Origin of the sequence: Cypionkella psychrotolerans (assembly GCF_001294535.1) — a bacterium.
GTDB lineage: Bacteria > Pseudomonadota > Alphaproteobacteria > Rhodobacterales > Rhodobacteraceae > Cypionkella > Cypionkella psychrotolerans.
Genome location: NZ_LGIC01000066.1, coordinates 112,435 through 168,049 on the forward strand (window position 1 = coordinate 112,435; position 55,615 = coordinate 168,049).

The 55,615-nt window shown below is 62.0% G+C and carries 58 protein-coding genes (1 of these 58 cut by a window edge); 29 read left to right on the forward strand and 29 right to left on the reverse strand.

The window, feature by feature from the left end; translation table 11 throughout:
• Positions 1-728: the 5' portion of an endonuclease/exonuclease/phosphatase family protein gene (locus AKV04_RS15365; protein ID WP_054007300.1), read on the reverse strand. Its footprint begins 151 nt before the window's first position; only the first 728 of its 879 coding nucleotides appear in the window; its start codon is at positions 726-728; its stop codon lies off the left edge, out of view.
• A gap of 69 nt (positions 729-797) precedes the next feature.
• On the opposite strand from AKV04_RS15365, the gene AKV04_RS15370 reads away from it, so the two are divergent.
• Both AKV04_RS15370 and AKV04_RS15375 read left to right on the forward strand, forming a co-directional pair.
• Positions 798-1,235: a GNAT family N-acetyltransferase gene (locus tag AKV04_RS15370; protein ID WP_054007301.1), complete on the forward strand. Its 438-nt coding sequence runs from the start codon at positions 798-800 to the stop codon at positions 1,233-1,235.
• Positions 1,236-1,238: 3 nt separating this feature from the next.
• Entirely contained in the window at positions 1,239-1,754 is a 516-nt protein-coding gene (locus tag AKV04_RS15375) for a hypothetical protein (RefSeq protein ID WP_202905627.1), read from the forward strand.
• On the opposite strand, the gene AKV04_RS15380 is transcribed toward AKV04_RS15375, so the two are convergent.
• From AKV04_RS15380 to puuE, 3 genes are all read right to left on the reverse strand, one after another.
• Positions 1,743-2,231 (reverse strand): ureidoglycolate lyase, encoded by a 489-nt coding sequence (locus tag AKV04_RS15380; protein ID WP_054007302.1) that lies wholly within the window; start codon positions 2,229-2,231, stop codon positions 1,743-1,745. The two genes, AKV04_RS15375 and AKV04_RS15380, sit on opposite strands and share 12 nt — an antisense overlap.
• Before the next feature lie 106 nt (positions 2,232-2,337).
• Complete coding sequence (locus AKV04_RS15385) at positions 2,338-3,180, reverse strand: bifunctional allantoicase/(S)-ureidoglycine aminohydrolase (protein ID WP_054007303.1); 843 nt, start codon at positions 3,178-3,180, stop codon at positions 2,338-2,340.
• Positions 3,177-4,592, reverse strand: coding sequence for an allantoinase PuuE (gene puuE, locus AKV04_RS15390; RefSeq protein WP_054007304.1), 1,416 nt, complete (start codon positions 4,590-4,592; stop codon positions 3,177-3,179). The genes AKV04_RS15385 and puuE overlap by 4 nt, the downstream gene beginning before the upstream one ends.
• Before the next feature lie 136 nt (positions 4,593-4,728).
• On the opposite strand from puuE, the gene uraH reads away from it, so the two are divergent.
• From uraH to AKV04_RS15440, 10 genes are all read left to right on the forward strand, one after another.
• Positions 4,729-5,082: a hydroxyisourate hydrolase gene (gene uraH / locus AKV04_RS15395; protein WP_082351669.1), complete on the forward strand. Its 354-nt coding sequence runs from the start codon at positions 4,729-4,731 to the stop codon at positions 5,080-5,082.
• Between the two features lie 105 nt (positions 5,083-5,187).
• On the forward strand, positions 5,188-6,429 hold the full coding sequence (locus AKV04_RS15400; RefSeq protein WP_054007306.1) for an efflux RND transporter periplasmic adaptor subunit: 1,242 nt from the start codon (positions 5,188-5,190) through the stop codon (positions 6,427-6,429).
• Positions 6,429-7,136, forward strand: coding sequence for an ABC transporter ATP-binding protein (locus AKV04_RS15405; RefSeq protein WP_054007307.1), 708 nt, complete (start codon positions 6,429-6,431; stop codon positions 7,134-7,136). The genes AKV04_RS15400 and AKV04_RS15405 overlap by 1 nt, the downstream gene beginning before the upstream one ends.
• A gap of 1 nt (position 7,137) precedes the next feature.
• Positions 7,138-8,346: an ABC transporter permease gene (locus AKV04_RS15410; RefSeq protein ID WP_054007308.1), complete on the forward strand. Its 1,209-nt coding sequence runs from the start codon at positions 7,138-7,140 to the stop codon at positions 8,344-8,346.
• A 54-nt stretch (positions 8,347-8,400) separates the two neighbouring features.
• The gene (locus AKV04_RS15415) at positions 8,401-9,879 is read left to right on the forward strand and encodes a DUF2125 domain-containing protein (protein ID WP_054007309.1); all 1,479 of its coding nucleotides are present in this window, start codon (positions 8,401-8,403) and stop codon (positions 9,877-9,879) included.
• Between the two features lie 148 nt (positions 9,880-10,027).
• Entirely contained in the window at positions 10,028-10,624 is a 597-nt protein-coding gene (locus AKV04_RS15420) for a hypothetical protein (RefSeq protein WP_054007310.1), read from the forward strand.
• Complete coding sequence (locus AKV04_RS15425) at positions 10,617-10,988, forward strand: transcriptional regulator (protein WP_054007311.1); 372 nt, start codon at positions 10,617-10,619, stop codon at positions 10,986-10,988. Before AKV04_RS15420 ends, AKV04_RS15425 begins: the two co-directional genes overlap by 8 nt.
• Before the next feature lie 71 nt (positions 10,989-11,059).
• Positions 11,060-12,859, forward strand: coding sequence for a linalool dehydratase/isomerase domain-containing protein (locus AKV04_RS15430; RefSeq protein ID WP_156317576.1), 1,800 nt, complete (start codon positions 11,060-11,062; stop codon positions 12,857-12,859).
• Positions 12,856-13,356 (forward strand): diacylglycerol kinase family protein, encoded by a 501-nt coding sequence (locus tag AKV04_RS15435; protein ID WP_082351663.1) that lies wholly within the window; start codon positions 12,856-12,858, stop codon positions 13,354-13,356. Before AKV04_RS15430 ends, AKV04_RS15435 begins: the two co-directional genes overlap by 4 nt.
• Positions 13,357-13,469: 113 nt before the next feature.
• Positions 13,470-14,084 (forward strand): exonuclease domain-containing protein, encoded by a 615-nt coding sequence (locus AKV04_RS15440; RefSeq protein ID WP_054007313.1) that lies wholly within the window; start codon positions 13,470-13,472, stop codon positions 14,082-14,084.
• A gap of 75 nt (positions 14,085-14,159) precedes the next feature.
• On the opposite strand, the gene AKV04_RS15445 is transcribed toward AKV04_RS15440, so the two are convergent.
• The 9 genes from AKV04_RS15445 to AKV04_RS15485 all read right to left on the reverse strand — a co-directional run bounded on the left by AKV04_RS15445 (position 14,160) and on the right by AKV04_RS15485 (position 22,678).
• Positions 14,160-15,071, reverse strand: a complete 912-nt coding sequence (locus AKV04_RS15445) for an ABC transporter permease (RefSeq protein WP_054007314.1) — start codon at positions 15,069-15,071, stop codon at positions 14,160-14,162.
• Positions 15,068-16,144, reverse strand: a complete 1,077-nt coding sequence (locus tag AKV04_RS15450; RefSeq protein WP_054007315.1) for an ABC transporter permease — start codon at positions 16,142-16,144, stop codon at positions 15,068-15,070. The genes AKV04_RS15445 and AKV04_RS15450 overlap by 4 nt, the downstream gene beginning before the upstream one ends.
• Positions 16,141-17,631: an ABC transporter ATP-binding protein gene (locus AKV04_RS15455; RefSeq protein WP_054007316.1), complete on the reverse strand. Its 1,491-nt coding sequence runs from the start codon at positions 17,629-17,631 to the stop codon at positions 16,141-16,143. Before AKV04_RS15455 ends, AKV04_RS15450 begins: the two co-directional genes overlap by 4 nt.
• A gap of 4 nt (positions 17,632-17,635) precedes the next feature.
• Complete coding sequence (locus AKV04_RS15460; protein WP_054007317.1) at positions 17,636-18,727, reverse strand: BMP family ABC transporter substrate-binding protein; 1,092 nt, start codon at positions 18,725-18,727, stop codon at positions 17,636-17,638.
• A 16-nt stretch (positions 18,728-18,743) separates the two neighbouring features.
• On the reverse strand, positions 18,744-20,102 hold the full coding sequence (locus AKV04_RS15465; protein ID WP_054007318.1) for an amidohydrolase: 1,359 nt from the start codon (positions 20,100-20,102) through the stop codon (positions 18,744-18,746).
• A complete protein-coding gene (locus tag AKV04_RS15470) occupies positions 20,102-20,767 on the reverse strand; it encodes a glutathione S-transferase family protein (protein WP_054007319.1) in 666 nt (221 codons plus the stop codon). Before AKV04_RS15470 ends, AKV04_RS15465 begins: the two co-directional genes overlap by 1 nt.
• Positions 20,764-21,609 (reverse strand): aromatic ring-hydroxylating oxygenase subunit alpha, encoded by an 846-nt coding sequence (locus AKV04_RS15475; RefSeq protein ID WP_054007320.1) that lies wholly within the window; start codon positions 21,607-21,609, stop codon positions 20,764-20,766. The genes AKV04_RS15470 and AKV04_RS15475 overlap by 4 nt, the downstream gene beginning before the upstream one ends.
• Positions 21,606-22,217: a Rieske 2Fe-2S domain-containing protein gene (locus AKV04_RS15480; RefSeq protein WP_054007321.1), complete on the reverse strand. Its 612-nt coding sequence runs from the start codon at positions 22,215-22,217 to the stop codon at positions 21,606-21,608. The genes AKV04_RS15475 and AKV04_RS15480 overlap by 4 nt, the downstream gene beginning before the upstream one ends.
• 131 nt (positions 22,218-22,348) lie before the next feature.
• Positions 22,349-22,678 carry an acylphosphatase gene (locus AKV04_RS15485; protein ID WP_235815656.1) on the reverse strand — a complete coding sequence of 110 codons (330 nt, stop codon included), beginning with the start codon at positions 22,676-22,678 and terminating at the stop codon, positions 22,349-22,351.
• A 153-nt stretch (positions 22,679-22,831) separates the two neighbouring features.
• On the opposite strand from AKV04_RS15485, the gene AKV04_RS15490 reads away from it, so the two are divergent.
• Positions 22,832-23,899, forward strand: coding sequence for an AbrB family transcriptional regulator (locus AKV04_RS15490; protein WP_054007322.1), 1,068 nt, complete (start codon positions 22,832-22,834; stop codon positions 23,897-23,899).
• 8 nt (positions 23,900-23,907) lie between these two features.
• On the opposite strand, the gene AKV04_RS15495 is transcribed toward AKV04_RS15490, so the two are convergent.
• From AKV04_RS15495 to AKV04_RS15510, 4 genes are read right to left on the reverse strand one after another with little or no spacing between them, the layout of a single operon-like run.
• Positions 23,908-24,975 (reverse strand): ABC transporter ATP-binding protein, encoded by a 1,068-nt coding sequence (locus AKV04_RS15495; RefSeq protein WP_054007323.1) that lies wholly within the window; start codon positions 24,973-24,975, stop codon positions 23,908-23,910.
• A complete protein-coding gene (locus AKV04_RS15500) occupies positions 24,975-25,757 on the reverse strand; it encodes an ABC transporter permease (protein ID WP_054007324.1) in 783 nt (260 codons plus the stop codon). Before AKV04_RS15500 ends, AKV04_RS15495 begins: the two co-directional genes overlap by 1 nt.
• On the reverse strand, positions 25,754-26,620 hold the full coding sequence (locus AKV04_RS15505; RefSeq protein ID WP_054007325.1) for an ABC transporter permease: 867 nt from the start codon (positions 26,618-26,620) through the stop codon (positions 25,754-25,756). Before AKV04_RS15505 ends, AKV04_RS15500 begins: the two co-directional genes overlap by 4 nt.
• A gap of 59 nt (positions 26,621-26,679) precedes the next feature.
• On the reverse strand, positions 26,680-27,783 hold the full coding sequence (locus AKV04_RS15510) for an ABC transporter substrate-binding protein (protein WP_054007326.1): 1,104 nt from the start codon (positions 27,781-27,783) through the stop codon (positions 26,680-26,682).
• Between the two features lie 217 nt (positions 27,784-28,000).
• On the opposite strand from AKV04_RS15510, the gene phnC reads away from it, so the two are divergent.
• The 5 genes from phnC (at position 28,001) to AKV04_RS15535 (ending at position 32,936) form a co-directional block, all read left to right on the forward strand.
• A complete protein-coding gene (phnC, locus tag AKV04_RS15515) occupies positions 28,001-28,813 on the forward strand; it encodes a phosphonate ABC transporter ATP-binding protein (RefSeq protein WP_054007327.1) in 813 nt (270 codons plus the stop codon).
• A gap of 48 nt (positions 28,814-28,861) precedes the next feature.
• Complete coding sequence (phnD, locus tag AKV04_RS15520) at positions 28,862-29,752, forward strand: phosphonate ABC transporter substrate-binding protein (protein ID WP_054007328.1); 891 nt, start codon at positions 28,862-28,864, stop codon at positions 29,750-29,752.
• A 57-nt stretch (positions 29,753-29,809) separates the two neighbouring features.
• Positions 29,810-30,688, forward strand: coding sequence for a phosphonate ABC transporter, permease protein PhnE (gene phnE / locus AKV04_RS15525; RefSeq protein ID WP_054007329.1), 879 nt, complete (start codon positions 29,810-29,812; stop codon positions 30,686-30,688).
• A 1-nt stretch (position 30,689) separates the two neighbouring features.
• A complete protein-coding gene (phnE, locus tag AKV04_RS15530) occupies positions 30,690-32,009 on the forward strand; it encodes a phosphonate ABC transporter, permease protein PhnE (protein ID WP_054007330.1) in 1,320 nt (439 codons plus the stop codon).
• Between the two features lie 309 nt (positions 32,010-32,318).
• On the forward strand, positions 32,319-32,936 hold the full coding sequence (locus AKV04_RS15535) for an LbetaH domain-containing protein (RefSeq protein WP_054007331.1): 618 nt from the start codon (positions 32,319-32,321) through the stop codon (positions 32,934-32,936).
• A gap of 241 nt (positions 32,937-33,177) precedes the next feature.
• Here the strand turns inward: AKV04_RS15535 and AKV04_RS15540 are convergent, their stop codons facing one another.
• The gene (locus tag AKV04_RS15540) at positions 33,178-34,359 is read right to left on the reverse strand and encodes an alpha-D-ribose 1-methylphosphonate 5-triphosphate diphosphatase (protein ID WP_054007332.1); all 1,182 of its coding nucleotides are present in this window, start codon (positions 34,357-34,359) and stop codon (positions 33,178-33,180) included.
• A gap of 65 nt (positions 34,360-34,424) precedes the next feature.
• On the reverse strand, positions 34,425-35,171 hold the full coding sequence (phnF, locus tag AKV04_RS15545; RefSeq protein ID WP_054007366.1) for a phosphonate metabolism transcriptional regulator PhnF: 747 nt from the start codon (positions 35,169-35,171) through the stop codon (positions 34,425-34,427).
• A 94-nt stretch (positions 35,172-35,265) separates the two neighbouring features.
• Between phnF and phnG the strand changes: the two genes are divergently transcribed.
• From phnG to phnN, 8 genes are read left to right on the forward strand one after another with little or no spacing between them, the layout of a single operon-like run.
• Positions 35,266-35,736: a phosphonate C-P lyase system protein PhnG gene (phnG, locus tag AKV04_RS15550; protein WP_054007367.1), complete on the forward strand. Its 471-nt coding sequence runs from the start codon at positions 35,266-35,268 to the stop codon at positions 35,734-35,736.
• Entirely contained in the window at positions 35,733-36,299 is a 567-nt protein-coding gene (gene phnH, locus AKV04_RS15555; protein WP_054007333.1) for a phosphonate C-P lyase system protein PhnH, read from the forward strand. The genes phnG and phnH overlap by 4 nt, the downstream gene beginning before the upstream one ends.
• A complete protein-coding gene (locus tag AKV04_RS15560; protein WP_054007334.1) occupies positions 36,299-37,381 on the forward strand; it encodes a carbon-phosphorus lyase complex subunit PhnI in 1,083 nt (360 codons plus the stop codon). The genes phnH and AKV04_RS15560 overlap by 1 nt, the downstream gene beginning before the upstream one ends.
• Complete coding sequence (locus AKV04_RS15565) at positions 37,378-38,256, forward strand: alpha-D-ribose 1-methylphosphonate 5-phosphate C-P-lyase PhnJ (RefSeq protein WP_054007335.1); 879 nt, start codon at positions 37,378-37,380, stop codon at positions 38,254-38,256. The genes AKV04_RS15560 and AKV04_RS15565 overlap by 4 nt, the downstream gene beginning before the upstream one ends.
• 14 nt (positions 38,257-38,270) lie before the next feature.
• Entirely contained in the window at positions 38,271-39,065 is a 795-nt protein-coding gene (gene phnK / locus AKV04_RS15570) for a phosphonate C-P lyase system protein PhnK (RefSeq protein ID WP_235815659.1), read from the forward strand.
• Between the two features lies 1 nt (position 39,066).
• Positions 39,067-40,029, forward strand: coding sequence for a magnesium transporter CorA family protein (locus AKV04_RS15575; protein ID WP_054007337.1), 963 nt, complete (start codon positions 39,067-39,069; stop codon positions 40,027-40,029).
• Entirely contained in the window at positions 40,026-40,709 is a 684-nt protein-coding gene (phnL, locus tag AKV04_RS15580) for a phosphonate C-P lyase system protein PhnL (RefSeq protein ID WP_054007338.1), read from the forward strand. Before AKV04_RS15575 ends, phnL begins: the two co-directional genes overlap by 4 nt.
• A complete protein-coding gene (phnN, locus tag AKV04_RS15585) occupies positions 40,706-41,239 on the forward strand; it encodes a phosphonate metabolism protein/1,5-bisphosphokinase (PRPP-forming) PhnN (RefSeq protein WP_054007339.1) in 534 nt (177 codons plus the stop codon). Before phnL ends, phnN begins: the two co-directional genes overlap by 4 nt.
• On the opposite strand, the gene AKV04_RS15590 is transcribed toward phnN, so the two are convergent.
• Positions 41,221-41,904: a DUF1045 domain-containing protein gene (locus AKV04_RS15590; protein WP_054007340.1), complete on the reverse strand. Its 684-nt coding sequence runs from the start codon at positions 41,902-41,904 to the stop codon at positions 41,221-41,223. The genes phnN and AKV04_RS15590 overlap by 19 nt on opposite strands.
• An 85-nt stretch (positions 41,905-41,989) precedes the next feature.
• On the opposite strand from AKV04_RS15590, the gene AKV04_RS15595 reads away from it, so the two are divergent.
• A complete protein-coding gene (locus AKV04_RS15595) occupies positions 41,990-43,132 on the forward strand; it encodes an alpha-D-ribose 1-methylphosphonate 5-triphosphate diphosphatase (protein WP_202905629.1) in 1,143 nt (380 codons plus the stop codon).
• Positions 43,133-43,135: 3 nt separating this feature from the next.
• Here AKV04_RS15595 and AKV04_RS15600 read toward each other — a convergent pair whose 3' ends face one another.
• Positions 43,136-43,813 (reverse strand): response regulator, encoded by a 678-nt coding sequence (locus AKV04_RS15600; RefSeq protein ID WP_054007342.1) that lies wholly within the window; start codon positions 43,811-43,813, stop codon positions 43,136-43,138.
• Complete coding sequence (locus AKV04_RS15605) at positions 43,810-45,348, reverse strand: sensor histidine kinase (RefSeq protein ID WP_156317578.1); 1,539 nt, start codon at positions 45,346-45,348, stop codon at positions 43,810-43,812. Before AKV04_RS15605 ends, AKV04_RS15600 begins: the two co-directional genes overlap by 4 nt.
• A 110-nt stretch (positions 45,349-45,458) precedes the next feature.
• Between AKV04_RS15605 and AKV04_RS15610 the strand changes: the two genes are divergently transcribed.
• Positions 45,459-47,339 carry a potassium transporter Kup gene (locus AKV04_RS15610; protein ID WP_235815657.1) on the forward strand — a complete coding sequence of 627 codons (1,881 nt, stop codon included), beginning with the start codon at positions 45,459-45,461 and terminating at the stop codon, positions 47,337-47,339.
• Positions 47,340-47,344: 5 nt separating this feature from the next.
• On the opposite strand, the gene AKV04_RS15615 is transcribed toward AKV04_RS15610, so the two are convergent.
• Genes AKV04_RS15615 through AKV04_RS15645 form a run of 7 tightly spaced genes read right to left on the reverse strand, consistent with a single transcriptional unit; the run spans position 47,345 to position 54,157 of the window.
• The gene (locus AKV04_RS15615) at positions 47,345-48,400 is read right to left on the reverse strand and encodes an ABC transporter ATP-binding protein (protein ID WP_054007343.1); all 1,056 of its coding nucleotides are present in this window, start codon (positions 48,398-48,400) and stop codon (positions 47,345-47,347) included.
• 21 nt (positions 48,401-48,421) lie between these two features.
• A complete protein-coding gene (locus AKV04_RS15620) occupies positions 48,422-49,381 on the reverse strand; it encodes an SIS domain-containing protein (RefSeq protein WP_054007344.1) in 960 nt (319 codons plus the stop codon).
• A gap of 24 nt (positions 49,382-49,405) precedes the next feature.
• On the reverse strand, positions 49,406-50,281 hold the full coding sequence (locus AKV04_RS15625; RefSeq protein WP_054007345.1) for a carbohydrate ABC transporter permease: 876 nt from the start codon (positions 50,279-50,281) through the stop codon (positions 49,406-49,408).
• On the reverse strand, positions 50,278-51,183 hold the full coding sequence (locus AKV04_RS15630; protein ID WP_202905630.1) for a carbohydrate ABC transporter permease: 906 nt from the start codon (positions 51,181-51,183) through the stop codon (positions 50,278-50,280). The genes AKV04_RS15625 and AKV04_RS15630 overlap by 4 nt, the downstream gene beginning before the upstream one ends.
• Before the next feature lie 21 nt (positions 51,184-51,204).
• On the reverse strand, positions 51,205-52,440 hold the full coding sequence (locus tag AKV04_RS15635; RefSeq protein ID WP_054007347.1) for an ABC transporter substrate-binding protein: 1,236 nt from the start codon (positions 52,438-52,440) through the stop codon (positions 51,205-51,207).
• A 23-nt stretch (positions 52,441-52,463) separates the two neighbouring features.
• Positions 52,464-53,387 (reverse strand): N-acetylglucosamine kinase, encoded by a 924-nt coding sequence (locus AKV04_RS15640; RefSeq protein WP_054007348.1) that lies wholly within the window; start codon positions 53,385-53,387, stop codon positions 52,464-52,466.
• Positions 53,387-54,157 (reverse strand): DeoR/GlpR family DNA-binding transcription regulator, encoded by a 771-nt coding sequence (locus AKV04_RS15645; RefSeq protein WP_054007349.1) that lies wholly within the window; start codon positions 54,155-54,157, stop codon positions 53,387-53,389. The genes AKV04_RS15640 and AKV04_RS15645 overlap by 1 nt, the downstream gene beginning before the upstream one ends.
• A gap of 128 nt (positions 54,158-54,285) precedes the next feature.
• Here AKV04_RS15645 and AKV04_RS15650 point away from each other — a divergent pair, with 128 nt between their 5' ends.
• On the forward strand, positions 54,286-55,551 hold the full coding sequence (locus tag AKV04_RS15650) for a class II D-tagatose-bisphosphate aldolase, non-catalytic subunit (RefSeq protein WP_054007350.1): 1,266 nt from the start codon (positions 54,286-54,288) through the stop codon (positions 55,549-55,551).
• The last annotated feature ends 64 nt before the right edge of the window (positions 55,552-55,615 follow it).

A 55,615-nucleotide genomic window follows, 5' to 3' on the forward strand; every position in this document is an offset into this window, starting at 1 on the left:
TTCTCATGTGTATGCAGGGTTTGGCCCAGATGCGCGACCGCGTTGGTCAGGCCATCGGCATAGAGCGCGCCGGGGTGGTAAGGGGTTTGGCCGCTGATCCGGGCGTGTTCGGCGCTGCCGGGTTCGCAGTTGAAATCACCCATCCAGATCGCGGTTTGTGGGCAGGGCGGCTCGGGTTGGGATTCGGTCCAGTTGCGGGAAGGCTCGTCGTCGGTGCCGCTCCATGGGCCGCCCGTGCGGGGGATTTGGGCGTGCAGATGCAGCAGGTGCTCGATTTGGGCGAGGCGTTCTTCGGTGCCGACATGGGCGAGGTGCAATGAGATCACGCGGATCGGGCCGAGCGGAGTTTGGATCAGCGCCTCAAGCGCGGGGTTTTGGGTATTGAGCGGGCTGATCATCCGACGCATTGGCAACAGATGCAGGCGGCTCCACAGGATCGGCCAGCGCGACAGGATCATGGTGCCGAACTGACGGCGGCGGTTGATCACACGGCTGCCATCGGTGGTGGAGGCGTCCATGTCAAAGCCGGGGCCGTAGGCGGTGTAATAGTTTGGCAAGAGGCGTTCGAGGATCGCGGGTTGGTCGTCGTGGCGCGTGCGCGACCAGTGGCGCTCGACCTCTTGCAGGGCGACGATATCGGCGGCGCCTATGACTTTCGCGGCGCGGGTAAGGTCGTAGTGGCCGTCCGCGCCATAGCCGTATTGGATGTTGTAGCTGAGCAATTTCATGAGCCGCAGACTAGCGGGGACGCCCCGGCTTGGCTAGGCTGGGGGCGACATGGGATGGGGGGAAACGCGATGATTGTTCGGGCAGTGGCGGCAGGGGATCTGGCGGCTTGGGAGCGGCTTTATGCGGGGTATGCGGCGTTTTATGGCGTGGCGCAGACCGAGGAGATGCGGGCGCGGGTCTGGAGCTGGCTGATGGACCCCGCGCATGGCACCGAAGGTTTGGTGGCAGAGGTCGATGGTGTGGTGGTGGGGATCGTGCATTACCGCAGCTTTGCGCGGCCATTGTCGGCGACTATCGGGGGATTTCTCGACGATCTGTTTGTCGGGCCTGAGGCGCGAGGATCGGGGGCGGCGGAGGCTTTGGTGGAAGGCGTGGCGGATGTCGGCCGCAAGCGCGGTTGGTCGCTGATCCGCTGGATCACCGCAGAGGACAATTACCGCGCGCGGGGCTTATATGACCGGGTGGCCGAGAAGGCGAAATGGGTGACCTATGATATCAAGTTGTAAGTGATGCGGGGCGGGCAGAAAGAGCCGCTGTATCGCCGCGTGAATACGCGGACGCATCATGTGGAGCATGGCGATCGCGGTGGCGAGGCGCGGTGGGAGCGCCATACCAAAGCCAGTATGAAAGATGAAAGGATGCGTGGCTCGATGCATCCGGGACATCGGCATGGGCTGGACTACACGCCGCTCTATCGGTTTTTGCTGTCACGGCTGGGGCGGGATTGGGATGAGGTGGTGTCCGAGGCCCTGCCCCGGATTGCAGACAGGGATGCACTTTATCATATGGTGGCGCGGCGCGTGGATGAGGAGCGCGACTTTGTGCGCTTAGGTGAAAACAGCTATTGGAGCGGATTGCGGGTGAATGCGGCGAACCAGTTGGAAAGGGTCGCGCCGGATTTAACAGCCGAAGCGATTGAACCGTGGTGTACTTGCTGTACCCATACGCTCAATGGGGTGGCGATTGCCTTCAGCAAGGAACGGCTTGAGAAGGCTTGGAAATATGTGCCGGAGTCAGAGTGCTGACACCACCCACGGCTGCGGGTAGCGGTATTCCTCAAGATTGGCGCTGGGGCCGATGCGGTCGATGACGGCGAACAGGCCAGGAGCGTGCAGTGGGGTGAGCACACCGTGCCATGTGCTGCGGTGCAGGTTGATGGCTTGCGCGCCATTGGTGAGAAAGGCGCGGGGTTTGTCGGCTGGGCTGGTGGTGACGATGACGAGGAACGGGTTTTGCGTCATCGGGATGAAGGCTTGGCAGCCTTCGGGGTGACGCTCGATCAGATCGAAGCGGTAGGGAAGTTGGCGCGGGGTGGCGTTGAAAATCGAGAGGCCGGGGCGGTTTTGCGGGCTGACCTCGGGGGCGAAATCGAGGCGGGCGCGGTCGTGGTGGCGCTGGCACATGCCGTCGTTGATCAGGCGGAAATCGCCCGTCGCCTCCAGCACATCGCCGAATGGGGCGAAGGCTGCTGCGGTGAGGGGTTCGGGGCGGATATCGGACATGGTGCGCCTTGGACTTCTGGACAAGCGAGGGGTTTCACACCCCTCGCGCTCCCCGTGGGATATTTGAGCACAGAGGATGACAATTTTAGCTAAGTTTTAGGCAGATTTAGCGGTTTGGCCGATAGCCACCCGGCCCGCGCAGGTTGGCGTGGCGGTTGACGTCTTTGTAGAGCAGATAGCGGAAGCGGCCGGGGCCTGCGGCGTAGCAGGCTTGCGGGCAATAGGCGCGCAGCCACATGAAATCGCCTGCCTCAACCTCGACCCAGTCTTGGTTGAGTTTGTAAACCGCTTTGCCTTCCAGCACATAGAGGCCATGTTCCATGACATGGGTTTCTTCAAACGGGATCACGCCTCCGGGTTGGAAGGTGACGATATTGACATGGGCATCGTAGCGCACATCATTGGGATCGACGAAGCGGGTGGTGCCCCAGACGCCATTGGTGTCGGGCATCAGGCTGAGGTTCACGTCTTTTTCGTTGATCACGAAGGCGGGGGGGATATCGACGCCGGGGGCGGGCTCGTAAAGTTTGCGAATCCAGTGAAAGCGGGCGGGTTGCTTGCCTTCGGCGAGCAGGCGCCATGTCGCACCCGGCGGGATGAAGGCATAGCCGCCTGCGTCCAACTCGTAGCCCATGCCGTCGATGGTCAGGGTGATCAGGCCGCCGGTGACGAACAGGAAATGTTCCGCGCCAGTTTCCGCATCGGGCGCGTCAGAGCCGCCGCCCGGTTGCACCTCCATCACATATTGGCTGAAGGTTTCGGAAAAGCCTGACATCGGCCGCGCGATCAGCCAGAGTTTGGTCTGCCGCCAACCGGGGAGGCAACTGGTCAGAATGTCGGAAAAGCAACCTTTCGGGATAAAGGCATAGGCGTTGGTGAAGACCGCGCGGCCCGTCATTAGGGTGGTTTGGGCGGGCAGACCACCGGGGGGGGTGTAATATTGGCTCATGGCAGTTGATCCTTCAGGCGCAGTGCGGCGATGCGTTCGACTTGTTTGCAGGCAGTTTGCAGTTCGATCTCGGTCGGGTTGGCGATGCGGGACTCGAAGGCTTGCAGGATTTGCGCCTTGGTGTTGTCGCGCACGGCGATGATGAAGGGGAAGCCATGTTTGGCTGTGTATTGGGTGTTCAGGGCTTGAAATTGGGCGCGTTCAGCGGCGGTGAGGGCATCCAGCGCGGCGGAGGCTTGCTCAGAGGTCGAGTCGGCGGTGAGTTGTTTGGCGGCGGCGAGTTTTCCGGCAAGGTCGGGGTGGGCTTGCAGCACGCCGAGGCGTTCGGCGGGACTGGCCGTGCGGAAGATGCGCGCGAGGACGCTGTGCAGGCCTGTGGCGCTATCATGGGCGGGGCCGAGTTCCAGATCGAAGGCGCGGTCGGCAATCCAGGGTGAATGTTCGAAAATGCTCCCATAGGCGGCGATGAAGCGCTCACGTGTCATCTGAGAAGGCCGCTCGAAGCGCTTGTGCGGATGGGCCTTTGCCCAATGTTCGGCGATTTCGATGCGGCGGGGGAACCACACGTGATTGTGGGATTTTGCATAGTCGAGGAAGCGCTTGAGCCCTGCGATTTTGCCCGGACGCCCGATCAGGCGGCAGTGCAGGCCAATGGAGAACATCTTCGCTTTGCCCTCTTGGCCCTCGGCATAGAGGGTATCAAAACTGTCTTTCAAGTATTGGAAGAACTGCTGGCCTTCGATGTAGCCCGGTGCTGTCGCAAAGCGCATGTCGTTGGCTTCCAGCGTGTAGGGGATCACCAACTGGTCGCGCTCGCCCACCTCGCGCCAATACGGCAGATCGTCGTCATAGGTGTCCGAGATCCAGTCGAATTGACCGGTCTCGGCGGTCAGATCCACGGTGTTCAGCGAACAGCGGCCCGTGTACCAGCCGCGCGGGGGATCCCCGACGACTTCAGTGTGCAGGCGGATCGACTCGGCGATTTGGCGGCGTTCTTCCTCGATAGGCATATCGCGGTGATCGACCCATTTCAGGCCGTGGCTGGCAATCTCCCAGCCTGCGGATTTCATCGCGGCGACTTGTTCGGGGTTGCGGGCAAGCGCGGTCGAGACGCCGTAGATCGTCACCGGAATATCCATGCCGGTGAACAGCCGGTGCAGCCGCCAGAAGCCCGCGCGTGCGCCGTAATCGTAGATCGATTCCATGTTCCAGTGGCGCTGACCGGGCCAGGGGGCTGCCCCTGCGATGTCAGACAAAAACGCCTCGCACTGGCCATCGCCGTGCAGGATGTTGTTCTCGCCGCCTTCTTCGTAGTTCAGCACCAGAGATATCGCGATTTTGGCACCACCCGGCCAAGCGGCATCGGGGGCATCGGGGCCATGGCCTCGGAAATCGCGGGGGTAGCGGGGCATGGGGGACTCCTTTTGTTTCAGACTATATCGAATATCGACGCGGGTTTATCAAATAATCCCGAAAGGAGTTTTGCGGCTTGGCAGGGGGTGCGGGGGCGAGCAAGCTGGGGTAGGCTGGCGCAAAATGGGGGCGAAGATGGGCAAGTTGACCACGCATGTGCTGGATACGGCGAAGGGCAAGCCTGCGCATGGGGTGAAGATCATGCTGTATCGGATCAGCGGGATGAGCCACAAGAAAATCGCTGAAACCGTGACCAATGCCGATGGCCGCACCGATGCGCCGATGTTGGAGGGTAAGGCGCTGACGGCGGGGGTTTATGAGCTGGTGTTTTGCGCCGGAGAATATCTGATGGCCTCGGGACAAGCCTCGGGTGAGGTGCTGTTTTTGGACGAAATCCCGATCCGGTTTGGCGTGGCGGATGCAGAGGGGCATTACCATGTGCCGTTGTTGATCTCGCCCTTCGCCTATTCGACCTATCGCGGCAGTTAAGCGCAGGCTGTGGTCCCGGCTTGCAAAACCGCCGCTGCGGCGCATCTGTTGCAGACGGAATGTGCTGGAGGTGACGTATAACCCCCAAAGCCTCGAAGGACGCAGATGCAAAGCAGCGATGACATTGCCAGAATGTTGGCCGGGGGTGGGGCCAAGCGGCGGCGCTGGCCTTGGGTCGTGTTGGTGCTGGCGGTTTTGGCTGCGGCGGCGGCGTGGTATTATATCGGCCGCAGCGCCGGGACGGCGGAGGTGCGCTATACGACCGAAGCCGTCGCCAAGGGCGATCTGGTGGTGGTGGTGACAGCCACCGGGACAGTGCAGCCGACCACGGAAGTTGAGGTGTCCTCGGAACTGTCGGGGACTTTGACCAGCGTTTTGGTGGATTACAACGATACGGTGAAAGTCGGCCAAGTGCTGGCGCAGTTGGATACCACCAAGCTGACCGCACAAGTCGATAATGCGCGCGCACAACTGGCCTCGGCGAAGGCCAAGGTGACGCAAGCCGAAGCCTCGGCACGGGAAGCGGCGGCGGTGCTGAAAACCCAGCAGGAGTTGGCGGCGCGCGGGGTGGCGACACGCAAGGATATGGTGGGCTACGAGGCCTCGGATCAACGCGCGCAGGCGGCGGTCGAGATTGCGCGGGCGGATTTGACTTTGGCCGAGGCCAATCTCGATCTGGTCAGCGCCGATCTGGGCAAGGCGCAGATACGCAGCCCGATCAATGGCGTGGTGTTGGATCGCACCGCCGAAGCGGGGCAGATCGTGGCGGCAAGCTTTGAGGCGCCGGTTTTGTTCAAGCTGGCGGAGGATCTGCAGCGGATGCAGTTGTTGGTCGATATTGACGAGGCCGATATTGGCAAGGTCAAGGTCGGCGATGTGGCGGATTTCACCGTAGAGGCCTATCCGGCCCGCAGTTTTCCGGCGGTGATCACCCAAGTGCGGTTTGCCCCGGAAACCACCAATGAGGTGGTGACCTATAAGGCGGTGTTGTCAGTGGATAATCCCGATGGGCTGCTGCGCCCCGGCATGACGGCGACAGCGGTGATCACGGTGGACAAGGTCGCGAATGCGCTGCTGGTGCCGAATGCGGCGTTGCGCTATGCGCCGCCCGTGCAAGAGGCTGGGCGTGGATCGTCTGGTGGTCTGGTCGGGCTGATCCTGCCCACGCGCGGCAGTCGTGGTTCTGCGGGCCTTGGCAGTGGCAAGTCGATCTGGCTGTTGCAGGCGGGGGTGCCTGCTGAGGTCGCGGTGGTGTTGGGGGCGACGGACGGGCGCTCTACTGTCGTGACGGGTGAACTGACCGAGGGCGATGCGGTGATCACCGACCAGACTTCCGGGGCGCGCTGATGCCGCCGTTGATCCAGTTTGCTGGCGTATCCCGCACCTATGGCCGGGGTGAGGCAGAAGTGCGGGCGCTGGATGGGGTGGACCTTAGCATCGAACGCGGAGAATTCGTCGCCATCATGGGGCCGTCGGGGTCTGGAAAATCCACCGCGATGAATATCATCGGCTGTCTGGATCGGCCCTCGGCGGGGAAATATCTGTTTCAGGGCGTCGAGGTGCAGGATCTGGACCAAGACCGCCGGGCGCTCTTGCGCAGGCATTGTCTGGGCTTTGTGTTTCAGGGCTTTAACCTGCTTGCCCGGCAATCGGCATTAGAAAATGTCGAATTGCCCTTGATCTATAGGGGCTTGCCGAAGGCCGAGCGTGTTGCCCGCGCGCGGTTGGCCTTGCACAAGGTTGGGCTGGAGGGCCGCGAGGGCCATGATCCGTCGCAGCTCTCGGGCGGCCAACAGCAGCGGGTGGCGATTGCGCGGGCGCTTGCCAGTGATCCAATGGTGATCTTGGCGGATGAACCTACGGGCAACCTCGACAGCCAACGCAGCCATGAGATCATGCAGCTGTTGCAAGCCTTGAACCGCGACGGCATCACCATTGTGATGGTGACGCATGAGAACGACATCGCCGCTTACGCCCAACGTTTGCTCGTGTTCACCGATGGCAAGCTGACCCGCGATGAGGCCACCCCTGCCCTGATCTCGCGGAGCGCTTAGGATGTTGTGGGAAACGGTCAGCCTCGCCTTCACCACCATCATCCGCAACAAGCTGCGGACGTTTCTGACCGTGTTGGGCGTGGTGATTGGCGTCGCTGCGGTGATCGCGATGGTGACGATCGGGCAAGGCAGTTCGGCGCAGGTCAGCGCCAGCGTGGCTGCCCTCGGCACCAACGTGCTGACCGTGCGCCCCGGCACCCGCGGCTTTGGTCCGCCGACCGGAGGTGCCACGGCCCCCAGGTTTAGCCTGAAAGATGCCGAGGCTTTGGCGGATTTGTCGCTGGTGGGCTATGCCGCCCCGGTGGTCAGTTCCGGGCAAACCGTGGTGTTCGGCAATGCCAATGCGGCGACGCAGGTCTATGGCACCAGTGGCGATTACACCCGCGTGCAGAATTGGGCGCTGCGGACGGGGCGCAGTTTTGAGCCGCATGAGGAAAGTGCCGGATCGGCGGTTTGCGTTCTGGGCCAAACGGTTGCGACAAAGTTGTTCGGCAATTCTGACCCGGTCGGCCAAAGTATAAGGGTGAAAAACGTCGCCTGTCAGGTACTGGGGGTGCTGAGCGCGCGCGGCTCGGGCAGTTTTGGGCAGGATCAGGATGATCTGGTGTTGATGCCCGCGAAAGCAGTGCAGCGGCGGCTGGAGGGCAATGCCAATGTCGACAGCATCGCGGTGGCCTTGCGCAAATCAGTCAGCGCGGAAGATGGTATCGCGGCGGTGCAAGCCGTGCTGCGCGAGCGTCGGCGGATTGGGCTGACGCAGCCGGATAATTTCAGCGTCTCCGACAGCAAAGAGCTGTCGAATATGCTCGGCGGCATCAATACCGTGCTGACCGGGCTGCTCTCGTCAGTGGCGGCGGTCAGCCTGTTGGTCGGCGGTATCGGCATCATGAATATCATGCTGGTCTCGGTCACCGAACGCACGCGCGAGATTGGCATAAGGCTGGCGGTGGGGGCGAGTGCCAGGCAGGTTTTGCTGCAGTTTCTGGTCGAAGCGGTGGTGCTGTCGTTGCTCGGCGGTGCGATTGGCATCGGCTTGGGGTTGGCGATTGCCTATGGCGGCTCGGTGTTCATGGCGATCCCGTTTGTGCCCTCGGGTGCGGTGGTGGCACTGGCCTTCGGGTTTTCGGCACTGATCGGGGTGGTGTTTGGCTATTTCCCGGCCCGCCGCGCCGCAAGGCTCGATCCGATTGAGGCGTTGCGCTATCAATAGCGCTTGCTGTGCGCAGGCAAACTGGATGAACTTGTGGCAACAAGGGAGGCCCGAATGCGGGTGTTGGTCTGGGCGGTACTGGCGGGGCTATGGGCGTTTCCAGTGCTGGCGCTGACGGCGGATGATCTGTGGCAAAATGCGCAATCGCAAGCTGAGACGCGGGGCATGCGGCTGAGCGCAGAAGTCACCCCGCTCAAAGACGGCTTGCGGCTGACCGACCTGCGGCTGGTGCTGCGTGGTGCGACCGAGCCTTTGCTATTGGCCGAGGTGCTGGAGGCCACCGATGCCGCCGATGGCAGTGTCACGATTGGGTTGCTTGGCCCGTTGCAACTGCGGACGCGCAATGGGCAGGATTCGCTTGATTTGCGTATTGGTGGCGTGGCGGCGCGCTTGCGGATCAGCCATAGCGCGCAGGGCAATGACTTCAGCTTGCTGGCCGAACAGCTGACGGTGGCGCTTGCGACGGATGACCCCGCGCAGACCAGCGGCACCGCCCGCAGCATGACGGTGGCCAATCTTGATTTCGGCAAACTGGACGCGGGATTTTCCTTCTCGCAGCAGCCCCCCGCGCAGGCGCAGGTCCATCTGGCTTCGGCGCTGTTTCGTGTCGATACCTCGACCGAAAACGACCAGACTGGTGCAAAAGAATTTAGTCGCGGCGAGATGCGGGATGGGGAAATCACCCTGATGGCGACGCTGCCCGCGGGCGTTGACTGGCTGAATTTGCCGGAACGCGACGGTGAGGTGGATGCGACAAAGCTGATGCTGCCCGGCTTCGTCGTTCGGCTGACAAGCAAGGACTCGGGCAGCAGCGGGGTGACAAGCCATGCGGGTTCTGATCTGGACTATGCGGCGAGCTATGAAACCAAGCCCAGCTTTTTCCGCTTCGATTTCGCTGCAGATGGCTTAAGCTTTGATATGGGCATGGATGGGATAACCGCCACGCTGGATCTGCCAAAGCTGGCGCAGAAGGATGTGGGGCTAAGCCTTGGCCCGCTGCGCATGACGACGCAGCTTCCGGTGGGGGAGGTGCCCGCCCCTTGGCAGTTTGCTTTCAAGCTGGACGATATCGCGACCAATGCGGCGGGATGGGCGGTGCTCGACCCAAGCGGCGGGTTTGGGCATGACCCGGCGCAGTTTGATCTGGATCTGTCGGGCGTGATGAAGATGTCGGTGGCGCAAATCCTCGCGAAGCAGGATGCCGTGATCTATGCGATGGATCTGAACCGTTTTGTGCTGCAGGCGCTGGGGGCGAAGATCACCGCCAGCGGTGGGCTGACGATGGACACCAGCGACCCAAAGGCTGTGCCCACCGGCAAAGGCTCGGCCCGGATAAGTGGCGGGATGGCGGTGCTGGAGGAGTTCATTCGGCGCGGCGTGATCCCGTCGGATGCGGTGATGGGGCTGCGCTATGGCTTGGCGATGTTGACCGATAAGCCGAAAGACGCCGGACCAGATCAGGATGTACTGCAATCGGATGTGGAAATCCGCCCGGACGGCCATGTCTTCGTCAACAATCAGCAGATCAAATAGCACCAGATCGGTTCAGGCTTACAGGGAATCGGAAATCGCTGCCTCTGGCCTGCGCTGGAACGCGTTTACCGATATGTTTGGTGCCGTGAAAGCCTGAAGCCTTTAGCAAAGTACTTTGCAACGAAAAGTGTACGTGCTAGGAAGCGGTATGACCGAGATCAACCGCGCCCTTGCTGACTTAGCCCTGATCCGCAACCAGATTGCGGGCGCGCGGCTGTTTCGCGGCTTTGGGCCAACGGTGGTGGCTGGAACTGGGGTTTTAGCGCTGATCGCGGCGATGTGGCAAAATCAACAGGGTGTGCAGGCGGCGGCGGAGTATTTCACGCTGTGGCTTGGAGTTGCAGTGCTGTCACTGGCGCTGATCGGGACGGAAATGTGGGCTTTGTCCAAGCGTCACCATGGCGGGCTGGCGGGTCCGTTCGTCTGGGGCATGGCGGAAGCCTTCCTGCCAGCCGGTCTTGCCGGGGCCAGCATCGCCGCTGTGCTCTATCGGTTCGTGCCCGAGGCGATGGGACTGCTACCCGGATTGTGGCAGATTCTGATCGCGCTTGGCCTGTTCAGCGCGGGTGCGCGACTGCCCGCCAGCCTGCGGATTGCAGGGGCGTGGTATTTTCTGGCCGGGCTTGCGTCGCTGATTTTGGCCAGCACTGGCGGGCTATCGCCGTGGTTGATGGGGCTGCCGTTTGGTCTGGGGCAACTGCTGGTGGCGCTGTGCCTGTATCTCGCGGGGCGCAATCATGGTTAAACCCACCGCCCGATATGCCTATGACGGGCTGGACCGGGTGATGCACGAAAAAGCGCGGTTAAGTTTGCTGACCGCGCTGATCACCCATCCGAAAGGGCTGTCGTTCACCGAGTTGAAGCAACATTGCGGCCTCACCGATGGAAATTTAAGCCGCCATATGAAGGTGTTGCAGGAAAGCGGGCTGGTGGCGGTGGTCAAGGGCTATGAAGACAACCGGCCCCATACGGCGGTGACGATCACCTCCAGCGGACAGCAGCAGTTTCTCGATTACCTCAGCGTGCTGGAGCAGGTGCTGCGCGATGCGGCCCCCTTGGCCGCCAGTTTGCCCGCCACATTTCCCGATGCCGAACCGGATTTGGCCTGAGCTTTTATTTGTGGAGCAACTTTGCAATGCAAAGTAGTTTGCTAAACGCGGAGCCCTTGCTGTTCCCCAAATTGAGCCATCTACGTGGCCCGCAAACCCGCAGGCTGTTGCGGCGCTTTGCGGGGGTCTATGCCACATTGTTCGGCGCGGCTGTGGCGTTGCTGCTGTTGGCACCTGCGACTTGGGCAGGCTTTGCGCTGGGGCTGATGGCACCGGGGGCAGGGTTTATCGCAGGTTGGGCGATGCTGGCGAGTGCTGCGCTGTTCGGTATGGCCCTGCTGATCTGGTTTGCGACGGGCAATCTGCTGCTACCGCCGATAGTTTGGCTGGGCGCGGCGTGGCTTGCGGCGGAAAACACTCCCTCTCCGACGCAAAAATTGACCGCCCCCACCCTGATTATACTGGGTTTTGCAGCGATCTGGCTCTGGCAGCGCCGCGCCCTGCGCCGCGCACAGAACCATCGCGCCCGGCTTAACCTTCATCTCGCCAACTGTCCCGCCCTGCCTATACCTGCCCCGTCTGCCGACGAGTTGTCTCCCGCCGATCTTGCCCGCCTGCGTCTGCTCTTGGACCGCGCCTTGCAGCCCGCCGATCAATTCAACGGCTTTGAGCATCGCGACCCGTTTCAGACCGCAGCCTTGCGCTATCAGGTGAATTTTGTCGCCTTCGCACTGGCGCTGGTGCAGGCGCACTATGCTCCGGCCTGTAAGGGCTATCTGCATCAGGCGCAGGATAACCTACTGATCAAGATACAGAATCCGAAAGTCTGGTGCTATTGGGCATGGGAAAACCTCTGGGGTAATCTGCGCCATGACCCCGATCCGATTGCCAGCGGCAACATCATGTATGCGGGCTTTGTCGCCGCCCAAATCGCCCTGCGCGCCAATGCCTGCGGCTATCCGTTTGATGCGACACAGGTGCAGATCAGCGGCGGGCAAAGCTTCACCTACAGCCAGCCGCAGATCATCGAGACCCTGACGCGGCAGTACGAAACCTCTCGCCTTGGCCTGCTGCCGTGTGAGCCGCATTGGGTCTACCCCCTGTGCAATCTGATCACTGCCGCGGCTATCCGCGCCCATTCCAACCGCCACAGGACTGACCATTGGCTGCGGATTTCTGGGCCGCTGCGGGCCGGGCTGGAGGCTGAGTTTATCGGGGCCAAAGGCGATCTGGTGGCGTTCCGCTCCAGCCTGACCGGGATTGCGGCTCCGGCGGTGGGCGGGGCGCTGATGCAGGGCTATCCGTGCGTTTACCTGCACGCCATCGCCCCCGATATGGCGCAGCGGCAGTGGCAGAGCCTGCGGTATGCGCTGCGTGGACGCGGGTGGCGGCACGCGATTTGGCGGCTGGATGTCGGCAATTATGGCCTGTCGCGGGCGGCGGGTTATACCGGGTTGGCGCTGGCAGCGCGCGAGATCGGCGATGAGGCGGCGGCGGGCGATCTGCTGGCGCTGCTGGAGGCGGATTGCCCCGAAGTGATCGCCTCCGGGGTGGCGCATCGCGAAAGCGCCTCACTTTGGGCCTTAGCGCATGAGGTGATGGCGCGGGCGCATCGGACGGGCGGCTTGGCTGCGCTGATGCAGCCGCAGGTGGTCGCGGGGCCGTATATCGAAGCGGTGGATTATGCCGAGACCTTGGTAGCGAAAGCGCGCAATACCGCAGGCGGGCTAGAGATGGTGCTGTATCCGCGCCAGCCGGGTCAGGTACAAAGCCTTGCTTTTGCAGGGTTACAGCCGCATCAAGCCTATCTGCTGCGCGGTGATATCGGCGGTAAACTGATCGCGGATGCGCAAGGCAAAGCCTCCCTGCACCTGACCCTCACCCCGCACAGCGCCTTTACTCTGCTGACAGAGAAAGCGTCAAACCGATGATCTGCTGTACCCTGTTCATCGCCCTGCTCGGCCTCATCGGCACCGCTTTGCATAAACTCGGCTTGCGCCCCGCCTCACCCTTGGCATGGCGCCCCGAAGCCGCCGCCCCCGTACGCTTCTCATGGACCGCCCGCGCCCGCAGCTTCCGCTACGCTGGCCGTGGCCTCGCCACCGCCCTGCGCGAGGAACATAACGCCCGCCTGCATCTGGCGGCCGCCGTGTTGATGACAGCGCTGGGTCTGGGCTTGCACTTCACTGCCGCCGAATGGGCGCGGACCCTGTTTGCCGTGGCCTTGGTGTTCATCGCCGAACTCTTGAACACCGCGCTTGAGCATCTCTGCGATGTGATCTCGCCCGCAGAAAACCCCACAATCGGCAAGGCCAAAGACGTGGCCGCCGCGGCCGTGCTGATCGCCGCCCTGACTGCCTGTGCGGTGCTGGCGACGATCCTGCTGCCACGGCTGTTGCCTGCCGCAAATGCGATCTGCGGCGGCTGAGGTCTAACAGCGCCGTTCAAGGCTTGCCCTTCTATCGCCAGGTGCGTCAAACTGCAGCCCAGACCAGATTTCGGAATATTGGGGCGTGTTGTGATCCATTCAAAGACCGCGCGATGATCCCCGGCCATCTGACCCCGCCCTATCGCTTCATCGCCTTTGATGTCGAAACCGCCAACCGCAATGCGCATAGCATTTGTCAGGTTGGCCTCGCTTGCGTCGATGATTGGGGCCAGATTGACAATTTCAGCCTGCTGGTCGACCCTGCTGAGCCGTTTTCCGACTTCAACACCCAACTGCATGGCATAGATGCCGCTGCCGTTCGCCACGCCCCGCAATTTCCCGAGGTGATCGCCGCCCTCGCGCCGCTGATGGCGCAGCAGCCGATTGTGCAACACTCCCGCTTTGATCAGCGCGCGGTAGAGGCGGCGTGTGGCTGGCATGGCCTCGATGTGCCCGCCTTGCATTGGGTCGACAGCGTCACCATCGCGCGCCGCGCTTGGCCCGAGTTCAAAGGCAACGGCGGCCATGGTCTGGGCCATCTCAAAAAGGCGCTGTCGTTGCAGTTTCAGCACCATGATGCGGGCGAGGATGCGCGGGCAGCGGCACAGGTCGTCTTATGTGCCGAGGCAAAGACCGGGCGCAGCTTTGTCGAAATCCTCGCCAAACAGAGCGCTAAATCACCGCGAGAGGGACGGTCTGCCGCCGCTTATTACGAACCATTTGAATAAAATTGTCATCCTCTGTGCTCAAATATCCCACAGGGGTCTGGGGGTGTGAAACCCCCAGCGATCTATGCAGCAAGCCTACTTTTCAAATGGCTGCCCCAACGAGGCAATCGTGTTCAGCCGCATCCGCCTCCGGTTCGAAGAAATCACCGCCAGCATCAGGATCGTCACGATATAGGGCACGCAGGCCAAAAGCTGCGACGGGATGTTGACGCCCGCCGCTTGAGTGGTCAGCTCGCCCAACGAAAGCGCACCAAACAAAAACGCCCCGAACACCACCCGCCCGGTTTGCCAAGTGCCAAACACCACCAGCGCCAAAGCGATCCAGCCGCGTCCGGCGATCATGCCATCGGCCCAGAGCGGCGTGTAGACCGTCGAGGCATAGGCCCCGGCGATCCCCGCAAGTGCTCCGCCAAAGCCAATCGCCGCGCAGCGGATTGGCAGCACCCGAAAGCCAATCGCGCGGGCGGCATGCGGGTTCTCGCCCACCGCCCGGATGATCAGTCCCAGTTTTGAATGGTTCATCGTGGCCCAGATCGCCAGCGCGAGGGCTATCGTCAACCAAACCACCGCATCCTGCACGAACAGCACTCCCACCACGGGCAGATCAGACAGCAACGGCAGCGCCAGTTTCGGCAATCCGCTGATCGTCAGGCTTTCAAAGCTTTTGCCAAATAGCGCGGACAGCCCGGTGCCTAAGATGCCAATCGCCAACCCCGCCGCCACCTGATTGGCGACAAACCCCAGCACAATCAACGCGAACAGCAACGACAGCCCTGCCCCACCCAAGCCTGCGGCCAGAAAGCCCAAAGCATGACTTTGATAGGTGTAGGTCGTGATAAACCCCAAAGCCGCGCCCAGCGCCATCATGCCTTCCAGCCCCAAATTCAGCACGCCAGACCGCTCCACCACCATCTCGCCCAAGGCCGCCAACAGCATCGGCGTCGCTGCGGCCAGCATCCCTGCCAGAATGAAATCAACCGCGTTCATGGCGTGGCCCGTGGCTTGCGGGTGAAGCTGACCTTGTGGCGGATGAAGGTGAGGCCAGCGAGGTAGAAGCACAACAGCAGGCCCTGAAACACCCAGACGGCGGCAATCGGCAAATCCGCCGACACCATCGCATTATCGCCACCAATATAGATCACCGACATCACAAAGGCCGAGATCACGATGCCCCATGGGTTCAACCCGCCCAAATACGCCACGATGATCGCCGAATAGCCGTATCCAGTCGAGACCGAGCGCTGCAACTGGCCCAAGGGTCCCGCCACTTCTGCCGCTCCGGCAAGGCCCGCCGCCAAACCGCCGAGCAGCAAACTGACCCAGATCGCGCGGGCTTCGCTGAACCCGGCATAGCGGGCGGCGCGGGGGGCAAGCCCGCCGACCAGCAATTGAAAACCGGCAAAGCGGTGGCGCATCAGGATATAGGCCAGCGCACTGGCCACCAGCGCGAACAGCAGTGAGATATTCACCCGCGTGCCGGGCAGCAGGATCGGCAGCAAAGCCGCATCGGGAAACATCACGCTTTGCGGAAAGTTAAAACCATGCGGGTCCTTCCACGGCCCCAGCAGCAGGTAATTCAGCACTTGGGCGGCGATCAGCGACAGCATCAGCGTCACCAGAATTTCATTGGCATTGAACCTTGTGCGGAACATGGCGGCGATCCCAGCCCAAGCCATTCCCGCCAACGCGCCCATCGCCAGCATCGCGGGCAGCATGAAGCCGCTATCGCCCTGCGGATACCACACCGGCAGGGCCGAGGCTGCAATCGCGCCGATGATCAACTGGCCCTCCGCCCCGATGTTGAACACATTGGCGCGAAACCCGATGGCCAAGCCTTGGGCAATCAGCAGCAGCGGGGCCATTTTCAGCAGGACTTCGGAAAAGTTATACCATGTCAGAAACGGTTCCAGCAGCAGCGAATACAACGCCTGACCGGGGGCTTTGCCCAGCAAGGTGAACAGGATCACGCTTGCCACAATCGCACAGGCAAAGGCCGCGATCGGGGCTAACAGCATGGCCATACGCGAGGCCCGCTCGCGGCGAATAAAGCTGACCCTCATGCGCCTGCCCCGATCATATAGGTGCCGACCTGCTCTGCATTGGTCTGCGCAGTTGGCAAAGACGGCGACAGATGGCCCTTGTGCAGCACATGCAGGCGGTCGCAGATCTGGAACAACTCCTCCAACTCCTCAGAAATCACCAAGATGGCCGCCCCCGCGTTGCGCATCGCCACCAAACGCTGGCGGATGTCGGTGGCAGCGCCAATATCGACGCCCCAGGTCGGCTGCGACACCAGCAGCAGTTTGGGATCGAGCATCATCTCGCGACCCATGATGAATTTTTGCAAATTGCCACCGGAAAGCGCACCCGCCTCGGCTTCCGGGCCGGGGGTGCGCACGTCATAGCGAGCGATACAGGCGGCGGTGTAGGCGCGTTCGGGTGTGCGGTGGATAAAGCCACGCTGCACCAGACCCGCTCCATGCGCGGTCAGCAAGGCATTGTCGGCTAAGGACATTTCCGGCACCGCCCCGCGGCCCAAGCGCTCCTCTGGCACAAAGGCAAAGCCCATCTTGCGGCGCTGCGCCACGCCCACCGCGTCCACGCTGCGCCCCATCATGCGGATCATATCGCCCGCCTGCACCACCTCACCCGAGATCAACGCCGCCAGTTCTTGCTGACCATTGCCAGAAATCCCCGCAATGCCGACAATTTCACCGCTATGAACGCGCAGGGAAATGTCCGACAGCGAGACACCAAACGGATCGTCATTGACGTAATCCAACCCGCCGAGTTCCAACCGCACCTCGCCCACCTCCTGCACCGTTGCAGGCAACGGCGGCGGCATGGCGCGGCCTATCATCAGCGTCGCCAGATCCTTGGCGGAATGGGCGCGTGGGTCCAGCCGCCCCGTCACCTGACCGCCCCGCAGGATGGTTGCGGTGTCGCATAGCTCTTTGATTTCTTCCAGCTTATGGCTGATGAACAAGATCGCCATGCCCCGCGCCTGCAAAGCCCGCAGCGTCTCAAACAGCCGCGCCACACTTTGCGGCGGCAGCACCGAGGTCGGCTCATCCAATATCAACAATTCCGGGTTCAGTAGCAGGCAGCGGATAATCTCCACCCGCTGCCGCTCGCCCACCGACAGGGCGTGCACCATCGCTTCGGGATCGACATCCAGCCCAAACTCATCTCCCAAAGCCCGGATGCGCCGCGCCAGATCGGCCTTCCGCCCCGGCACGATCAGCGCGATATTTTGCACCACCGACAGCGTTTCAAACAGCGAGAAATGCTGAAACACCATGCCAATTCCCAAAGCCCGCGCTTCGGCAGGACTGTTAAGGTTCACCGCCTGACCCTTCCACAACATCACGCCTGCATCGGGGGACTCCACCCCGTAAATCAGCTTCATCAGCGTGGATTTGCCCGCGCCATTCTCGCCCAAAATCGCATGGATAGAACCGGGATCGACCACAAGATCAATCCCGGCATTGGCTTGCACCGCGCCATAACGCTTTGATACGGCTTGTAAAGACAACAGCGCGGTCACGGGCTTACTTCGGCAGCGGCGTGGTCACGCCCTTGACATGCCAATCCATCGACAGGATTGCGTCATCGCCCAACGTCACACCCGCAGCCACAGCCTCGGCCCCGTCCTGATTGGTCAGCGGCCCGGTGAACGGGCTGAAGCTGCCGTCCAGCAAGGTCGCATGAACCGCCTCAATCTTCGCCACGGTGTCAGGCGCAATATCCGGGTTCCAGTCGGCGACGAACACGCACTTGTCTGCCATGCCCAGCCACGCGCTTGCCCCCGCGAAGGTGCCAGCCAAGTGCGCGGCGACGCTCGCCTTGAAGTAGGGCGCCCAATCGGTGCCCACCACGCCCAGATATTTCTTCGGCGCATAGGTCTTCATCGACGAGTTCAGGTTGAACACATAGGCCCCGGCCTCTTCACACGCGGCCACCACCGACGGCGTGTCCTGCGCGTTGGAGAACACCACATCGCAGCCTTGCGACAGCAGCGCCTTGGCGGCTTCTTGCTCGGATGCAGGGTCAAACCACGAGTTCACCCAGACCACCGACACTTCAATCGCCGGATCGACCGCCTGCGCCCCCAAGGTGAAGGCGTTGATCGAGGTGATCAGTTCGGGGATCGCAAACGCGCCCACACAGCCGAGTTTCTTCGACTTCGACAAGGACGCCGCCGCCATCCCCATCAGGTAGGTGCCTTGATAATAACGCGCGCCAAACGGCGAGAAATTCGGCGCGGTCTCATAGCCCGAGGCGTGCAGGATCGACACTTCCGGATGCGCTTTGGCCAGCTTCAGCCCGCCGTTCATATAGCCAAACGAGCCGAGGATCAGGAAGGTGTTTCCGTCCGCCACGGTCTTGTTCATGATGCGGTCGCCGTCCGGGCCTTCGGCGATATTCTCCAACAAAGTGACTTTGATCTTGTCACCGTATTCGGCCTGCAGCGCTGCGGTGCCAAGCTCCAGCGTGTGCGACCAGCCGACATCGGCGGCGGGCGAGGGCACGATCAGCGCGACTTTCAGCACGCCGTCTTGCGCGAAGGCCGGTATCGGCAGCGCCATGGCGGTGCTGGCGGCGAGGGAGGTTTTCAAGAAAGAGCGGCGGGTTTGGGTCATCGGATTTCCTTTAGGATCAAGACAGGACGCGGTGGAAGGATGCTTCGGCTTTGGTGAACAAATCGCGCTCATCAAGGCCGGGGAACTGGCCGTCGCGCCAGACGATGCGACCGTTGATCATCGTCATATCAACCGGGCGGCCGACGCCGACTTTCGGGATCAGGCTGGCCGGGTCGTGGCGGGTGCCGACATATTCCAGACGGCGGGTGTCGATGGCAAACAGATCGGCGGCCATGCCGGGGGCAAGACGGCCTAGGTCTTTCCGCCCCAGCAGATCAGCCCCGCCTTGCGTGGCGTAGCCGAGGAAGGCGCTTGGCTCCGGCACCGGATGTTTGCGGGTCGAGGCCACCAGACATTGCAGCATATAGGCCGAATGCAGGCAGTGCATCAGGTTGGAATTGTCGTTCGAGGCCGCCCCATCGCAGCCCAGACCCACGCGCAAACCCAAAGCCTGCATCGCCGGAATATCGGTGACTTCCGCGCCGACCAGATAGACCGGCTCGGGGCAATGCGACACGCCGGTTTGGCTGGTGGCCATCTGGGCCAACTCGCTATGGGTCAATTCCCAGCAATGCGCATACCAAGTGTCCGGGCCGGAAAATCCCATCTCCTCAAGGTATTGCACGGTTCTGCGCCCCGTGCGCACCTCGATCACCGGGCTTTCGCCTTCGCCGACATGGGTGTGCAACAACACGCCTTTGTCGCGGGCGAGGCGCACGGATTCTTCAAACGTATCCTTATAGCAATTCACCGGCTGGCAGGGTGCCACCGCGACTTGGCGCATACTGAACGGGCCAGCGTCGTGGTAAGTATCAATCAGCCGCTCACAATCGCCGATGAATTGCGCGGTCGTCTCCAACATCTCATCCGGGATCGTGCTGCCTTCGGATTTCGGCAGTGTATTGCCACCGCGTCCGGCATGAAAGCGGATGCCGAGCAGGTCTGCGGCCTCAAACTGCCGATCGACGATGCGCGACCCGGCATGGCGGGGGAAGTTGTATTGGTGGTCAAACGCCGTGGTGCAGCCGTTTTTGATCAGTTCCGCCAAGGCCACCACCGAGGAATGATAAAACTGATCCTCGGTCAGCCGCGAAAATATCGGATAGATCAGGTCAAGCCATTCGATCACTGACAGTTTCGTCCAATCCAGATCGGCGCGGTTGCGGATAAAGCATTGAAAGAAATGGTGATGGGTGTTGATCAGACCGGGATAAATGAACCAGCCCGAGGCGTCGATGACTTCCGCGCCGGGGGCGGTCAGGTTCGGCCCGATGGCGGCAATCTGCTTGCCCGTGATCAGCATATCTTGGCCCGACAGCACCAAATTGCTGGCCGAAGGCACAATCGCGGCGCAGTTTTTCAGCAGATACGCCATCACAAATCCTCAAGCGCGGGCACGGCTTCGGGGGCGGGTTTTAATTCGTGCAGGCGGTGGATGCCGGGCATCTCGATGAACCCCGGCAGCGCGCGCAGCGCACGCGACCACAGGCGGATTGCGGGGTAATCGTCCAGCGTCACCCCACCATCCGGGGCCAAAGCGACATTCGGGAAACAGGCGATATCGGCAATCGTCGGCGCGTCACCCTCAAGGAATATCCGCCCCGCGAAACGCGCTTCGGTCATATGCGCTTCGAGTTCGCGCAGACACTCCACCCCTGCCCTGCGGAACGCATCAATATCGCCGGGATAAATCAGCATGTCATGCAGCCGCGCCATGCCCAGACTGGCCCCCAGCCGCGCCGAAAACGCCAGCCAGTTCTGCACTTTTGCAGCCCGCGCCGGGGTGCTGTCGCCCAGCCAAGCCCGCCCCGAGGCTTGCGCCAGATAGACCAGCATCGCGGTGCTTTCGGTCAGCATCAGATCGCCATCAACCAAAACCGGCAGCGTGCCCGCCGGATTGAGGTTGCGGAACGCCAGTGCGCGGTGTTCGCGCCCCGGATGAAAGTCGACGGCCACGAGGTCTAACTTCACCCCCAGCAGCGCCGCCATCAGCCGGATTTTGTAGCAGCTGGCGGAGAGGACATAATCATACAGCTTCATGCCGCCACCATCTGCGCGCCGTAGGTCAGCCCCTTGCGTTTCAACCAGCGCCGATAGGCGATCGAGGTCATATCCGCCTGCGTCGGGATTTCCTTGCCGGGATCCAAAGGCAACAACCGTGGAATCTGGTTCTCCAGAATCGAGCGGTCCTGCAGGAAGATCATCTGCTGAAACTGGATCAGATCGGCCTGCGGCGTGGCATCATCAAACAACGCCATCCACGGCCAGACCTCACACAATTCCTCGGTCAGAGGCTGCACAAAAATCCCGATCACATCCCATGCGTCAGGCTTGTTCGGGCAGGTTTTATACAGCACCGCAGCGGTGGGCGCGGCGACACGATACATATATTCCGTCACAATGCCGCCCGACGCCGATTTCGCGGCCTGCGGTTGATAGAAATGCACCTTGGTCGCCCAAACCTCGTCACTGTCCTCGCGGATTTGCACCTCATAGCGGCCAACTTCGGTATGCGGCTCGGCCCCCAGAACATCGGTATGCACAAAGGGAAAGTGGGCGATATCAAGGAAATTCTCTACCGCCCGCAATGGCGAGCATTTCACCCGCACCACGCCGCAATCCACCAAGCGCCGCCCCGGTTGATCGGCCTCGGGGATCGGAAACAGATCATGCGCGGGCGTGCCGAGGCAGGCCCAGACATGGCCGTAGCGCAAGCACACCGCCAGCGCCGACCCATCGGCGCGCTGCACCACAATCTCACCAGCGTCCAAAAACACCGCAATATCGCTGCCCAAAAGCTGGGTTTGTCGCCCCGGCCACGCACCCACCTGTGCTGCCATCGCCACCGGATACCATTCGTTCAGAACCGCCTGCGCGATCATGCCAAAACCCCTTCTTCCACCAAGCGACGCACTCCGTCCAGCCAGCGCGACAGGCGCACCCGGTCGCCCGCGCCCAAGCCGTGCAGCGTGACCGATGCGCCGCGATCTTGCACCACCAAAGCCACTGCAGCGCCCTCAACCTGCCCGCGCCAAACCGCGCCATGCTGCACAAACCCCGGCAAGCCCCGCGTCAGCGCCGCAACATCGGCCTGCACCGTGACCGAGCGCACCGCCACCAGCCCACTCAGATCCGGCAGCACAACTTCGGTCCCCGCAGGCGCAACCCAGATCACGCCGTCCGCTTCAACGCAGGCATAGACCTCGGCCTTGATCGCGGCGGGCGGCACCATCGCCGGATGCGCCGGGATCTTGCTGCAGGCCCCGTCGGTGCCATAAGTCCAGCCGTGATAGATGCAGCTGAGCGTCTCACCGCGCACAAAACCATGCGACAGCCGCATCCCGCGATGCGGGCAACGATCATTCCACGCCGACAGCCGCCCAGTGGCAGAGCGCCAGATCGCCAGCTCCGCCCCCTGCCAGCTGCCCGCCATCACCACGCCCAATGGCAAATCCTGCGACAAGCCATTCGCAACCCACATCCCCGACATTATCGTCCCCACAATCCCCAACCAAACCTTGCGGCCCCGCGCGAAAACCGAAAGCCCGAAACCCGTTCTCGCACAAAGCCACCGCAGCAGATGCCGAAAATTTCGGCGCCATCCTCACATATGATCATAAGTTAATCCGCTATCGAAGCGAAATCGTTAAGATTTTGCAACGCGGTCGGTGTCCGATCAATCCGCTCGACCCAAACCTCTTGCGGGCCAAGGCTACAGCCCAATGCCATTGCATCCAGCAGGTCGGGCAGGCCAGTCACCACCAGATCGATGCGGTCAGCCTCCTGCCGCAAAATCGCCCCGCGCAGACCCAAACGGCGGGCATGCCGCGCGATCCATGTGGCGAAGATCGGTGCCCCAACGTCGCCCAGAACGACAAAGCTCTGGCTTTGCTCAATCATAGGGTCGTCGGCAGAATCGCGGTCGGGATCGCGGGTGGTAGTGTGATCCATCGCGGCCTCGGGCTTGGGATTCGTCCTAGACTGGCAGGCCCGCGCCAAGCTGTCCAGAGCGGTCGAAGCGCCGACGAGGCCGATTGCCCTGCCCCGCAGCCCGCGTTAGGTAGGCCCATCCCTGCTTCCGACTCTCCGCTGAAAGCCGCTCTGTTGCCGCAGACCCCGCCCCCGTCAAACCGCCGCGCGCAGGTGCTGCAATGGGCAGCGCTCGCCTTGCTGTCCGCGCTGATCACTGCGGGGTTTGAGGCGCTGCACCTACCCGCAGCCCTGCTGCTGGGGCCAATGATCGCAGCGATTATGCTCGCGCTGCGTGGATTTAGCATCACCCTGCCTGGCCCCGCGATGACGGCGGCACAGGGCATCGTCGGGCTGATGGTGGCGACGATCCTGCCGATTTCGATGATGACCGAGGTGGCGGCCCAATGGCCCATCGTGTTGGCCGGCACACTTTCGACCATTGCGGCCTCGGCGCTGCTGGGCTGGCTGCTGGCACGCTCTGGCGCACTTCCGGGCACCACGGCAATCTGGGGTTCATCGCCGGGGGCGGCCTCGGCCATGGTGTTGCTGTCTGGGGCGTATGGCGCGGACATCCGCCTTGTCGCCTTCATGCAATACCTACGCGTCGCCTGTGTCGCGGTGGTGGCCACCGTGGTGGCACGGCTGTTTGGCGTGGCGGGCGAGCCTGCGCCCATCATCATCTGGTTTCCGGAGATGCCCGCGTTGGGCATCGCGCAGACCTTGGCCCTCGCCGTGGTTCTGGCCTTTGTCGGCCAAAGATTGCGCCTGCCCGGAGCAACTTTCCTGCTGCCCATCGGCACGGGAATGCTGCTGATGCAGACCGGATGGATGCAGATTTACCTGCCACCGTGGCTGCTGGCGCTGACCTATGCCGCGATCGGTTGGGCGATTGGCCTGCGCTTTACCCCAGCCACTTTGGGCCATGCGCTGCGGGCCTTCCCACGGGTGTTCGCCTCGATCATGGCCTTGATCGCGGTCTGCGGTGGGGCAGCCTGGGTCTTGGTGCAGTTTGCCGGGATTGATCCCCTGACAGCTTATCTCGCCACCAGCCCCGGAGGGATGGATTCGGTGGCCATCATCGCCGCCTCTACCCCGGTTGATGTGGCTTTCGTGATGACGATGCACATGGCGCGGTTTTTGCTGATCCTGCTGCTTGGCCCGATCTTGGCACGCTGGTTGTCGCGCCCGAAAGGGTTTTAGCCCCCGTTTCAGGCCAACACGATCACATCTTGGCCGCGGAACCGCAGCGCCACCTCTGCCCCCAAGGGCGGCGGCGGTGCATCAGGACGGTTGAACAGATCAAGCGAGATCGCCCCCGCCGCCGTCTCGGCCTTGACCCGGATCACCGCGCCGAGGAATTGCACCGCCGCAATCCGCGCGGGCAGCGCAAAATCGCCCCGGCTGATCTGGTCGGCATCCGCCTCCAGATGCACCACTTCAGGGCGCAGGGCCAATCCCACCGTCGCGCCCGCTTGCGCCGAAATCGCTTGGGGAAGGCGCAAGGGCTGGCCCTGCACCGTCACCTCACCGCCCGCCGGATTGGTGACAATGGCATCCAACGTGTTCAAGGTGCCGACAAACTGCGCCACAAACCGGGTTTTCGGATGGTTATAAATCTCAAACGGCGCGCCAACCTGCTCGGCCCGTCCACCATTCATCACCACAACCCGATCTGACATCGATAGGGCTTCTTCCTGATCATGTGTGACGAAAATCGTGGTGATGCCCAGCTTGCGCTGAATATCGCGGATTTCCGCCCGCAAACTGACCCGGATCTTCGCATCCAGCGCAGAGAGCGGCTCATCCAACAACAACACCCGAGGACGCGGAGCCAAAGCCCGCGCCAAAGCCACCCGCTGCTGCTGCCCGCCGGAAAGCTGGAACGGATAGCGCGCGCCCATCTCGGGCAGGCCAATCAGCGCCAGCATCTCGGCCACCCGCGCAATGATCTCCTTGGCCGACACCCCGGCAATCTTCAAGCCAAAGCCGACATTCTGCGCCACCGTCAGGTTTGGAAACAGCGCATAAGCCTGAAACACCATGCCAATATTGCGCTGATTGGGCCGCAGGTGCGTCACATCCTGCCCGTCGATCTTGATCGCCCCATGGGTAGGCGTTTCAAACCCCGCCACCATCCGCAAAACCGTGGTTTTCCCGCAGCCAGAAGGGCCCAAAAGCGAAACAAACTCGCCCTTCGCCACGCCAAGATCAAACGATTTCACCACTTGGTTCGCGCCAAAGGATTTTTGCAGCGCGGAAAGGTCCAGATAAGCCATCAGCGCGGCATCCTTGTGTGTTTGGAGAATTTGGTGGCCAACTGGATCAGCATCATGCAGGCCCAGGTCAAAGCGAAGGTCATCACGGCCAAAGCCGCCGGTTCATAGGCTTTGTTGCCGCCCGCCCAGACCAGATATGGCCCAAACGCAGGCCGATCCAGCAGCGCCGCAAAGACATATTCGCCGATCACGATGGCAAAGGTCAAAAACGCCCCCGACAGCACCGCCACCAGCACATTCGGCAAGATCACCTTTGCCAGAACGGTAATCCAACCCGCGCCAAGGCTCTGCGCCGCTTCAGTCAGCGTGCGCAGATCAATCGCCGCGAGGCCCGTATCGACGGCACGGTACATATAGGGCAGCGCCAGCACCGCATAGCCACACATCAGCAGGAAATCGGTGCCCAAGGTCGTACCCGTCAGCGGCAACCAACTGGAAGTATTGAACAAACGGATATAGCCGAACACGATCACAATCGGCGGGATCACCAAGGGCAGCAGGGTGATGAACTCCATGAATGGGCGCAGACGCGGCAGTTTCAGCCGCACCCAGAACACCGTCGGCACCACCACCAGCACGCCAAACACAATCGTCAGACACGCCATCACCACCGAATAGCCAAAGGTCGCCTGAAACTGCGGATCGCCCATGACGGACCGATACGCGTCCAAAGAATACTCGCCCCGCCGCATCTTCAGCGAGAATTCCAGCATCCCCACCAGCGGCAGGAAGAAATACACCACACCAACCGCAATCGCGGCCCATGACAGGATACGCTTCATTTGATCCACCTCTCGGCGCGGGTCCGCATCACCACATAGACGCCGTTGGAAATGCCGGTGATCACGATCATGCCAAAGGCCAGCGCATAGCCCAAATGCGGGTCTTGCAGCACATCGCCGCGAATTTGGTTGAACAGCAGGATCGGCGCGATCGACAAAAGCGACCCCGTCAAGGCAATCGCCGTCGCCACCGCGCCAAAGGCATTGGCGAACAAAAGCGCCAGCGTCCCCAGCAGCGACGGCCCCAACACAGGCAGCGCTACCATACGCCAATACTGGCCCCCGGTTGCGCCCAAAACCTCTGCCGCCTCGCGCCATTCGCGTTTCAGCCCGTCAATCGCGGGGGTGATGATCAGCACCATCAGCGGGATCTGGAAGAACACATAGGCCGCGACCAGCCCCCAGAAGCTGATCATATTGAAGCCCAAAGCGTAGATATTGACGCCAAACCAATCGCGCAGCAGCAGCGTCACAAACCCCACCCGGCCCAAAGTCGCCACATAGGCAAAGGCCAACGGCACCCCAGCGAAATTCGAAGTCACCCCCGAAAACGTCATCACAATGCCGCGCAGCCAAGCGGGCAAGCCGCCCAAAACCACCGCCAAGGCAATCGCAAACCCCAAAGCGCAGCCGATCAGGGCCGAGGCAAAGCTCAGCCGGATCGACAACCAGAAGGCATTGATAATCTCGGGCGTGAAGAGATTGAAAATGTTTTTCAGCGTAAAGCCGCCCGCGTCATCGACAAACGCCCCCGCCACGATGTTCGCGGTGGGCATCAGCAAAAACAGCAGCGCGAACAGCAAAAATGGCAGCACCCCCAGGACGTTCCACGGCAGGGCACGCCAAAGGCGAGAGCTTCTCATCTATCTGATCCTAAAAAGAAACCCGCCCCCAACCAACAGGCCGAGGGCGGGCAAAGGGTTTACTCGACCTTGACGCCGACGACCGAATCCCAACCAGCGGTCACGGCCTCTTTATGTGCAGCTTGCTCTTCCAAAGTCGGGAACACGGCTTTCTCATAGGCAGCAGCCGGAGGCAATTTCGCCAGCATATCCGCCGGGATCGCGTCGCGCTTTGCCAGATCGTTGAAGCGGATCGGGTGGCAATAGCCGTTCAACCAGCCGAGTTGACCTTCGTCTGAATAGAGGTATTCCATCCAGAGTTTTGCGGCATTCGGGTGCGGCGCGTAAGCCGAAATCGCCTGCACATAGACGCCCGCCAAAGTGCCCGACGCCGGGATGATCACTTCAGCTTTCGGGTTGCCTGCAAGGGTGTCGCGCCAAGCCAAGGCGTTGTAATCCCAAGCCGCAACGATCGGGGTAGCCCCCTGCGCAATCGTCCCGGTCTTGCCGGAAACTGGCACGAAATTGCCCGCTTTGTTCAGCGCACCCATGAACTCCAGCCCCTTGGCGGCCGAGTCAGCCCCCGGAGCAGCCCCCATCGCCATGCCAGCCGACATCACCGACATCAGGCCTTGGTTGCCCGAGCGCGGATCGCCGGTCAGCGCGAAAGCGCCTGCGTATTCCGGCTTCATCAGGTCCGACCAATCGGCGGGGATGTTCTTGACCATATCGGTGTTCACGATGAACGCCATCACGCCGTAATAGTCGCCATACCAGAAGCCATCGGCATCCTTGGCGCTGTCCGGAATGCTGTCCCAGGTCGAGACTTTATACGGCTGGATCAGACCTTCTTCTTTGGCGGCAGGGCCAAACGACAGGCCAACGTCCAGAACGTCGGGCGCTTGCGGGCCAGTGTTGCCTTTGTTGGCACGCACGGCTTCCAGCTCATCCGCAGAAGACCCATCCGGGTTCAATTCGTTAACAGCGATCTCGGGGTATTTCTTCTTGAACCCCTCCAGCACGGCACCATAGCCACACCAGTCATGCGGCAGCGCGATGGTGGTCAAGGCACCCTCTTTCTTCGCGGCAGCGGTGATTTCGTCAAGGCTCTGCGCCGAGGCAGCACCAGCCACCAGCATCGCCAGCAGGCTGACGCCCGAGGTCAGGGTTTTGAAAACGGTCATGGAAGTCTCCTGTTAAGCCGACCCGTCGGGGATAGCCGCGACGGTTGCTGAGCGGTGATCTAGGAGCCTGCCATGACGGATAGGTAACAGGGTGATGAAGTTTCTATGTCATAGCAAAGACTTGCGCAGAGCGCTCTTTGTTACCCAAGCGTCACACCCCCGATAAACAACCGTCACGAATCCGGCGTATCAGCCCCTCAATCAAAAGGGGGCCGCAATGCTCAAGGTCGAAAACGTCACACGCCTGTTCGGTCACAAAGCCGCCGTGGACCGCGTCAGCTTTGAAATCGACCGCTCGGCTTTCGTGGGCGTGATCGGGCGGTCAGGGGCGGGAAAATCCACCCTGCTGCGAATGATGAACCGTCTGACCGATGCCTCCTCGGGCGAGATCGTGTTTGAAGGCCGCAACGTGTTAACCCTGAACGGCGCGGAAAAGCGGGCATGGCAGGGCCAATGCGCGATGATTTTCCAGCAGTTTAATCTGGTGCCACGGATGGATGTGGCCTCAAACGTGCTGCATGGTTTGCTGAACCACCGCTCCACCTTCGCGACGATGTTCAACCTGTGGTCCGATGCCGACATCACCCGCGCAATGCAGATTCTGGACCGCTTGGGGATCGCCGAACAAGCCCCCAAACGCGCCGAAGCCCTCTCTGGCGGCCAACAGCAACGCGTCGCCATTGCGCGGGCCTTGATGCAAGACCCCAAGGTGATCCTTGCCGATGAACCGATCGCCAGCCTCGATCCGATGAACGCGCAAGTGGTGATGGACGCCCTGCGCCGCATCCACGAGGAAGATGGCCGCATGGTCATCGCCAACCTGCACACGCTCGACACCGCGCGGCGCTACTGCGACCGGGTGATCGGGATGCGCGATGGCCGCGTGGTGTTCGACGGCACGCCTGACCAACTGACCACCGGCGTTGCCCGCGACATCTATGGCGCGGACGCCAGCTTCAACGAATCCGCCACATCCACTTCGATCACCGGCCCGAAAGACGACGCTTACGCCGATGCGATGTTGGCCTGACCCCATCACAGTTTACCCGGCCCAAACGGGCCCCATCTGGAGACGACCATGAAGAAGCTGCTCGCCGTTCTGGCTGCCACCACCTGCATCACCTCTGCCAATGCGCAAGAGTTGAAAGAATTCAACATCGGCATCTTGGGCGGCGAGAACGCCCAAGACCGCATGACCTCCAACGAATGCTATCGCGCTGCGATTGAAAAAGAGCTGGGTGTTCCGGTCAAGGTCTTCACCCCGGCTGACTACGATGGCGTGATCCAGGGCCTGCTGGGCGGCACCCTCGACATGGCATGGCTGGGCGCGTCCGCCTATGCCAAAATATATCTCACCGACCCGAAAGCCGTGGATGTTGAGCTGACCAAAGAAAACCTGAACGGCACTACCGGTTATTATTCCATCGCTTTTGCCCGCACCGACTCGGGCATCAAATCCATCGAAGACGCCAAGGGCAAGAAATTCGCCTTCGGTGAGCCGAACTCGACCTCGGGCTATCTGGTGCCCGCCGCCGAGTTGATCGCCACCTATGGCCCCTTGGAGAAATTCTTCGGCGAAGTGAAATTCTCGGGCGGCCATGAGCAAACCATCGTCGGCGTCAACAACGGCGACTTCGACGCAGGCGTGTCTTGGGCCGATGGCGATGGCAACTGGGAAGACGGCTATTCTTCCGGCGCGTTCCGCAAGGCCGCTGATGCAGGCTTGGTTGACATGAACAACCTGGTGGAAATCTGGCGCTCCAAGCTGATCCCCGAAGGCCCAATGGTGGTGCGCGCCGCCCTTCCCGATGATGTGAAAGCCAAAGTCACCAAGCTGACGGCTGATCTGTGGGAAACTGACGCGAAATGCGCTTACGGCGTGGCCTCGGGTGAAGCGAAAGACTTCGTCCCCGCCAGCCACGACATGTATCTCGGCATTGTCGAAGCCCGCAAACTTTCCGGCGAGTAATTTCAGCACCATCTACCGGGCTTGCGCAAGCAGGCCCGGTTTTTCATTGGAGGCCGCATGGTTGACATCACCTTCGGGCCAGAACCGGGCAAACGCCCCGATCTGACAAACCCCACCGAGGCCTATATCCACCTCTCCCGCCGCAAGCGGCTCTATGGCTTCATCCTGCTGATCTTGTTCGTGGCGCTGATGGCTTCTGGCTTTCAGGTCGCCCAAGACCGCAACGCGGGCGATTTCCTGTCGGGCCTGCACCAACTGCCCGCCTTCCCCGCCGAAGTCCTCTCCGAAGCGTGGACCAACCGCGCCAACCTGCCCGCCCTGCTGTGGCAATACCTGCCCTCGCTGATTGAAACCATCAACATCGCCGCCGCCGCCACCCTGCTGGGCGGTGCGTTCGGCGCGTGCCTCGCCCTCGGCTCCACCCGCCACCTTGCCCGCTTTCCCCTGCTCACCCCGCTGTTCCGCCGCTCTGCCGACATCATGCGCGCCATCCCCGAGATCGTCATCGCCCTTGTGCTGATCTTCATCTTGGGCGGTGGCCCGGTCCCCGCCGTGCTCGCCATCGCCTTTCACACCGCCGGCGCTTTGGGCAAGCTGTTCTCGGAATCCGCCGAGAACGCCGATCTGAAACCCGTCGAGGGCCTCGCCTCGACGGGCGCCTCGTGGAGCCAGCAGATCTGGCTTGGCATCATCCCGCAAGTCGCCCCGAACTGGCTGTCCTATGCGCTGCTCCGGTTCGAGATAAACATCCGCGCCTCTGCGATCCTTGGCTTCGTCGGTTCAGGTGGCATCGGTTATGATCTGAAACTGGCGATGCAATGGGGCGGCGGCAAATACGATCAGGTTGTCGCCATCTTCGCCCTGCTGTTCTGCGCCATCGTGGTCTTCGACCAACTCTCGGGATACGCTCGCAACCGCTTGGTAAAGGGCCAGTAAGATGACCGATGCAACCCAGTTCGGTACCACCTATGCCACCGTGCAGCGCCAGTTCAAAACCCGCCGCCTCACCGCCTATGCGATCCCGGTGCTGCTGCTCGTCTACCTCAGCTACCTGTTCCTCAGCTTTGACATCCCCGGCCTCGCCGCCCGTGCCAGAATGGACAACGCCAAGATCCTGCTGTCCGATTTCGTTGCCTATAAAACCCATGTCACCCGCGACAACCGCACCGACAAACTCTCCGTCTCGATTGAAGGTGAAGCAAAAGCCACCTTCGCCCCCAACCAATATCCGGCTTGGGTCAAGACCGATGGCGACACCACCACCATCGACCTCGGCAAAGACAACATCGTCACCTATGACGCCAACGGCGCGCGCTACAACGTCCCCGGCTATGGCCTGATCGACATCCAACCCGAAGGCGGCAAACTGAAACTGACCGCCCCGCAACCCATCCCCGACTGGATCAACGTCACCGACACCCGCATCTCTGTCACCACCCCGCAAGGCCGCTTCGCCTATTCCCGATCAAAGGTGGAAACCTTCAAATACCAACCCGGCTGGGCCTTGTTCTTCTTCACCCTCGACAGCCAGTTCTACGGCAAAAGCTACGGCCAGTTGACCGCGATGCTGGGCGGCGAACGTATCGACCCCGCCCGCAGCAACCTTAGCTATATGGCGTCGGAATTCTGGCACAACAAACAATGGCACCACGGCGATGTGGCATGGGCGTTGTTTGAAACCGTGCTGATGGCTTTCCTTGGCACCATGGGCGCGGCCCTGATCGCTTTGCCGCTGGCCTTCCTCGCCGCCTCCAATTTCACCCCGATCCGCACCGTGCGCTTCGCCTTCCGCCGCCTGTTCGACTTTGTGCGCGGCGTCGATGGCCTGATCTGGACCATCATTCTGTCGCGCGCCTTCGGCCCCGGCCCGATGACAGGCGCTTTGGCGATCCTGCTGACCGACAGCGGCACCTTTGGCAAAACCTTCTCAGAGGCGCTGGAAAACATCGACGAAAAACAAGTCGAAGGCATCCGCTCCACCGGCGCGGGCCCGCTGCAACGCGCCCGCTTCGGCGTGCTGCCGCAAATCGCCCCGATCCTGCTCAGCCAAGTGCTCTACTATCTGGAATCCAACACCCGTAGCGCCACCGTCATCGGCGCTATCGTCGGCGGCGGTATCGGCTTGCTGCTCACCCAAGCGATCATCACCCAGAAAGATTGGGAAGATGTCGCCTATTACATGATCCTGATCGTGCTGATGGTGATGGCAATGGACAGCCTCTCCGGCTGGCTCCGCCGCAAACTGATCGGACGATAAAGCGCCTCGCTTAACCATTTCACATTGGCAAAAATACTCCCGCCGGAGGCTCCTGCCTCTCACCCCAAACCGCCCGATAACCAGAAGCCGCCCTCGGGGGCATCGAGCCCCCTCCTGCGGCCGCTGCCGCACCAAGCCCGAAGCGGTCGCTTCAACGCCTCTGCGGCAGCGCCGTCCAAAGCGGCTCAATGCCGCTGCGGACGGCATCTGGGTTGCGGTCAAATTGTTAACAGCTTGTAAATGTGGCCAACTAAGCCGTTGAACTTATACAATTCTCACCCCTGTCCACGCGTGGACAAGAAAGCCAAAATGTCCAAACTCTCCCCCGACACCCCGCTGATCCACCCCGACTGCCAGATCAAGAACGCCAGTTTCGGAGCCTTCTGCGAGGTCGGCCGCTTCAGCCGCGTCCTGAACTCAAGCTTCGAGGACTACGCCTACTGCGACCAATTCTCCGACATCACCAACACCACGGTCGGCAAATTCGCCAACATCGCCGCGATGACAAGGATTGGCCCCACCGACCACCCGATGCAAAACGCCAGCCTGCACCATTTCCTCTACCGCAGCAGCGCCTATTGGGAAGACGCGATCGACGACGACGCCTTCTTCACCGCCCGCCACGCCCGCCGCACCACAATCGGCCCCGACACCTGGATCGGCCACGGCGCGATCATCAAACCCGACGTCAGCATCGGCGCAGGTGCCGTGATCGCCAGCGGCGCGGTCGTCACCAAAAACGTCGCCCCCTACATGATCATGGCGGGCCTCCCCGCCACCCCGCTGCGCGCCCGCTTCCCCGCGCAGATCGCCGAGCGCCTGCAAGCCCTCGCTTGGTGGGACTGGAGCCACGAAGTGCTGCGCAGCGCATTGCCAGATTTTCGCAGCTTGCCTGTGGAGGCGTTCTTGGAAAAGTATCACGGCTGACCATACCCAGAAGCCGCCCTCGGGGGCATCGAGCCCCCTCCTGCGGCGTTACCACGGCAGGCTCAAACCGCCTGACCAGCCTATCCCCGGTAGCGCCGTCCAAAAGGCCCCGATGGCCCTGCGGACGGCACCTGTTCATAGGCCCGATTGGTGGAGACGCGCAGAAGTGTTAAAAATTCGTTAAATAAACATCGCTAACAGTTTGAAATCAAACAAACAAAAAAGGTCCCGAGTTGGGACCTCATTCTGCCGCCAGCCGCAAAGCCTCGGGCTGGCTGACAAATCGCCGCGCGGCTTCACCCGCCAGATAGCTCAGCCGCCCCGCCGAAATCGTCGCCTCAATCCCACGCGTCTCGGCGTTCACGATCACCATATCGGCGCGCAATCCCGGTTCCAGACGGCCACGATCCACCAGCCGCATGATCTCTGCCGGGCGCGAAGACACCAACGCCCAAGCCTGCGCCAACCCCATCACCCCGCGATCCACCAGACCCCAGACCGCCAAGGGCAGTGCGGGGATGTGATAATCCGAGACCAACGCATCGCACAGCCCATCCGACACCAACGCCAGCGCCGAGACATTGCCAGCCTGAGAGCGGCCCCGCACCACATTCGGCGCACCCATGATCACCGGGCTCATCATCGCATGCGCCGCCGAAGCCGCGCGGCGGGTGAGCGGAAATTCGGCGATTTTTGCTCCGATCATCGAGTAGAATTCACGCGTCTCGCCATCGGGGTCATCATGGCTGCCATAGAGCACCCCCAAGGCATCGAAACTCTCGGCCAGCGTACACAAGCTGCGGGGCACTTCTTTGGCGCGGGCGGCGGCGGCTTCGATGGCTTCGGCGAGTTCCTCAGCGGTTTTGCCAACCTTGCGCGCCCAAGCGGCGAAATCGGTCGGCGCAATGCGTGCCATGTGCAGGCCTTCTGACAGATGATCGTTGAACACCACATAGCCGATGCGGTGGCGCTTGACGGCGGCGATCAGGCGGGTGGTTTCACTGACAAGATGCGTCTCGGCGCGGATTTGCAGGCGCAGATCGGTCAGTGCTTGCGCACGATAGCTGTCAATGGCGACCATCAACGCCTCGGCATGATCGGGACCGCGATGGCCGCCTTCCCAGCTCCAGCCCTGCGCCAGATAGGCGGTGGTGACGCCATGGGCGGCGGCTTCGCGGTCAAACGAGGCGAGGCCCGCGGCAAGCGGAAACGGAGCGGAAGGGCGCGGAGCCATGTGACGCTCGAACCCATCGCCATGCAGGTCGATGATGCCGGGCAGGATCAGGAATCCCGTGAGATCCACCTCCGGTAGCGGGCCACGGGTGATGCGGCCATCCGCCAGACCGATGGAGCGTTGCTGCATCGCGCCGTCGCGCAAAATATGCGCGCCGGTCAGTCGCAGGGGGGGCAAAGGCAGCGGCATTTCGGGCTCCGGGAACGGGGGCAGCTGGGGGTTGTCGGCTGGAATAACAGTGCCACGCAACGGGCTTATGACAGTTTATCCACAGTTTCCCCAGCATCTGCGCCTTCTGGCGAGACAGTTAGGGTGACGCGATCCCCTGCAAACCATGTGGTGCCGAACTCAATGGGTTGACCTGCGGCATCAACGTTGACCGCGACGGAGCGCAGCAGCGGAGCGCCTTGGGCTAGTCGCAGATGCAGCGCCAACAGGGCATCGGCGGCAATCGCGGTGATGCGGGTTTCTGCGCGGGTGTAATCGGTCAGGCCCGCTTCGGCCAAGGCGGCGGTGACCGACCCGTGACGGGTCATCGCCTCGAGCAGATTGGGGAAGCGGGCGGCGGGGAAGATTGAGCGGAACATCGCCAAGGGGGTGCCATCGGCGAGCGAGAGCCCATCGACCACTTGCACCAAAGCGCCTGCGAGCAGGTGTAGAGCGGCGGCCTCACCGGGGTCTGCCGGGCGGGTTTCTTGGCGGAGGATATGCCGGGAGGGGGTGCGGCCAGAAGCCAGAACATTCTGATGGAACCGCACGCGACGGCTGAGGGCGTAGTCGGTAGGGGTGGCAGTGACAAAGACGCCCGCACCACGGCGGGCATGGACGGAGCCAGCCTCGGCCAAGGCGGTCAAAGCATGGCGGACCGTGTGGCGGTTGACGCCGAAGCGGGCGGACAGCGCAGCTTCAGTTGGCAGTTTGTCACCGGGGCGGTAATGGCCTGCGGTGATCTCGTCAGTGAGGGTTTCGGCGATGGATCGCCAGATTGTTGGCTTTGTCACCAAAACTTCACATGCATTTCGCAGGCTCCTCGGCTATGATTTGTCTAGTTGTATAGCATGATAGACAACTTCGCAAGATGTCGGGATCGAGATGATGCAAACACCCCTTGAAGCTGCCACCCCAAACTCTGAGAGCTTGGCTGCGCGCAAAGCGTGGATGGGCCTGCTGGCCCGCGCCAAGCCCGGGCGGCTGGCCGATTTATTCCCCGAACTTCCGGCGCATGACCTGCTGCGCGCGCCGGAGATTGGCGCGGTGATGGTGCGGGGCCGGATTGGCGGCACCGGGCAGCCGTTCAACTTGGGCGAAATGACGGTGACGCGCTGCGCATTGCGTCTGGGCTCAGGCGCTGTCGGCCATGCCCATGTGCAGGGGCGCGACAAGGGCCATGCCGTGCGGGCGGCTGTGGTCGATGCCTTGATGCAGACCAATCAGGCCGAGGCGTTGCGAGCGACGGTGCTGGTGCCGTTGCAGGCGGAAGAAGTTGCGCGACGCGCCAATCGCGCGGCCAAAGCGGCGGCGACGAAGGTGGAGTTTTTCACTTTGGTGCGGGGGGAAGACCAATGAACGATGCGTTGTTGGGCGGGTTTGTGGACGCTGCGGTGCAGTCATCGCATGCGTTTCGCGCGGCATTGACGGTGCTGTCGCAGCCGGGTGAGATCAGGGAATTGCACGGGGCTGTGCCGCCTGCGCCGCTGTCGGTGGCGGCAGGGGTGCTGCTGTTGACCTTGTGCGATGGCACGACGCCGCTGCATTTGGCGGGGGCGTATGACTGCGCTTCGGTCCGCGATTGGATCACCTTTCATTGCGGCGCGCCTTTGGTTTCGGTTGAGGCTGCGGTGTTCGCTTTGGGTGATTGGGTGGCTTTGCAGCCCTTAGGGCAGTTCGCGATTGGCTTGCCGGATTACCCCGACCGGGCGGTGACACTGATCGTTGAGATGCCCGCGCTGGAGGCTAAGGGTGCGGTGCTGCGCGGACCGGGGATTGCCGATGCAGCGTATCTCTCGCTGCCCGAGGTGGCGGCATTTCAGGCCAACCGGGCGCTGTTCCCCTTGGGGTTTGACTGCTTTTTCACCTGCGGGGCCAAAGTGGCCGCCCTACCCCGATCAACCCATGTGGAGGCTGTCTGATGTATGTCGCGGTAAAGGGCGGTGAGCGCGCGATTGACAATGCGCATGCGTGGCTGGCCGAAGAACGCCGGGGCGATCTGGGCGTGGCGGAGTTGTCTGTCGCACAGATCCGGGCGCAATTGTCTCTGGCGGTCAACCGGGTGATGGCGGAGGGGTCTTTGTATGATCCAGACCTCGCCGCTTTGGCGATCAAACAGGCGCGCGGAGATCTGATCGAGGCGATTTTCCTGATCCGGGCGTATCGCACCACCCTGCCCCGGCTGGGGGCGTCTTGCCCGGTGAATACCGCTGAAATGGCGGTGATCCGACGGATTTCGGCGACGTTCAAAGATTTGCCCGGTGGGCAGGTGTTGGGGCCAACCTTTGACTACACCCACCGTCTGCTGGATTTCAAACTGGCGGCCGAGGGCGAGGCGGCGCAGGCGGCGACCGCTCCGGCAGCGATGGAAGCGGTGCCGCATGTGATGGCGATGCTCGACCGCGATGGCATGATTGAGGCCGAGCCTTTGGGCAATGACGTGCCTGCGGATTTGACCCGCGAACCGATGGAACTGCCGGGCTCGCGCGCGCTGCGCTTGCAGGCGATCACGCGGGGGGATGAGGGCTTTATCCTGTCGATGGCCTATTCGACCCAGCGCGGCTACGGGCGCACCCATGCCTTTGTCGGTGAGTTGCGGATTGGCGCGGTGGCGGTGGAAATGGAGATCCCAGAGCTGGGATTTGCCGTGGAAATCGGCGAGATTGAGTTGACCGAATGTGAAACGGTGAACCAGTTCAAGGGCAGCAAGACCGAGCCGCCGCAGTTTACCCGCGGCTATGGTTTGGTGTTCGGGCAGACCGAGCGCAAGGCGATTGCGATGTCTTTGGTGGATCGCTCGTTGCGGTGGGCGGAACTGGGCGAGGACTACACCGGAGCGCCCGCGCAGGACGAAGAATTCGTGCTGATGCATGCCGATAACGTGCAGGCGACCGGGTTTCTCGAACATATCAAGCTGCCGCATTACGTCGATTTCCAGTCTGAGTTGGAACTGGTGCGCCGTCTGCGCGCGGAAGTTTTCGCCACGCAGGAGGCCGCAGAATGAGTGATCAGGCTTACAATTTCGCCTATCTGGATGAGCAGACCAAGCGGATGATCCGGCGCGCGATCCTGAAGGGCGTGGCGGTTCCGGGCTATCAGGTGCCCTTTGCCAGCCGCGAGATGCCGATGCCTTACGGTTGGGGCACGGGCGGCGTGCAGGTGACGGCGGCCTGCCTGACCCCGGATGACACGCTGAAGGTGATCGACCAAGGCGCGGATGATACCACCAACGCGGTGTCGATCCGCAAGTTCTTCCAGCGCACGGCGGGGGTGGCGGTGACGGAAGCCACGGCTGACGCCACGCTGATCCAGACCCGCCACCGCATCCCCGAGGCCGCACTGACCACCGGGCAAATTCTGGTCTATCAGGTGCCGATCCCCGAGCCGTTGCGGTTTCTGGAACCGCGGGAGACCGAAACCCGCAAGATGCACGAGCTGGAAGAATACGGGCTGATTCACGTCAAACTGTACGAAGATATCGCGCGGCACGGCACCATCGCCACCTCTTACGCCTATCCGGTGAAGGTCGAGGGGCGCTATGTGATGGACCCGTCGCCGATCCCGAAGTTTGACAACCCGAAACTGTCAAACAGCCCAGCGCTGCAACTGTTTGGCGCGGGGCGTGAGCAGCGGATTTATGCGCTGCCACCGTTCACCCATGTCGTCAGCTTGGATTTTGACGATCACCCGTTTGAACCGAGCAAAGCCCCGCATGATTGCGATCTGTGCGGCGCGGGCGAGAGCTATCTTGATGAGGTTATCACTGATGATCAGGGCGGACGGATGTTTGTCTGCTCAGACACCGACTTTTGCCGCACCCGGTGTGAGGCGGGGCATTTGGGGGCCTTGGGTGTGCCAGTTCTGAAAGGCGGTGCGTGATGGGCGCGGTGGATTTGAGTATTTGGGCCAAGGTGAATGCAGATAAACCACTGCTTTCGGTGCAGGGGTTGAGCAAAAATTATGGCAGCCGGATTGGTTGTGCAGACGTATCGTTTGATCTGTTTCCAGGTGAAGTGCTTGGCATTGTGGGGGAAAGTGGCTCGGGAAAGTCGACGCTTTTGTCGTGTCTGGCCGGGCATCTGGCCCCTGACACGGGCCGGGTGATTTTTGAAACCGCCCAAGGCCCGCGCGATACCGTGACGATGGTAGAGGCCGAACGCCGCAAGATGGCGCGCACAGATTGGGCGTTTGTGCATCAAAATCCGCGCGATGGCTTGCGGATGGGGGTTTCGGCGGGCGGGAATGTGGGTGAGCGGTTGATGGCCGTCGGCGCGCGGCACTACGGCGATATTCGTGCGACGGCGGTGGATTGGCTGGGCCGGGTCGAGATCGCCGCCGACCGCATTGACGACCGCCCACGTGCCTTCTCGGGCGGCATGCAGCAACGCCTGCAAATCGCCCGCAATCTGGTGACTGCGCCGCGACTGGTGTTCATGGACGAGCCGACCGGCGGGCTTGATGTCTCGGTTCAGGCGCGGCTGCTTGACCTTCTGCGCGGGCTGGTGCGCGAGATGGGGCTGTCGGCGATCATCGTCACCCATGATCTGGCGGTGGTGCGGCTGCTGGCAGATCGGCTGATGGTGATGAAGGGCGGGCATGTGGTGGAACAGGGCCTGACCGATCAAGTGTTGGACGACCCACAACATTCCTATACCCAGCTGTTGGTTTCCTCTGTCCTGCAGGTATAAAATGCTATTTGCCTATCGCCCCGAAGCTGGTGGCTTGATCCAAATGCCGCTGCCCGTCGATCTGACGGCGGCGTTGTGGATCGACCTCTACCGGCCCTTGTCGAACCAAGCCGCCGATGTGGCGCGGTTGGGCCTGTCGGTGCCGACGCTGGCGGATATGGAGGAGATTGAGATCTCCAACCGCCTGTATCGTGAAGGTGGGGCAGATCACATGACGGTGGTTTTGCCCGGTCTGTCGGAAAGCAAAACGCCGATCTCTGGGCCGGTGTGCTTCATCCTGTCGCCGGACCGCCTGATCACCGTGCGCCACCACGCGCCGCGCCCGTTTGAGACCTACCCCGCCCGCGCCGACAAGGTTGGCCCCGGCTGTGATCGGCCAGAGCGGCTGTTTCTGGGGTTGATTGAGGAAATCATTGGCCGAATGGCCGATATTCTCGAAGGCATCGGGCGCGGCTTGGACGACGTCGCCTCGGGGATTTACAGCGGCGGGGCGAACGGTTTGCAGGCGGATGCGTTGCAAAGCGCGCTGCAGAAAGTCGGGCGCGAGGGCGATCTTTTGGGCCGGGTGCGTCTGGGGCTTTTGACGGTGGAGCGCGCGGTCAGTTTCTTTGGCCAAACTCTTTCGGACCGTGCTGAGGGCGATGTTTTGCGCCCGCTGGTCAAGGGTTTAATGCGGGATTTGCAGGCGTTGGAGGTTCATGCCGATTTTCTGGGCTCGCGCTTGGCACTGACCTCGGATGCCACGCTTGGCATGATCAACCTGTCGCAAAACGTCACCGTGCGGATCGTGTCGGTGGTGGCGGCCTTGTTCATGCCGCCGACGCTGATCGCCAGCCTATACGGGATGAACTTTGCCGTGATGCCGGAACTCGCGTGGCAATACGGCTATCCCTTGGCGCTGCTCTTGATGCTGGCATCAGCCAGCGGAACTTATCTTTTCTTCAAATGGAAGCGCTGGCTATGATTGAAATTCGTGACCTTGCGAAAAGCTTTACCCTGCACAATCAAGGCGCAGCGGTGATCCCTGTGATGGCGGAGGCCAATTTGCATGTGCGCCCCGGCGAATGTGTCGGGCTGATCGGCGCTTCCGGGGCGGGGAAATCGACGCTGATGCGGATGGTTTGGGGGAATTATCTGGCCGCCTCGGGCAGCATTGTCGTCGGCGGTTTAGATGTGGCGCAGGCGCAACCCCGGCAGATCATCGCGCTGCGTCGGCATGTGCTGGGTTATGTCAGCCAGTTTCTGCGGGTGGTGCCAAGAGTGCCGACGCTGGATGTGGTGGCGGAACCTTTGTTGAACCTTGGCGTGCCGGGAGATGAGGCCCGTGCGCGGGCGGCGGAACTGCTGGCACGGCTGAACATTCCGCAGCGGTTGTGGGGGCTGTCGCCCACCACATTCTCGGGGGGTGAGCAGCAGCGGGTCAACATCGCGCGTGGCTTTGCGCATCCTTACCCCGCGCTGTTGTTGGATGAGCCGACCGCCAGTCTGGATGCGGTGAACCGTGAGGTCGTGCTGGCGTTGATCGAGGAAGCCAAAGCGCGTGGGGCGGCAATCTTGGGGATTTTCCATGATGAGGCCGCACGGGATCGGGTCTGTGATCGGGTGGTGGATGTGCGGGAATTCACGCCGAAGGTTGCGGCATGACGGGACGGGTGTTTCTGGTCGTCGGGCCTTCGGGGGCTGGCAAAGACACCCTGCTCGCCGGGGCTGCGGCGGCGGACCCCCGGCTGCATTGGGCGCGCCGGGTGATCACGCGGGACAGTGCAGCGGGGGGTGAGCCGTTTGAAGGGGTGACTGAAAGCGTTTTTCAGGCGCGCGCGCAGGCGGGGGAATTCGCGCTGCAGTGGCAGGCACATGGGCTTTGCTATGGCGTGCCTGCTGCGGAGCTTAAACCGCTGGAGGACGGGCGGGATGTGCTGATCAATGGCTCGCGGGCAGCTTTGCCTGCAGCGTTGCAGGCGTTTCCGGGGCTGCGGGTGATCCAGATTTCAGCACCTTTGGGCGTGCTTGCGGATCGTTTGGCGGCGCGGGGACGGGAAAGCCACGCCGACATTATCGCCCGGTTGCAACGCGCCAGTTATGCTTTGCCCGAAGGGGTTCCGGCGATTGAGATCAGCAATGATGCGACGCCCGAAAAGGGCATCGCGCGACTGCTTTATGCGCTGAGGGCGTAGCGGTGCAGCAGGTGAAAGCGCCCCATGGCATCCTCGCCGCACAGGCAGATGTCGTGAATGTGAAACGGTTGCGGGATCAGGCCCGCGAAGTGATTGGCGGTGGCGTTGGTGACGGCGGTTTCGTCCTCATCCAGCGGGCCGGACAGGGTCAGGTGGAACTGAAACTGTTCCATCACATAGGGATAGCCGTAGGTCGCCAGCAGATCGCGCTGGCGCGGGGTCAGGCGTTCTGGGCGGCGGCGGGCGATCTCGGCGGGCGTCAGCGCGGCACGGTAAGGGTCGAGGCTACGGACCACTTCGGCGGCCAGAGATTGCAACGCGCTGGTGTCGCCCAAGGGGGTGAGCGCGAGGAAGCCTTCGAGGTTGGCCATCTGAAGCCCCGGCATTTTCAGCGGCGCAAGGCTGGCGGCCAAACGCGCCGTGGCTTGCGCCAAATCTTCGGCCGAGGTGCCTTCGGCCAAACGGAACGGCGGCTTCAGGGTGCCATGGAAGCCGTATTTGCGCGGCTCGGCAGTGACTTCGGCCAAGGGGCGCGGCAGGTCGGGCGCGGATTGCGGCACGGGTGCGCCCAGTGCCAAATCCCAGCCCAGCCAAGCGGCTGCGGCATCGGCAAAGGCGCCCGGTTCGGGCGCGTAGTAGATCGCGAAGCGTTTCATCTGGTCCATAGCGGTCGCCCTTACCTGCCCATCGTCACACCGTTGTGACAGTTTTCTGGCATCTGTTTTACATAAGCACAATGAAGGTCTGATGATGACTGAGACGATCCTTGCCAATGCCACGCTGGTTCTGCCGCATGAAGTGATCCATGGAGCACTCCGCATTGAAAACGGTGTGATTACTGCAATAGATCAAGGGGCTGCGATCCCACAAGGCGCGCTCGACTGCAACGGCGATCTGTTGATGCCGGGGCTGATCGAGTTGCACACCGACAATCTGGAACGCCATATTGAACCGCGCCCAAAGGTCAACTGGCCGCATGCCAGCGCGATCATCGCGCATGATGCGGAACTGGCGAGTGTGGGGATCACGACGGTGTTCGACGCTTTGCGGGTGGGGTCGATCACCTCGTCCAAGAAGATGAATTACGGCGAATACGCCCGACATTTGGCCGATGAAATTCTGGATCTGCGGGAAAAAGGCGCGCTGAAGATCAGCCATTTTCTGCATCTACGGGCAGAGGTTTGCTCGGAAACCCTGATCGCGGAACTGGCAAAATTTGGCCCTGCCGACCGCATCGGCATCGTGTCTTTGATGGATCACACCCCCGGTCAGCGGCAATTCCGCGACATCACCCAGTTGCGCGCCTATGTCTGCGGCAAGCATGGGCTGTCGGAGAGCGAATTTGAGAGCCATGTCGCGGAGCAAGTGGCGATTTCCACGCGGCTGGGCCAAGCGCATGAGGCGGCGGCAGTGGCGGAAGCCCGCCGCTTTGGCGCGGTGCTCGCCAGCCATGACGACACCACCGCCGCGCAGGTCGCCACCTCGGCCCAGCACGGCGCGCATTTTGCTGAATTTCCGACCACGGTTGAGGCCGCCGAAGCCTGCCATGCGCAGGGCATCAAGGTGATGATGGGGGCGCCGAACCTGATCCGGGGCGGCTCTCACTCCGGCAATGTTGCGGCGAGCAAGCTGGCTGAGGCGGATTTGCTGGATATTGTGTCGTCGGATTATGTGCCCTCGGCGCTGCTGTCGGCAGCTTTGTTGCTGGGCGATCTGTGGGGCGATGTGGCGCGTGGGGTGCGTTGTGTGACGCAAGCACCAGCGCAGGCGGCGGGTTTGTCGGACCGCGGCAGCTTAAGCCTTGGCGCGCGCGGCGATGTGATCCGGGTGGCGCGGGTTGCTGGGGCTGCGGCGCTCCGCGGGACTTGGGTGCAGGGGCAGCGGGTAGGTTAACGCCTAATCCGCCATCCAGCGATAGCCAATGCCGGGTTCGGTGCGGATCAGGTCGGGGGCGCTGGGGTTGGACTCAATCTTCTGGCGCAACTGGCCGATGAAAACGCGCAGATAGGGCACATCCTCGCCATGCGCGGGACCCCAGATCTGCAGCAATATCTGGCGGTGGCTGAGCACCCGGCCCGGATTGCGTGCCAACATCACCAGCAGATCGAACTCCGTCGGCGTCAGATGCACGGGCGCTCCGTCGCGGGTCACAGTATGGCCCGGCAGGTCGATCACCAGCGGGCCTTGCCGCAAAATATCCTCGGGCTGCGGAGCTTTGCGCAGACAAGCGCGCAGGCGTGCAAGCAATTCGCCTATACCAAAGGGCTTGGCGACAAAATCATTCGCGCCAAGGTCCAGCGCCATGATCTTTTCCATCTCTTGATCGTGCGCCGACAGCACGATGATGGGCAGATTAGATTTGGCGCGCAGGGTTTCAATCACCGCTTTGCCGTTCAGATCGGGCAGGCCGAGATCAAGGATCATCGCGTCGGGCTTCTGCGCGGCCACGGCCTCTAAAGCGCCCTGCCCTGTCGCCGCAAAGCAGGTGTCATACCCCGAGGCCGCCAAAGCGTGGCCAAGAAAGCGTTGAATCTGTGGCTCGTCATCCACGATCAGGATCAGCGGCTTGGTCATGCTGCAGCTTTCGGCAGGGGCAGAGAGATGTGCATCGCGGTGCCGTGACCTTCTGCGACCGGGCTTTCGGCGGTCAAGTTACCGCCCAGCGCCGCAGCGATGCCGTGGCAAATCGTCAACCCCAATCCGGTGCCGGGAAAGCTTGGATTGGCGCGAAAGAACGGTGTGAAGATTTGCGCAAGGGCTTCGGGCGCGATGCCGGGACCCTGATCGGTGACGGTCAGCGTCAGGGTTTGCGCTTGCGCGCGGGCGGTGATTTGGATGCGTGCGGGTGGGGTCGAGAATTTGACCGCATTGTCGATTAGATTAAACAGGCTTTGCTCCAGCAGCGCAGACTCTGCGCGGATCATCGGCAGGTCGGGCAGATCAGCGGTGATTTCGGCCAAGGGGAAGGCACGATGCGCGCGCGCCACCGCGGCTGCGATCACATCCGCCGGGTCCACCCAGACCAGATGCAGCGCCAACCCGGCTTGTAGGCGGGTCATATGCAACAGGTTGTCGACATAGTTTGCCAACCGTTGCGCTTCTTCTTCAATGGCCAAGGCCAGATCGTCACGCGCCTCCGGCGGCAAGGACGCGCCCAACTGCCGCAGGCTGGTAATCGCGCCCAGAATGGTCGCCAAAGGCGTGCGCAAATCGTGTGACAGCGACGTGAGTAAAGCCGCGCGCAACTGCTCTCGTGTGGCGGCGGTGCGGGCCTCTTCGGCAGCTTGCGCGAAGCGCAGGCGTTCCAGAGCAAGATTGGCTTGGTGGCAGATCACTTCGATGGCGGCGGCGCGGGCAAAGCGATCGGGCCGCTGCGCATCCAGACGATGATAGCCCAGCACCAGCACCACCTGTCCTTGCTGCATCAACGGCAGAAAAGTGTAACGACCACCTTGCTGCCCCGGCTCGGCAGCGTCTTGGGGCGTGTGACGGCGAAAGGCACGTTCGGCCGCTTGCAGGTCTGGGGCCTGCAGATCAGTGGCGTCAGGATTGCCGTCGTGCAGCACCAGCGCGGGCCCATGCGCCAGCGCCGTGGCATGGATCACCAAAGCCTGCTCGACGGCCAAGGGCTCATCCGCTTCGGCAAGATCGGTGGCAAAGGCCGACAGCACTTCCAGCACAGCAGCACGAGATTTGGCGGCATTGGCTTCTTCGCGCAACCGCCCGGCCAGAAAGCCCGTCAGGCCCGCGACACACAGGAATTCCGCCAGCACAAGAAGGTCGCCGGGCTTGGCGATGGCCAATGTGTAAAGCGGGGCGACGAACAGGAAATTGAACAGCGCGAAGGCGGCGATGGCGGTGGCAATGCCAATCCAGAAGCCAAAGCGCACGGCGGCCAACAGCACGGCGACAAAGAACAAAAACAACCCTGAGGGTTCGGGGAAACTATCCTGCGTCAGATGCGTGCCCAGGGCCGCAACCGCCAGAAACAGCATAGCCCCCAGCACTTGCGGCAGTCTGGGCAATGCCGCCCAGCCTTCATGTCGTGGCATCCATGGCGCAGGCGTCAGGATCGCCGAAGTTTTAGCCGCTTGGCCCTTGCTGTCCATGATCTTTACGCAATCCTTATGCCGGGGCGCAAACCCCCTGTCGCATCCTTATGCCGCAATCCCCAGATTGCCCGCAATCCGCCAGACTTGGCTTTTGTAGGATCAATGCCGTGACCACCGCAGAGCTTAGCCTTTCCCCCCGCAAACATCCCGGCGTTCTGGCGCTGTCACTAGGCTCCATCGGGGTGGTTTACGGCGATATTGGCACCTCACCGCTTTATGCCTTCCGCGAGGCTTTGCGTGCGGCGGGCGACTCTGGGCGCGAGACCGTGCTGGGGGTGTTGTCGCTGATCCTCTGGGCGCTGATCATCGTGGTGACGCTGAAATATGTGCTGATCCTGCTGCGGGCGGATAACCAAGGCGAGGGCGGCACGCTTTCGCTTCTGGCACTGGCGCAGCGCGCGATGGGGCGGCAAACATCCGTCGTGCTGATGGCCGGGCTGATTGGGGCGGCGCTGTTTTACGGCGATGCGGCGATCACCCCAGCGATTTCGGTGCTGTCGGCGGTCGAGGGGCTGAGTTTGGTCACCACCCAGCTTGACGCCTATGTGCTGCCGATCACGCTGGTGATCATCATCGCTTTGTTTGCGGTGCAAGCGCGGGGTACGGCGGCGGTGGCCAGTCTGTTCGGTCCAATCACGCTGGTGTGGTTTATCGTGCTGGCTTGGGGTGGTCTTGCACAGATCGCCACGGACCCCGCGATCATGGCGGCGCTGAACCCGATCCACGCCGCACGGTTTCTGACGGCACACGGCACGATTGGCCTAGTGGTGTTGGGCGCGGTGTTTCTGGCCGTAACCGGAGCCGAAGCGCTTTACGCCGATTTGGGTCATTTTGGCCGCCGCCCGATCACCCTTGCATGGGTCGCCGTCGCTTTGCCCGCCTTGACGCTGAACTACCTTGGCCAAGGTGTTCTGGTACTGCAACACCCGGAAACCTTAGAGAATCCGTTCTACCTGATGTATCCCGATTGGGCGCTGTTGCCGGTGGTTCTGTTGGCGACGATGGCGACAATCATCGCAAGCCAAGCCGTGATCACCGGCGCGTTTTCGCTGACCCGTCAGGCGATCCAACTGCGCCTGCTGCCGCGTCTTAAGATTCGTCATACCTCGGAAACGCAGGAAGGTCAGATCTATCTGCCCAGCGTCAACGCCCTGCTTCTGGTGGCGGTGCTGGCATTGGTGGTGGGCTTTGGCAACTCTGCGGCGCTCGCGCATGCTTATGGCATCAGTGTGACGGGCACGATGGTTGTAACAGCCGTGCTGGCGCTGATTGTGGTCAACAAACATTGGGGCTGGCCGCTTTGGGCCGCAAGCCTGCTGATCGCACCGTTCCTGCTGATAGATCTGATCTTTCTGGGGGCAAACCTGCTGAAAGTGTTTGACGGCGGCTATGTGCCGCTGGCTTTGGCCGCCTTGGTGATCTGCGTGATGCTGACTTGGCTGCGCGGCACCGCCGTTCTGGTGCGTAAGGAACATGAGGCCGAGGTGCCGCTGACCACAATTCTGCGGCAGGTGGATACCAAACCAATCCCGGTTATTCCCGGCACGGCGATCTACCTGACCTCTAGCCCCGACACCGCCCCGGTGGCCTTGCTGCACAGCCTGAAGCATTTCAAAAGCCTGCACGCGCAGAATGTGATCCTGACGATTGTCACCGCCACGGTGCCACGTGTCGCCATTGAGGACCGCGTGAAGATGGAGGAAATCACCCCCCGCTTTCGCCGCATCAGCTTGACCTATGGCTATATGGAGGACCCCAACGTGCCGGATGGTCTGATGCTCTGCCGCAAGCTGGGTTGGAAATTCGACATCATGTCGACCTCGTTCCTGCTGTCGCGCAGGTCTTTGAAACTGTCGAGCAAAAGCACCTTGCCGGGCTGGCAGCGCCGGGTGTTCATCTTCATGGCGCGCAATGCCGCCGGGGCGTCGGACTACTTCCACATCCCCGCAGGCCGCGTGGTTGAGATTGGCACGCAGGTGAATATCTAACGGCTTTAGCTCAAACGCAGCCCGGTCTTGGCATCAAACAGATGCACAAGGCCGGGTTTTGGCATCAGCCCAATCTGATCACCGCGCTTGATGTTGGGTCGATCGGTGAAAACGGCGTGCAGGGTCAAGGCACCCGCCTGCATCGCCACAAACATCGCCGTCCCGGTGCTTTCCACAATCCCGACCTGCCCCACAATCGCCCCCGGCGCATCTGGGTTGGTCAGTTCCAGATGCTCGGGCCGGATGCCATACAGCACCGCTCCGGTGGCTGCCGATGCAACCTCCAACACCTGCCCCGAGGCCAGCCGCACCTGCCCGCCCTCCGCCACAGCCTCTAGAAAATTCATCGCAGGCGAACCAATAAAGCCGGCGACAAACGCATTGGCGGGCCGATCATACAATTCCAACGGCGGGCCGGCCTGCTCTAACCGCCCCGCCCGCATCACGACGATCCTGTCGGCCATCGTCATTGCCTCGACCTGATCATGCGTCACGAAGATTGAGGTCGAACCCAACCTCTCATGCAACGCCCGGATTTCCGCCCGCATCTGCACCCGCAAGGCGGCGTCGAGGTTTGAGAGCGGCTCATCAAACAAAAACACCGCTGGCTGGCGCACAATCGCCCGCCCCATCGCCACCCGCTGCCGCTGTCCGCCCGAAAGCTGCTTTGGCGTGCGATCCAAATAAGGCGTCAAGCCCAAAATCTCGGCAGCCTTGCTGACCGCCGCCGCGATTTCCGCCTTGCTGGCCCCGCGCAGATGCAGCGAAAACCCCATATTGTCGCGCACAGACATATGCGGATAAAGCGCGTAATTCTGGAACACCATCGCAATATCGCGCTGCTTTGGCTCTACGTCATTCACCACCCGCCCCGCGATGGAAACCGTGCCCGAGCTGATCTCTTCCAGCCCCGCAATCATCCGCAGCAGGGTCGACTTCCCGCAGCCCGAGGGGCCAACCAGCGCCACAAACTCGCCATCCGCCACATCAAAGCTGACGCCATGCAACACTTTGGTCGTGCCGTAAGATTTCGTCACGTCGCGAATGGAAACTTCGGCCATTTGATCCTCGGGCTTAAGGGGTTATTGCAGCACAACGACTTTGCTCAGATGCCGTGGCGCTTCCGAGTTGATGCCCTTCGACAAAGCCACCCTCTCGCCCAACATTTGCAAGGCAGGCAGACAGGCAAGTGCATTGGCATCGTCCGACAGCCCCAAATCAATCCGCAGATCCCCCGGCCCGTTAAAGCCAATCACCACCGCGCCCTTGGCCTGCAGTTCGGCGACCAGAATAGCCTCTTCAGCGGCGGTGGCTTGCGAATACAGCATCACCACCAGTGACTTAGTGTCGATCAGGGAGACCGGGCCGTGGCGATATTCCATCGGATGAAACGCCTGAGAATAAGAAATGCTCATCTCTTGCAACTTGAGGCAGCCTTCGGTTGCCATGCCATAGTTCGGCCCAGCGCCCAGATAAACGAAATGACTGCGCCCGTGCAGCAGGCCGACGATCCCCGACTCAAGGGCGGTCATAGCCGCTGCGGCCTCAGCGGGGATCGTCTGGTGCAGCGCGACGCCTGCCATCCGCAATCCGGCCAACAGCATCAGACTGGCCGACACCGACATCACTATGCCCTCTTGCGGATCGGTCGGCAGATACAGCGCCTGATCCGCCGCGCGCAAAATGGTCGAATCCGGCTCACAAGATACCGCAAGCGTCCGCCATCCGCGCGCACGGCTGGCCTCAATCGCCTGAACGGTTTCCGATGTGGTGCCAGAGCGCGACAATCCGATCACCAGCACGCCCTCGGTATGGGCGAGGTAACATTCCGGCCTGCGCGCCCATTCCGCTCCCGGCACGGCCAGCGCCGCTTGGCCCTGCGCGTTAAAGGCACAAGCCATCACCTGCGCCAGATAGTAAGACGTGCCGCAGCCGGTGATCACCACCGTCGTGGCTTTCACCGCAGGCAATTCTTGCGTCAAAGCTGCGGTCCAATGGGGAAACTGGCGGCGGATGACGGTTTCGGTGATGGTCGCAGACATGATTTTCGCTTTCCTTACAGTCAGTTATTTCCCCGCCCCAGCCATCAGGCCCGAGACGAGATATCGGTTGAGAAACAGCACCAGCAGCATCGGCGGCAGAATTGCGATGATTCCGGCTGCGTTCATCAGCCCGTAATCGACATAGTTGCGGGTGACGAATTCGGGGATCAGCACGGTCAGCGGCTTGGTCGCAAGCGTCGGCGAGAACACCAGCGGCACCATGAACTGCCCCCAAGCCGACAGAAACGTCAGGATGCCGCAGGCCACCAAACCCGGACCCGCCAAGGGCAGCACGATCTGCACAAAGGCGCGCAGCTTGCTGGCGCCATCCAGCCAAGCCGCTTCCTCCAGCGACAGGGGCATCGCTTGGTAAACCGAGCGCATCAGCCACAAAGCCAGCGGCAAAAACGCCGAGACATAGATCAGCGTCACACCCGTATAGGTGTCGATAAGGCCCATTGAGATCATCAACCGATAGAGCGGGATCATCACCGTGTAGGCCGGGATCGCAAGTGTCGCCACCACCAGCACGAACAGCACATTGCGGCCCGGAAACTCCAACCGCACAAAGGCCCAAGCGCCAAAGGCCGCGATGATCACCACCAACGCAGTGGCCGCCAGCGAGGTGATCAGGCTGTTGGCAAAGGCGCGTGAGAACTGCGGCCAGACCGATGCCACCTCATTGCCCTGTGAGGTTGAAGTGGCCCCAAACAGCTTGGCGTAGTGCTCCCAAGTCGTGGTCTGCGGCCAGAAATGCAGGTTATCCGACACTAGCGCATTGGGCGGGGTGATTGAGGTCACGAAAGACCAATAAACTGGCCCCACCGACCACAAAACCAGCAGCGCCACGCCTAAGCACAGCCCGACCTGCCCCGGCAGATGTTTGAAACGGCGGCTCATTCAAACCTCGTTTCGCGGTAGACCCGCAACACATAGATCATCGACACCGCAAGCGAGATCACCATGGTCAGCACCGACAGCGCCATCCCGCTGGAGAATTTCATGTTCTGGAATGCCAGCACATAGACCTGAATGATCACAGAGCGGGTATCCAGCGAGGCTCCGTTCAAAATCCACGCCTCATCAAACAGATTAACGGCAAAGACGGTGGATTGTGACAAGGCAATCGCCAGACCGGGGGCGATCAGCGGTAGGGTGATCTTGCGCAGCCGTTGCCAGCCAGTCGCACCATCCAGACGCGCCGCCTCATACAACTCCGCCGGGATGGATTGCAGTGCTGCGAGCAGGATGATCACCGTCAGCGGCATCATCCGCCACGCATGGACGACTGACACCAGCAGCAGCCCGGTTTCGCGGTTGTTAAACCAAACCTGCGGCGTGTCGATAATGCCAGCGCTCAGCAGCAGGCCGTTCAGCAAGCCATAGCTGGGGTTATAAATCCACATCCAGATGATCGCGTTGACCACAGGCGGCAGGCACCACGGCAGCACCACAATCGCCAGCAGCCAGCGCCGCCCGATTTTGATGCGATTCAGCAGCAAGGCCGCAGCGAGGCCGCCGACGGTTTCAATAAACACCGCCAAAGCCACATAGATCGCCGTGGTGATCCAAGCCGCGTTGACGGTGCTATCCTTCAGCAGATTGGTGTAATTCCGCACGCCCACAAACGGCGAGCCGGGCTTCATCGGCTCTACCCTGAACAGGCTGTCAAACAATGTCGACAGCAGTGGCAAAAATACCAACCCGCCCATGATCAGCGCCACAGGCAAGGCCAAAGCCAACCCGAGGCGCGCATCCCGGCCGAGGCGTAGGCGTCCCAACCGAGGGGGTCTGATCCGCAAAGTCATTCCCCCTCGCCGCCCTTATTCCTGCGCCGTCGCAGCAGCTGCGGCGATCTGCGCCACCGCTTCGTCGACGGTCAACTGACCCTTCGCCGCTGCGTTCAACGCCGTCGCCACCGCGCCCGAGAATTCGGGATACCACCCCGGCGTACCTTGCGCGAACAAAGGCTCGACCACCTCGGCCTGCGCGATCAACACATCGCCCTGCTTCAGATTTCCGGCCTCATTCACGGTTTTCAGCACCGAAAGCCGCGTCGGCAGATTGCCCAGCAAGCGGTAATTCGCCTCCATCGTCGCAGGCTCCAACATCCATTGGATAAAGCCCGCCGCCTGTTCCTTATTTTCCGCGTTCATCGGAATCCCCAACGCCCCCGGCAGGCCAAAGGTCCGCGATTTGCCGTTCACATTCGGCATCAATGCCGCCGCCACATCTGCCGCCACCTGCGATTTCGCAGGGTCGGTATACACCGCCAAATTCCCCGCCCAGCCTGCGACGTCGAACGTCGCCTTGCCAGCTTTGAACAGCTCTTGCACCTCGACATCCTTCAGGCTGGTCGAGGCCGGATCAATCAGCCCTTCGTTCAAAGCCGCAATCTCAAACGCCATCGCCTGATAGCCCGCCGAGGCCGGATCGATGAACAAAGGCTTGAAATCGGCGTCAAACAGATCGCCGCCAAACGCCTTTGTCAGCAGATACCACGCCGTCGCAGCCCCCTCCGAGGCCGACAGTGGCAAAGCAATCGGATAGTCCGCGATCTTGGCGGCCTTCACCGCACGCGCCGCAGCCAGCAATTCCGCCGGGGTTTTCGGCACCGCCACCCCCGCCGCCGTCAGATGCGCTGCGTTGTAAATCAGCACGCGGAAGTCGTTGTTATAGGGCACGCCGATCAGCTTGCCATCATAGGTGAAAATCGAGGTGGTCGGCAGATCGGCCTTCAACTCATCCGTCAGCAGCGCGTCCAGCGGATCGTACCAGCCTGCCGAGCCGAACTGACCAACCCAGCTCCAATCCATCTCCGTGACACTGGCGGGCGCAGTATTGGCCAGCATTGAGGTTACGATCTTGGTGCGGATTTCATCCCAGCCGAGGGTCTGAATATCAAGACCGCCGCCGGTGTAAGTGTCCGTCATCTCTTTTGGCAGCGTCACCCAAGGCGGCAACAGTACCGCCAAACTCTCCGCAGCGCGCGTTAGTGAAGGGGCAAGGACCGCAAGGCCAAGCACCGAGGCAGAAAGAAGAAAATGCCGTCTTTTCATAGTGTCACCCTGTTGTCGGCCCCTTACTGGGGCGTTGCGCTTTTGGTCAATTCCGTCTGAAGTGTCGCGATAAAGTCCGGCCCTATCGCCCATCCGGTAGCCTTCGCCGCAGCCAGTGCCGCACCACCCACCGGGGGCAAAACCGGCGGTACGGGCGGGCCTAGTGCAGCCATCAGTGCCGTCATCACCGTGGCGTCCTGCATCACACCGCCCGCAAAACTCCAGCGCAACGGCGGCTCCACCCCCGCGAGCCGTCCCGCCGTCCGCCCCGCAAGCGCCAGATGCCCGGCGGCCTCTTGCATCAAACCCACCGCCTCAATCACCCCCGCATTGGCCAACCGCGACACCAAAGCCGCCACCGAGGCCAGCCCCGCCCGCGTGTCCCGCCCATAGGTCCAGCCGAGCAAATCCTCAGCCGCCACCCCCATCTCGCGCAGCAAACCATGCGCAAAGCCCGATGGCGGCTTGCGGCCATCCAAGTGCTGGCTGGCCAGCGCCAAAGCCGCCCGCCCGATCCAATGCGCCGAGCCTTCATCGCCAAACAAATGGCCCCAGCCGCCGACGCGGTGGGTGCCTAAAGGCCCCCGTGCCCAAGCCATTGATCCCGTGCCCGCCAGCACCAAAACGCCATCTTCCCCCGCCAAGGCCCCGTGAAATGCCACCGCGACATCGTTCATCACCGCGGCTTGTGGGCCAAACAGTTCAGCCACCACCGCCACCTGCCGCGCCGAAATCGCCGCAATCTCGCCATGACAGGGCAGCCCCAGAACCGCGCAAGACACCGGCCCGAACTCTGCCGCCAACAACCCCAAACGCGCTTCCCAACCCGCGCCCGCCGTCGGGTCCAACCCCTCAGCCCACGCCCGCGCCAGCACCCGCCCCGCGCGGTTGATCACCACCGCATCGGTCTTGCTGCCGCCGCTATCCAGCCCGAGAATCCGCTCCATCACGCGACCTCCGCCACGGTCACCGCACAACCCAAACCCGCCAGCACATCCCGCCAGCCAACAGCCAACCGCGCATCGGTCAGCAGGCACATCCCCGCGCCCAGATGCGCCACGCCATAGGTCAGTTGCGGCCCGAACTTATCCGCATCGGCCACGATCACCGGGGCCTTGCTGCGCGTCAGCATCAGCGCATTGAGCCGCGCCTCTTGTTCATCGCGGCTGGAAATCTCGCCCCTGTCCGAGATACCGCCCGCCCCCAGAAACAACTGGTCAAACCATAGCTTCTCCAGCGCCGCTTCTGCCAAAGGCCCCACCATTGAGGCGTTTTGCCGCCGCAAACTGCCGCCCAAAAGCGTGACGCCAATTTCCGTCACCGGCATCAACACCTGTGCCACCGGCAGACAATTCGTGAAGACTCGCAACGGCATCGGGTTCAGCCGCAGCCGCCGCGCCAGTTGCAGCACCGTGGTTCCAGCATCGAGAAACACCGAGGTTTCCGGTCGCAGCATCTGATACGCCGCTTCGCCAATCGCGCGTTTGGCGGGTAGGTTGATCTGCTCGCGGCTCTCAAACGCCACCTCAACGCCGGAAGTCTCAGCAATCTGCGCGCCGCCATGCGTGCGCAAAATCTGCCCCTCAGCCTCCAGTGTCAGCAGATCGCGCCGCACCGTTGGTTCCGACGCGCCCACCGCTGCTGCGATCTCGGCAATCGAGGAATATCCCTTGGCGAAAAGGTGCTGCCGGATGGCGGTGGCGCGATCAATCTTCATGGCGGTCCTGTTTTCCGGTATGCCCCTATACAGAGATCAAAAATAATCACTGTCAATCATGATGGTGATCATTTATGATTTTTTTAGCGATATACGCTCCTATTTTGATCAAAAAGGATCGACCTGCAATGTCCACCGCCGCCCTGCTTGCCTTCGCCCCCGCCCGGAAATCTGGCCAAGTGCTTGCGATTCCATCGATTTGCTCGGCGCATCCGGTGGTGATCGCCGCCAGCTTCGCATTGGGCCGGGCGCGCGGCACCCCGGTGCTGATCGAGGCGACCTGCAATCAGGTCAACCATGAAGGTGGCTATACCGGCATGACCCCCGCCGATTTTCGCCGCTTCGTGTCGGGAATCGCCGCGGCAGAGGGCTTTGATCCGGCAAACCTGATCCTTGGCGGCGACCATCTGGGCCCGAACCCCTGGACCGCGCTGCCCGCTGCCGAAGCGATGACGAAGGCCTGCGATATGGTCGCGGCCTATGCGCAGGCGGGGTTTGGCAAGATCCATCTCGACGCCAGCATGGCCTGTTTGGGCGACCCCAATCCGCTGCCCGATGCCACCATCGCCACCCGTAACGCCCAACTCGCCGCCATAGCCGAGACCCACAGCCCAACGCCCCCGGTCTATATCATCGGCACCGAAGTTCCTGTCCCCGGCGGCGCTTGGGAGGAGGTTGAGGGTTTGACCCCCACCCCGCCCGAAGCCGCCCTCGCCACCGCTGCCTTGCAACTAGAGGCGTTCAAAGCCGCTGGCATCGCAGCCGCTTTCGCGCGCGTCGTCGGCCTTGTGGTGCAGCCCGGCGTCGAATTCGGCAATGAAAACGTCGTCGCCTATCACCGCCCCGCCGCCCGCGCTCTGGTCGCCTGCCTGCCCAAACTGCCGATGCTGTTTGAGGCGCATTCGACCGATTACCAGACCCCGCAAGCGCTGGCTGATCTGGTGCAAGACGGTTTCGGCATCCTGAAAGTCGGCCCCGGCCTGACCTTTGCCTTGCGCGAGGCGCTCTATGGCCTCGATCATATCGCGGATGTGCTGTTCCCGGACCACACGCCCCTGCGCGTGACGATGGAGGCTTTAATGCAGCAAAAGCCGCAGCATTGGGCGAAATATTACCACGGCACGCCGCTGCACCAGCATCTGCAACGGCATTACAGCTATTCCGACCGCATCCGCTATTACTGGACCGATCCGGTTGCCAGCGCTGCCGTCGCCGATCTGATGGCACTGTTTGGCGACGCAAGCCTCCCCGAGCCGCTGATCTCGCAGCACCTTGGCGCGGCTTATAGCGATGTGATGACAGGCAAAACCGCCAAAACCGCCCCCGCCCTGCTGCGTGCGGCGGTGATGCGCGCGCTGACGCCGTATTTCGATGCCTGCTATGGCGCGCACTGATCCGCAAAAGCGGCTGCCACCAGCAAACTGAAACCATATTTCTGGATTTTCTGGTGGCGAGAGA

Bases quoted from the DNA above. Each gene is read 5' to 3' on its own strand.
- AKV04_RS15370 (WP_054007301.1), top strand. From the start codon at position 798: ATGATTGTTCGGGCAGTGGCGGCAGGGGATCTGGCGGCTTGGGAGCGG.
- AKV04_RS15375 (WP_202905627.1), top strand. From the start codon at position 1,239: ATGCGGGGCGGGCAGAAAGAGCCGCTGTATCGCCGCGTGAATACGCGG.
- AKV04_RS15380 (WP_054007302.1), bottom strand. From the start codon at position 2,231: ATGTCCGATATCCGCCCCGAACCCCTCACCGCAGCAGCCTTCGCCCCA.
- AKV04_RS15385 (WP_054007303.1), bottom strand. From the start codon at position 3,180: ATGAGCCAATATTACACCCCCCCCGGTGGTCTGCCCGCCCAAACCACC.
- puuE (WP_054007304.1), bottom strand. From the start codon at position 4,592: ATGCCCCGCTACCCCCGCGATTTCCGAGGCCATGGCCCCGATGCCCCC.
- uraH (WP_082351669.1), top strand. From the start codon at position 4,729: ATGGGCAAGTTGACCACGCATGTGCTGGATACGGCGAAGGGCAAGCCT.
- AKV04_RS15400 (WP_054007306.1), top strand. From the start codon at position 5,188: ATGCAAAGCAGCGATGACATTGCCAGAATGTTGGCCGGGGGTGGGGCC.
- AKV04_RS15405 (WP_054007307.1), top strand. From the start codon at position 6,429: ATGCCGCCGTTGATCCAGTTTGCTGGCGTATCCCGCACCTATGGCCGG.
- AKV04_RS15410 (WP_054007308.1), top strand. From the start codon at position 7,138: ATGTTGTGGGAAACGGTCAGCCTCGCCTTCACCACCATCATCCGCAAC.
- AKV04_RS15415 (WP_054007309.1), top strand. From the start codon at position 8,401: ATGCGGGTGTTGGTCTGGGCGGTACTGGCGGGGCTATGGGCGTTTCCA.
- AKV04_RS15420 (WP_054007310.1), top strand. From the start codon at position 10,028: ATGACCGAGATCAACCGCGCCCTTGCTGACTTAGCCCTGATCCGCAAC.
- AKV04_RS15425 (WP_054007311.1), top strand. From the start codon at position 10,617: ATGGTTAAACCCACCGCCCGATATGCCTATGACGGGCTGGACCGGGTG.
- AKV04_RS15435 (WP_082351663.1), top strand. From the start codon at position 12,856: ATGATCTGCTGTACCCTGTTCATCGCCCTGCTCGGCCTCATCGGCACC.
- AKV04_RS15440 (WP_054007313.1), top strand. From the start codon at position 13,470: ATGATCCCCGGCCATCTGACCCCGCCCTATCGCTTCATCGCCTTTGAT.
- AKV04_RS15445 (WP_054007314.1), bottom strand. From the start codon at position 15,071: ATGAACGCGGTTGATTTCATTCTGGCAGGGATGCTGGCCGCAGCGACG.
- AKV04_RS15450 (WP_054007315.1), bottom strand. From the start codon at position 16,144: ATGAGGGTCAGCTTTATTCGCCGCGAGCGGGCCTCGCGTATGGCCATG.
- AKV04_RS15460 (WP_054007317.1), bottom strand. From the start codon at position 18,727: ATGACCCAAACCCGCCGCTCTTTCTTGAAAACCTCCCTCGCCGCCAGC.
- AKV04_RS15465 (WP_054007318.1), bottom strand. From the start codon at position 20,102: ATGGCGTATCTGCTGAAAAACTGCGCCGCGATTGTGCCTTCGGCCAGC.
- AKV04_RS15470 (WP_054007319.1), bottom strand. From the start codon at position 20,767: ATGAAGCTGTATGATTATGTCCTCTCCGCCAGCTGCTACAAAATCCGG.
- AKV04_RS15475 (WP_054007320.1), bottom strand. From the start codon at position 21,609: ATGATCGCGCAGGCGGTTCTGAACGAATGGTATCCGGTGGCGATGGCA.
- AKV04_RS15480 (WP_054007321.1), bottom strand. From the start codon at position 22,217: ATGTCGGGGATGTGGGTTGCGAATGGCTTGTCGCAGGATTTGCCATTG.
- AKV04_RS15485 (WP_235815656.1), bottom strand. From the start codon at position 22,678: ATGGATCACACTACCACCCGCGATCCCGACCGCGATTCTGCCGACGAC.
- AKV04_RS15495 (WP_054007323.1), bottom strand. From the start codon at position 24,975: ATGGCTTATCTGGACCTTTCCGCGCTGCAAAAATCCTTTGGCGCGAAC.
- AKV04_RS15500 (WP_054007324.1), bottom strand. From the start codon at position 25,757: ATGAAGCGTATCCTGTCATGGGCCGCGATTGCGGTTGGTGTGGTGTAT.
- AKV04_RS15505 (WP_054007325.1), bottom strand. From the start codon at position 26,620: ATGAGAAGCTCTCGCCTTTGGCGTGCCCTGCCGTGGAACGTCCTGGGG.
- AKV04_RS15510 (WP_054007326.1), bottom strand. From the start codon at position 27,783: ATGACCGTTTTCAAAACCCTGACCTCGGGCGTCAGCCTGCTGGCGATG.
- phnC (WP_054007327.1), top strand. From the start codon at position 28,001: ATGCTCAAGGTCGAAAACGTCACACGCCTGTTCGGTCACAAAGCCGCC.
- phnD (WP_054007328.1), top strand. From the start codon at position 28,862: ATGAAGAAGCTGCTCGCCGTTCTGGCTGCCACCACCTGCATCACCTCT.
- phnE (WP_054007329.1), top strand. From the start codon at position 29,810: ATGGTTGACATCACCTTCGGGCCAGAACCGGGCAAACGCCCCGATCTG.
- phnE (WP_054007330.1), top strand. From the start codon at position 30,690: ATGACCGATGCAACCCAGTTCGGTACCACCTATGCCACCGTGCAGCGC.
- AKV04_RS15535 (WP_054007331.1), top strand. From the start codon at position 32,319: ATGTCCAAACTCTCCCCCGACACCCCGCTGATCCACCCCGACTGCCAG.
- AKV04_RS15540 (WP_054007332.1), bottom strand. From the start codon at position 34,359: ATGCCGCTGCCTTTGCCCCCCCTGCGACTGACCGGCGCGCATATTTTG.
- phnG (WP_054007367.1), top strand. From the start codon at position 35,266: ATGCAAACACCCCTTGAAGCTGCCACCCCAAACTCTGAGAGCTTGGCT.
- phnH (WP_054007333.1), top strand. From the start codon at position 35,733: ATGAACGATGCGTTGTTGGGCGGGTTTGTGGACGCTGCGGTGCAGTCA.
- AKV04_RS15560 (WP_054007334.1), top strand. From the start codon at position 36,299: ATGTATGTCGCGGTAAAGGGCGGTGAGCGCGCGATTGACAATGCGCAT.
- AKV04_RS15565 (WP_054007335.1), top strand. From the start codon at position 37,378: ATGAGTGATCAGGCTTACAATTTCGCCTATCTGGATGAGCAGACCAAG.
- AKV04_RS15575 (WP_054007337.1), top strand. From the start codon at position 39,067: ATGCTATTTGCCTATCGCCCCGAAGCTGGTGGCTTGATCCAAATGCCG.
- phnL (WP_054007338.1), top strand. From the start codon at position 40,026: ATGATTGAAATTCGTGACCTTGCGAAAAGCTTTACCCTGCACAATCAA.
- phnN (WP_054007339.1), top strand. From the start codon at position 40,706: ATGACGGGACGGGTGTTTCTGGTCGTCGGGCCTTCGGGGGCTGGCAAA.
- AKV04_RS15590 (WP_054007340.1), bottom strand. From the start codon at position 41,904: ATGGACCAGATGAAACGCTTCGCGATCTACTACGCGCCCGAACCGGGC.
- AKV04_RS15595 (WP_202905629.1), top strand. From the start codon at position 41,990: ATGACTGAGACGATCCTTGCCAATGCCACGCTGGTTCTGCCGCATGAA.
- AKV04_RS15600 (WP_054007342.1), bottom strand. From the start codon at position 43,813: ATGACCAAGCCGCTGATCCTGATCGTGGATGACGAGCCACAGATTCAA.
- AKV04_RS15605 (WP_156317578.1), bottom strand. From the start codon at position 45,348: ATGGACAGCAAGGGCCAAGCGGCTAAAACTTCGGCGATCCTGACGCCT.
- AKV04_RS15615 (WP_054007343.1), bottom strand. From the start codon at position 48,400: ATGGCCGAAGTTTCCATTCGCGACGTGACGAAATCTTACGGCACGACC.
- AKV04_RS15620 (WP_054007344.1), bottom strand. From the start codon at position 49,381: ATGTCTGCGACCATCACCGAAACCGTCATCCGCCGCCAGTTTCCCCAT.
- AKV04_RS15625 (WP_054007345.1), bottom strand. From the start codon at position 50,281: ATGAGCCGCCGTTTCAAACATCTGCCGGGGCAGGTCGGGCTGTGCTTA.
- AKV04_RS15635 (WP_054007347.1), bottom strand. From the start codon at position 52,440: ATGAAAAGACGGCATTTTCTTCTTTCTGCCTCGGTGCTTGGCCTTGCG.
- AKV04_RS15640 (WP_054007348.1), bottom strand. From the start codon at position 53,387: ATGGAGCGGATTCTCGGGCTGGATAGCGGCGGCAGCAAGACCGATGCG.
- AKV04_RS15645 (WP_054007349.1), bottom strand. From the start codon at position 54,157: ATGAAGATTGATCGCGCCACCGCCATCCGGCAGCACCTTTTCGCCAAG.
- AKV04_RS15650 (WP_054007350.1), top strand. From the start codon at position 54,286: ATGTCCACCGCCGCCCTGCTTGCCTTCGCCCCCGCCCGGAAATCTGGC.